53 protein-coding genes are annotated in these 54,998 nt (G+C 67.7%); 28 read left to right on the forward strand and 25 right to left on the reverse strand.

Annotation, left to right across the window (positions count from 1 at the left end; all coding sequences use genetic code 11):
- Window positions 1-298: 298 nt before the first annotated feature.
- Window positions 299-2,851: a trehalose-phosphatase gene (otsB, locus tag AB0F41_RS22080; protein WP_357426646.1), complete on the reverse strand. Its 2,553-nt coding sequence runs from the start codon at window positions 2,849-2,851 to the stop codon at window positions 299-301.
- 102 nt (window positions 2,852-2,953) lie between these two features.
- The gene (kstR, locus tag AB0F41_RS22085) at window positions 2,954-3,595 is read right to left on the reverse strand and encodes a cholesterol catabolism transcriptional regulator KstR (protein WP_357426648.1); all 642 of its coding nucleotides are present in this window, start codon (window positions 3,593-3,595) and stop codon (window positions 2,954-2,956) included.
- Between the two features lie 133 nt (window positions 3,596-3,728).
- On the opposite strand from kstR, the gene AB0F41_RS22090 reads away from it, so the two are divergent.
- The 12 genes from AB0F41_RS22090 (at window position 3,729) to AB0F41_RS22145 (ending at window position 18,107) form a co-directional block, all read left to right on the forward strand.
- Window positions 3,729-5,903, forward strand: a complete 2,175-nt coding sequence (locus tag AB0F41_RS22090; RefSeq protein ID WP_357426650.1) for an acyl-CoA dehydrogenase — start codon at window positions 3,729-3,731, stop codon at window positions 5,901-5,903.
- A 26-nt stretch (window positions 5,904-5,929) separates the two neighbouring features.
- The gene (locus AB0F41_RS22095) at window positions 5,930-6,994 is read left to right on the forward strand and encodes an acyl-CoA dehydrogenase family protein (RefSeq protein ID WP_357426652.1); all 1,065 of its coding nucleotides are present in this window, start codon (window positions 5,930-5,932) and stop codon (window positions 6,992-6,994) included.
- Window positions 6,979-8,148, forward strand: coding sequence for an acyl-CoA dehydrogenase family protein (locus AB0F41_RS22100; protein ID WP_357426654.1), 1,170 nt, complete (start codon window positions 6,979-6,981; stop codon window positions 8,146-8,148). The genes AB0F41_RS22095 and AB0F41_RS22100 overlap by 16 nt, the downstream gene beginning before the upstream one ends.
- A 101-nt stretch (window positions 8,149-8,249) precedes the next feature.
- Entirely contained in the window at window positions 8,250-9,137 is an 888-nt protein-coding gene (locus tag AB0F41_RS22105) for an OB-fold domain-containing protein (RefSeq protein WP_357426746.1), read from the forward strand.
- Window positions 9,134-9,559, forward strand: coding sequence for a MaoC family dehydratase (locus tag AB0F41_RS22110; RefSeq protein ID WP_357426656.1), 426 nt, complete (start codon window positions 9,134-9,136; stop codon window positions 9,557-9,559). Before AB0F41_RS22105 ends, AB0F41_RS22110 begins: the two co-directional genes overlap by 4 nt.
- A gap of 46 nt (window positions 9,560-9,605) precedes the next feature.
- The gene (locus AB0F41_RS22115; RefSeq protein WP_357426658.1) at window positions 9,606-10,796 is read left to right on the forward strand and encodes a lipid-transfer protein; all 1,191 of its coding nucleotides are present in this window, start codon (window positions 9,606-9,608) and stop codon (window positions 10,794-10,796) included.
- 324 nt (window positions 10,797-11,120) lie between these two features.
- Window positions 11,121-12,152 carry a DUF4129 domain-containing protein gene (locus AB0F41_RS22120; protein WP_357426660.1) on the forward strand — a complete coding sequence of 344 codons (1,032 nt, stop codon included), beginning with the start codon at window positions 11,121-11,123 and terminating at the stop codon, window positions 12,150-12,152.
- Complete coding sequence (locus tag AB0F41_RS22125) at window positions 12,149-12,643, forward strand: hypothetical protein (RefSeq protein WP_357426662.1); 495 nt, start codon at window positions 12,149-12,151, stop codon at window positions 12,641-12,643. Before AB0F41_RS22120 ends, AB0F41_RS22125 begins: the two co-directional genes overlap by 4 nt.
- 28 nt (window positions 12,644-12,671) lie before the next feature.
- Window positions 12,672-13,634: a MoxR family ATPase gene (locus AB0F41_RS22130; protein WP_357426664.1), complete on the forward strand. Its 963-nt coding sequence runs from the start codon at window positions 12,672-12,674 to the stop codon at window positions 13,632-13,634.
- A complete protein-coding gene (locus AB0F41_RS22135) occupies window positions 13,631-14,905 on the forward strand; it encodes a DUF58 domain-containing protein (RefSeq protein WP_357426666.1) in 1,275 nt (424 codons plus the stop codon). Before AB0F41_RS22130 ends, AB0F41_RS22135 begins: the two co-directional genes overlap by 4 nt.
- A complete protein-coding gene (locus tag AB0F41_RS22140) occupies window positions 14,902-15,390 on the forward strand; it encodes a hypothetical protein (protein WP_357426668.1) in 489 nt (162 codons plus the stop codon). The genes AB0F41_RS22135 and AB0F41_RS22140 overlap by 4 nt, the downstream gene beginning before the upstream one ends.
- A gap of 836 nt (window positions 15,391-16,226) precedes the next feature.
- Window positions 16,227-18,107 carry a cutinase family protein gene (locus tag AB0F41_RS22145; protein ID WP_357426670.1) on the forward strand — a complete coding sequence of 627 codons (1,881 nt, stop codon included), beginning with the start codon at window positions 16,227-16,229 and terminating at the stop codon, window positions 18,105-18,107.
- Between the two features lie 79 nt (window positions 18,108-18,186).
- Here the strand turns inward: AB0F41_RS22145 and AB0F41_RS22150 are convergent, their stop codons facing one another.
- Both AB0F41_RS22150 and kstD read right to left on the reverse strand, forming a co-directional pair.
- Complete coding sequence (locus AB0F41_RS22150; protein WP_357426672.1) at window positions 18,187-19,050, reverse strand: MaoC/PaaZ C-terminal domain-containing protein; 864 nt, start codon at window positions 19,048-19,050, stop codon at window positions 18,187-18,189.
- Between the two features lie 21 nt (window positions 19,051-19,071).
- Window positions 19,072-20,760: a 3-oxosteroid 1-dehydrogenase gene (gene kstD / locus AB0F41_RS22155; protein WP_357426674.1), complete on the reverse strand. Its 1,689-nt coding sequence runs from the start codon at window positions 20,758-20,760 to the stop codon at window positions 19,072-19,074.
- Window positions 20,761-20,863: 103 nt separating this feature from the next.
- Between kstD and AB0F41_RS22160 the strand changes: the two genes are divergently transcribed.
- On the forward strand, window positions 20,864-22,501 hold the full coding sequence (locus AB0F41_RS22160) for an FAD-binding protein (protein WP_357426676.1): 1,638 nt from the start codon (window positions 20,864-20,866) through the stop codon (window positions 22,499-22,501).
- Window positions 22,502-22,743: 242 nt separating this feature from the next.
- On the opposite strand, the gene AB0F41_RS22165 is transcribed toward AB0F41_RS22160, so the two are convergent.
- The 5 genes from AB0F41_RS22165 to AB0F41_RS22185 form a co-directional block, all read right to left on the reverse strand.
- Window positions 22,744-23,019 (reverse strand): hypothetical protein, encoded by a 276-nt coding sequence (locus AB0F41_RS22165; protein WP_357426678.1) that lies wholly within the window; start codon window positions 23,017-23,019, stop codon window positions 22,744-22,746.
- Between the two features lie 23 nt (window positions 23,020-23,042).
- Window positions 23,043-24,521 (reverse strand): ADP-ribosyltransferase domain-containing protein, encoded by a 1,479-nt coding sequence (locus tag AB0F41_RS22170; RefSeq protein WP_357426680.1) that lies wholly within the window; start codon window positions 24,519-24,521, stop codon window positions 23,043-23,045.
- Window positions 24,518-24,838, reverse strand: coding sequence for a WXG100 family type VII secretion target (locus AB0F41_RS22175; protein ID WP_357426682.1), 321 nt, complete (start codon window positions 24,836-24,838; stop codon window positions 24,518-24,520). Before AB0F41_RS22175 ends, AB0F41_RS22170 begins: the two co-directional genes overlap by 4 nt.
- A gap of 11 nt (window positions 24,839-24,849) precedes the next feature.
- Complete coding sequence (locus AB0F41_RS22180; RefSeq protein WP_357426684.1) at window positions 24,850-25,188, reverse strand: WXG100 family type VII secretion target; 339 nt, start codon at window positions 25,186-25,188, stop codon at window positions 24,850-24,852.
- A 246-nt stretch (window positions 25,189-25,434) separates the two neighbouring features.
- Window positions 25,435-26,046 carry a TIGR03086 family metal-binding protein gene (locus AB0F41_RS22185; protein ID WP_357426686.1) on the reverse strand — a complete coding sequence of 204 codons (612 nt, stop codon included), beginning with the start codon at window positions 26,044-26,046 and terminating at the stop codon, window positions 25,435-25,437.
- 98 nt (window positions 26,047-26,144) lie between these two features.
- Here AB0F41_RS22185 and AB0F41_RS22190 point away from each other — a divergent pair, with 98 nt between their 5' ends.
- Complete coding sequence (locus AB0F41_RS22190; protein ID WP_357426687.1) at window positions 26,145-27,098, forward strand: WYL domain-containing protein; 954 nt, start codon at window positions 26,145-26,147, stop codon at window positions 27,096-27,098.
- Between the two features lie 75 nt (window positions 27,099-27,173).
- Here the strand turns inward: AB0F41_RS22190 and AB0F41_RS22195 are convergent, their stop codons facing one another.
- Window positions 27,174-28,277, reverse strand: a complete 1,104-nt coding sequence (locus AB0F41_RS22195; RefSeq protein ID WP_357426689.1) for an alkene reductase — start codon at window positions 28,275-28,277, stop codon at window positions 27,174-27,176.
- A gap of 65 nt (window positions 28,278-28,342) precedes the next feature.
- On the opposite strand from AB0F41_RS22195, the gene AB0F41_RS22200 reads away from it, so the two are divergent.
- The gene (locus AB0F41_RS22200) at window positions 28,343-28,720 is read left to right on the forward strand and encodes a MerR family transcriptional regulator (protein ID WP_357426691.1); all 378 of its coding nucleotides are present in this window, start codon (window positions 28,343-28,345) and stop codon (window positions 28,718-28,720) included.
- Here AB0F41_RS22200 and AB0F41_RS22205 read toward each other — a convergent pair.
- Window positions 28,701-29,342: a hypothetical protein gene (locus AB0F41_RS22205; RefSeq protein WP_357426693.1), complete on the reverse strand. Its 642-nt coding sequence runs from the start codon at window positions 29,340-29,342 to the stop codon at window positions 28,701-28,703. The genes AB0F41_RS22200 and AB0F41_RS22205 overlap by 20 nt on opposite strands.
- A 201-nt stretch (window positions 29,343-29,543) precedes the next feature.
- Here AB0F41_RS22205 and AB0F41_RS22210 point away from each other — a divergent pair, with 201 nt between their 5' ends.
- Complete coding sequence (locus AB0F41_RS22210) at window positions 29,544-30,527, forward strand: helix-turn-helix domain-containing protein (protein ID WP_357426695.1); 984 nt, start codon at window positions 29,544-29,546, stop codon at window positions 30,525-30,527.
- A 7-nt stretch (window positions 30,528-30,534) separates the two neighbouring features.
- Here AB0F41_RS22210 and AB0F41_RS22215 read toward each other — a convergent pair whose 3' ends face one another.
- A complete protein-coding gene (locus AB0F41_RS22215; protein WP_357426697.1) occupies window positions 30,535-30,888 on the reverse strand; it encodes a helix-turn-helix domain-containing protein in 354 nt (117 codons plus the stop codon).
- Between the two features lie 192 nt (window positions 30,889-31,080).
- On the opposite strand from AB0F41_RS22215, the gene AB0F41_RS22220 reads away from it, so the two are divergent.
- Entirely contained in the window at window positions 31,081-31,965 is an 885-nt protein-coding gene (locus tag AB0F41_RS22220; protein WP_357426699.1) for an NAD(P)-binding domain-containing protein, read from the forward strand.
- Between the two features lie 213 nt (window positions 31,966-32,178).
- Here AB0F41_RS22220 and hsaB read toward each other — a convergent pair whose 3' ends face one another.
- The 4 genes from hsaB to hsaA all read right to left on the reverse strand — a co-directional run bounded on the left by hsaB (window position 32,179) and on the right by hsaA (window position 35,838).
- Window positions 32,179-32,796 carry a 3-hydroxy-9,10-secoandrosta-1,3,5(10)-triene-9,17-dione monooxygenase reductase subunit gene (gene hsaB, locus AB0F41_RS22225; protein WP_357426701.1) on the reverse strand — a complete coding sequence of 206 codons (618 nt, stop codon included), beginning with the start codon at window positions 32,794-32,796 and terminating at the stop codon, window positions 32,179-32,181.
- 98 nt (window positions 32,797-32,894) lie between these two features.
- On the reverse strand, window positions 32,895-33,794 hold the full coding sequence (gene hsaC / locus AB0F41_RS22230; protein ID WP_357426703.1) for an iron-dependent extradiol dioxygenase HsaC: 900 nt from the start codon (window positions 33,792-33,794) through the stop codon (window positions 32,895-32,897).
- 2 nt (window positions 33,795-33,796) lie between these two features.
- The gene (hsaD, locus tag AB0F41_RS22235) at window positions 33,797-34,675 is read right to left on the reverse strand and encodes a 4,5:9,10-diseco-3-hydroxy-5,9,17-trioxoandrosta-1(10),2-diene-4-oate hydrolase (RefSeq protein WP_357426705.1); all 879 of its coding nucleotides are present in this window, start codon (window positions 34,673-34,675) and stop codon (window positions 33,797-33,799) included.
- On the reverse strand, window positions 34,675-35,838 hold the full coding sequence (hsaA, locus tag AB0F41_RS22240; protein WP_357426707.1) for a 3-hydroxy-9,10-secoandrosta-1,3,5(10)-triene-9,17-dione monooxygenase oxygenase subunit: 1,164 nt from the start codon (window positions 35,836-35,838) through the stop codon (window positions 34,675-34,677). The genes hsaD and hsaA overlap by 1 nt, the downstream gene beginning before the upstream one ends.
- Window positions 35,839-36,051: 213 nt before the next feature.
- Here hsaA and AB0F41_RS22245 point away from each other — a divergent pair, with 213 nt between their 5' ends.
- The 4 genes from AB0F41_RS22245 (at window position 36,052) to AB0F41_RS22260 (ending at window position 38,297) form a co-directional block, all read left to right on the forward strand.
- Window positions 36,052-37,260: a Rieske 2Fe-2S domain-containing protein gene (locus tag AB0F41_RS22245; RefSeq protein WP_357426709.1), complete on the forward strand. Its 1,209-nt coding sequence runs from the start codon at window positions 36,052-36,054 to the stop codon at window positions 37,258-37,260.
- Window position 37,261: 1 nt separating this feature from the next.
- Window positions 37,262-37,591: a hypothetical protein gene (locus tag AB0F41_RS22250; protein ID WP_357426711.1), complete on the forward strand. Its 330-nt coding sequence runs from the start codon at window positions 37,262-37,264 to the stop codon at window positions 37,589-37,591.
- Window positions 37,592-37,668: 77 nt separating this feature from the next.
- A complete protein-coding gene (locus tag AB0F41_RS22255; protein WP_357426713.1) occupies window positions 37,669-37,926 on the forward strand; it encodes a type II toxin-antitoxin system prevent-host-death family antitoxin in 258 nt (85 codons plus the stop codon).
- The gene (locus tag AB0F41_RS22260) at window positions 37,923-38,297 is read left to right on the forward strand and encodes a type II toxin-antitoxin system VapC family toxin (protein WP_357426715.1); all 375 of its coding nucleotides are present in this window, start codon (window positions 37,923-37,925) and stop codon (window positions 38,295-38,297) included. Before AB0F41_RS22255 ends, AB0F41_RS22260 begins: the two co-directional genes overlap by 4 nt.
- 132 nt (window positions 38,298-38,429) lie before the next feature.
- Here AB0F41_RS22260 and rsgA read toward each other — a convergent pair whose 3' ends face one another.
- On the reverse strand, window positions 38,430-39,476 hold the full coding sequence (rsgA, locus tag AB0F41_RS22265; protein WP_357426717.1) for a ribosome small subunit-dependent GTPase A: 1,047 nt from the start codon (window positions 39,474-39,476) through the stop codon (window positions 38,430-38,432).
- A gap of 393 nt (window positions 39,477-39,869) precedes the next feature.
- Here rsgA and AB0F41_RS22270 point away from each other — a divergent pair, with 393 nt between their 5' ends.
- Entirely contained in the window at window positions 39,870-41,291 is a 1,422-nt protein-coding gene (locus AB0F41_RS22270) for a hypothetical protein (RefSeq protein ID WP_357426719.1), read from the forward strand.
- A gap of 125 nt (window positions 41,292-41,416) precedes the next feature.
- On the opposite strand, the gene AB0F41_RS22275 is transcribed toward AB0F41_RS22270, so the two are convergent.
- Window positions 41,417-41,587 (reverse strand): hypothetical protein, encoded by a 171-nt coding sequence (locus AB0F41_RS22275; RefSeq protein WP_357426721.1) that lies wholly within the window; start codon window positions 41,585-41,587, stop codon window positions 41,417-41,419.
- A gap of 348 nt (window positions 41,588-41,935) precedes the next feature.
- Between AB0F41_RS22275 and AB0F41_RS22280 the strand changes: the two genes are divergently transcribed.
- A complete protein-coding gene (locus AB0F41_RS22280) occupies window positions 41,936-42,808 on the forward strand; it encodes a DUF5919 domain-containing protein (RefSeq protein WP_357426723.1) in 873 nt (290 codons plus the stop codon).
- Window positions 42,723-43,616 carry an inositol monophosphatase family protein gene (locus AB0F41_RS22285; RefSeq protein WP_357426725.1) on the forward strand — a complete coding sequence of 298 codons (894 nt, stop codon included), beginning with the start codon at window positions 42,723-42,725 and terminating at the stop codon, window positions 43,614-43,616. The genes AB0F41_RS22280 and AB0F41_RS22285 overlap by 86 nt, the downstream gene beginning before the upstream one ends.
- 40 nt (window positions 43,617-43,656) lie before the next feature.
- Here AB0F41_RS22285 and AB0F41_RS22290 read toward each other — a convergent pair whose 3' ends face one another.
- The 6 genes from AB0F41_RS22290 to AB0F41_RS22315 all read right to left on the reverse strand — a co-directional run bounded on the left by AB0F41_RS22290 (window position 43,657) and on the right by AB0F41_RS22315 (window position 49,967).
- Window positions 43,657-44,124 (reverse strand): hypothetical protein, encoded by a 468-nt coding sequence (locus AB0F41_RS22290; protein WP_357426727.1) that lies wholly within the window; start codon window positions 44,122-44,124, stop codon window positions 43,657-43,659.
- 64 nt (window positions 44,125-44,188) lie between these two features.
- A complete protein-coding gene (locus AB0F41_RS22295; protein ID WP_357426729.1) occupies window positions 44,189-45,241 on the reverse strand; it encodes an acyl-CoA dehydrogenase family protein in 1,053 nt (350 codons plus the stop codon).
- Between the two features lie 78 nt (window positions 45,242-45,319).
- Window positions 45,320-46,354 carry an acyl-CoA dehydrogenase family protein gene (locus AB0F41_RS22300; protein WP_357426731.1) on the reverse strand — a complete coding sequence of 345 codons (1,035 nt, stop codon included), beginning with the start codon at window positions 46,352-46,354 and terminating at the stop codon, window positions 45,320-45,322.
- Entirely contained in the window at window positions 46,351-47,490 is a 1,140-nt protein-coding gene (locus tag AB0F41_RS22305) for an acyl-CoA dehydrogenase family protein (RefSeq protein WP_357426733.1), read from the reverse strand. Before AB0F41_RS22305 ends, AB0F41_RS22300 begins: the two co-directional genes overlap by 4 nt.
- Window positions 47,491-48,399 (reverse strand): enoyl-CoA hydratase, encoded by a 909-nt coding sequence (locus AB0F41_RS22310; RefSeq protein WP_357426735.1) that lies wholly within the window; start codon window positions 48,397-48,399, stop codon window positions 47,491-47,493.
- Window positions 48,396-49,967: a FadD3 family acyl-CoA ligase gene (locus AB0F41_RS22315; protein ID WP_357426737.1), complete on the reverse strand. Its 1,572-nt coding sequence runs from the start codon at window positions 49,965-49,967 to the stop codon at window positions 48,396-48,398. Before AB0F41_RS22315 ends, AB0F41_RS22310 begins: the two co-directional genes overlap by 4 nt.
- 201 nt (window positions 49,968-50,168) lie before the next feature.
- Between AB0F41_RS22315 and AB0F41_RS22320 the strand changes: the two genes are divergently transcribed.
- Entirely contained in the window at window positions 50,169-51,320 is a 1,152-nt protein-coding gene (locus AB0F41_RS22320) for an acyl-CoA dehydrogenase family protein (protein ID WP_357426748.1), read from the forward strand.
- Window positions 51,317-52,114, forward strand: coding sequence for an SDR family oxidoreductase (locus AB0F41_RS22325; protein WP_357426740.1), 798 nt, complete (start codon window positions 51,317-51,319; stop codon window positions 52,112-52,114). The genes AB0F41_RS22320 and AB0F41_RS22325 overlap by 4 nt, the downstream gene beginning before the upstream one ends.
- 93 nt (window positions 52,115-52,207) lie before the next feature.
- On the opposite strand, the gene AB0F41_RS22330 is transcribed toward AB0F41_RS22325, so the two are convergent.
- Complete coding sequence (locus AB0F41_RS22330) at window positions 52,208-52,714, reverse strand: nitroreductase family deazaflavin-dependent oxidoreductase (RefSeq protein ID WP_357426742.1); 507 nt, start codon at window positions 52,712-52,714, stop codon at window positions 52,208-52,210.
- A gap of 283 nt (window positions 52,715-52,997) precedes the next feature.
- Here AB0F41_RS22330 and AB0F41_RS22335 point away from each other — a divergent pair, with 283 nt between their 5' ends.
- On the forward strand, window positions 52,998-53,609 hold the full coding sequence (locus AB0F41_RS22335) for a TetR/AcrR family transcriptional regulator (RefSeq protein ID WP_357426744.1): 612 nt from the start codon (window positions 52,998-53,000) through the stop codon (window positions 53,607-53,609).
- A gap of 43 nt (window positions 53,610-53,652) precedes the next feature.
- Window positions 53,653-54,804, forward strand: coding sequence for an acetyl-CoA C-acetyltransferase (locus AB0F41_RS22340; RefSeq protein WP_357426750.1), 1,152 nt, complete (start codon window positions 53,653-53,655; stop codon window positions 54,802-54,804).
- Window positions 54,805-54,998 lie beyond the last annotated feature (194 nt).

Raw genomic sequence — 54,998 nt, forward strand, 5'->3', positions numbered from 1 at the left:
GCACGCGAGACAATGCGCCGCAGGCGCGAGTATCGCGTGCTGACAGGCGACGCTCGAGGGGGCCGAACCCCCGCGCGCGCCAGCGCGCCAAAAACACAGCACCTTTGCGGGCAAGGTCACCTTCCCACCTTCGCGGCAGGGTCCGCTCCCTCACCTATACAAGCAAGGTCAGGTCCTCGCCTCGGTGCGTGGGGTCAGGTTCTCGCCTTGGCGGGTGGGGTCAGGTTCTCGCCTCGGCGGGTGAGGACACCCCCCCACCTCGGGGATTCAGCTCACTCCACCCGCCCGGCCGGTCCCCTCAAACCCCCAGCAACTGCGCACACCGCAACAACCCCAAATGGCTGTAAGCCTGCGGATGGTTCCCCAGCGACCGCTCCGCCACCGGGTCGTATTCCTCACTCAGCAGACCAGTCGGCCCCGCCACATCCACCAGCTGCGCGAACAGCGCTTCGGCGTCGGAGCGTTTCCCGATCAGCAGATATGCCTCCACCAGCCACGCCGCGCAGAGGTGGAATCCGCCTTCGCCGCCGGGCAGGCCGTCGTCGTGGTGGTACCGGTAGACCGTGGATCCACTGCGGAGTTCGGCCTCGGTGGCCACCACCGTCGCGGCGAAGCGCGGGTCGGAGGGGTCGATGAGGCCGCTGAGCCCGATGTGCAGGGTGGCCGCGTCGAGGTCGATGCCGTCGTAGGCGGCGGTATAGGACTGGACCTCGTCGTTCCAGCCTTTCGTCTTCACCTCGTCGGAGATCGTTTCCCGGAGCGGGGCCCACGCCGGGTCGATCGGGCGGTCGAATTTCTCGGCCAGGATGAGTGCGCGGTCGACCGTGAGCCAGCCCATCACCTTCGAGTACACGTGGTGGCGGGGGTTGCCGCGGATCTCCCAGATGCCGTGGTCGGGTTCGGTCCAGCGGCGCTGTACCGCCGAGACCATGGCGTGCACGAGTTCCCAGTCCGCGTCGGGCAGGACCTTGCGCGGGTCGGTGGTGCCCTGCTTCTCCCGGGCGTGGGCCAGGGCGGTGATGAGGTCGACGATGGGGCCGAAAACGTCCAGCTGGACCTGCATGTTCGCGGCGTTGCCGACGCGGACGGGGCGCGATCCGGCGTAGCCGGGCAGCTGGTCGATCACCGCTTCCGGGGGCAGGGTTTCGCCGTAGATGGTGTACAGCGGGTGCAGGCGTTCGGGGCCCGGCAGCGTTTCCAGGACCCGGTGCACCCAGTCCAGGTACTGTTCGGCCTCCCCGAGCGATCCCAGTGAGACCAGCGCGCTGGCGGTGAGCGCGGCATCGCGCAGCCAGCAGTAGCGGTAGTCCCAGTTGCGGACGCCGCCGATGTCCTCGGGCAGCGAGGTGGTGGCGGCGGCCAGGATGGACCCGGAGGGGGCGTGCACCAGGCCGCGCAGAGTGAGCGCCGAGCGCTTCATCAGGTCGGGTTTGAGGGACGGCAGGTCGAGTCCGGCCGCCCATTCCGACCAGTACAGTTCGGCGATCCGCCGGCGTTCGGCCTCGCCGGTCGCGGCGGGGGTCAGATCGTGTGTGCCGCAGCGCAGTTCCAGCACAATGGGGCCGTCGGAGGGGTCGACCACGGCGGTGGCCGAATCGTGGACACCGTCGCTGTGGATCTGCCACTGGACGCCGGGAGCGCGCAGCACCACCGGGTCGTTGGTGCCCCAGACGCGCAGTCCGTCGCGTTCCACCTCGAGGGAGACCGGGACCTGCCCGAACTCCGGCCGGGGCGCGAAGGTGATCTCGGCGGGGGCGCTGCCGGTGATCACTCGGGTGAGTTCGGTGCGGTCGGCATCCACGTCATGCGGAAGATAGTCGGTGACCTGCAGTTTCGCCCAGCGGGTCTCGACTGTCATGGTGCCGTCGACATACCGCTGGGAGAGCGGGAGGCCGGGGCGCTGTGGGGCGATCGAGAAGTGTCCGGCGTCGATTCCGCCGAGCAGATGGGCGAAAACCGCGGCGGAATCGGGTTCGGGATGACAGAGCCAGGTCACCGTGGCGTCGGGTGTGACCAGCGCGACCGATCGCGGGCTGGCGAGCATGGTGAGCCGTTCGATGCGGGGTGCGCTGGCGCCGGCCAGCCAGGTGCGCCGCTCCTCGAGCAGGAACGCGAGGGCGTGCGACACCGCCTCGGTGGTGTGCACGCGGTATTTGGCGAGCGAGTCGCCTTCGCCGACCTTGATGCCGATATCGGGTCCGGTCAGCGCCCGGAACGCCTTCTCGTCGGTGACGTCGTCGCCGAAGAACACCGCCGCCGACGCACTCTCCTGGTGGCGCACGGTGCTGAGCGCCGAACCCTTGTCGGTGGGTACGACGGCCAGTTCGATAACAGATTTACCCTCGGTGACCTGGACGCCTACCCAGCAGGCGGGGCCCTGGCGGACCAGGTTCAGGGCGCGTCGGCCCACCTCGGCCGCGGCATTGCGGACATGCAGCGCGACGCTGGCCGGTTTCGCCTCGACGGAGGCTCCGGGGTGGTCGTCGGCGATCGTGTTCAGTGCCGAGACGACTTCGGTCAGCAGTTGCCGGGCGTCGTTGTCGATGGCGTGGACGAAGCCCACGTCGAATTCGGAACCGTGGCTGCCGATCAGTTGCACTTCCACCGGTAGCCGCGACAGGGCGGCGAGGTCGCGCAGCGCGCGGCCGGATATGACGGCCGCGGTGGTGCCGGAGAGGCCGGCCAGTGCGCGTAAGGCTCGCACCGACTCCCCGTGCGGGTAGGCCTTGGCCGGGTCGGACACGATGGGCGCGATCGTCCCGTCGTAGTCCGATGCGACCAGCAGCCGAGGCACGCGAGCGACCGTCGACAGCGCTCGGCGAAGTTCCAGTGGCAGATCCTGTGCGCTCACACCATCCAACCTATTGATCGGAGTTTTCGTTAAGAGGGGGCGCGCATGACAATACTGTGTCGAGTGCCCTACTCCGATTCGGCGGGAACTGTGAGCGACCGGCTAGACCTCGGAGCGTTTGCCGAGCAGTAGATCGACGGTCAGTTCCAGGCGCTCGGAGACATCGGTCGCGGAGGCGCGGCGGGTCAGCCAGGCCACCAGATTCGACAGCCAGACATCGCTGATGACGCGGGCGATGGCGAGCTGGCGTTCGGTGGGTTCGCCGTCGTTCATGGCGCGGGCGAACACCCGGTCCATCACCTTGCCCACCCGGTCCACCTCGGCGGCGGCGGAGGCGTCGGCGAACATGAACGCCCGGGTCATCGCCTCGGTGAGTAGCGGGTCGCGCTGCATCATCCGGGTGATCTGCGCGAGCAGCGTATGCATGCGCTCCTCCGACGAACCGGCCAGCGGTTTGCGTTTGCCCTCGAATTGCTCGAACTCCCGGGCCAGCGCCGAAACCAGCAGGTGAACCTTGGACGGGAAGTACCGGTACAGGGTTCCCACCGCGACATCGGCGCGTTCCGCGACGGCCCGCATCTGGACGGCGTCGTATCCGCCCTTGGATGCCAGCGCGAGGGTGGCGTCGAGGATCCGCTTGCGCCGTTCCCGTTGTGCGGCCGAACTCAGCTCGTCCTCCCGCAGCGTGGTGACGGGCGCGGCCGCACCCGAATCGCCGGGCTGGGAACGGGAGGGGCTTGCCATGGAGTGGAGTCCTTTCCGTGACGTGTCGTAGCGCGTGGAGCAGTGTCGCAGGCGCATGCCTTGACTTCCGCCCACCAGGGATATTAGAACATGTTCTAGGTGTGGGAGTCACGCCGGAAAGGCGGTATGGACTGTGACCATCGCCACCACTGACGAGCACAAAGCCGTTCAACAGTCGATGAGCGGATGGGCAGCAGCGGCGCGACCGATTGCAACAATGCGGGCCGACACCACCGGCTTCTGGCGGACCTACTGGGCAACGCTGAGCGAACTCGGAATCTTCCACGTCGCGGTCTCCGAGGAGGCCGGCGGCGCGGGCGGATCGGTGACCGACCTCGCTGTTTTCCTCGAACAGGCCGCCCACGACATGGTCGGCGGGCCGGTGCTGACGACCGCGGTCGCCGGGCTGGTGACCGCGGGCCGGCTGGCCGAGGACCAGCCGTGCGGTATCGCGCTGGACACCGTAGTGGCCGACGGCGGCGAACGCGCCGCGGCAGCGGTTCCGGCGCTCGACGGCGCGGGAAAACTCGACGGGACCTGGGAATCGGTTCTGGGTGCGGCGGACGGGACCGCCCTGCTACTGCCGGTCGAGACCGGCGACGGCCGGCGCTGGTGTCTCATCGGCCCGGATACGCCCGGTGTCCAGGTCGAGGCGCTGGAGCCTCTCGACCTCTCGACTCCGCTGGCCCGGGTGCGGTGCGCCGGGGTGCGGGTGGAGCCGGACGCGGTGTTCGCACCCGACTACGCGGTCGAGGATCTGGTGGCGGCGCTGGCGGTCGCCGAACTCGCGGGCGTGACGGGCTGGTGCCTGGAGACCGCGGTCGAGTACGCCAAGGTCCGCGAACAGTTCGGCCGCAAGATCGGCAGCTTCCAGGCCGTCAAGCACATCTGCGCGTGGATGCTGTGCCGGACCGAGCTCATCCGCTCGGTGGCCGCGGACGCGGCGGCCGCCGTGGATTCCGGGGCCGCCGAACTCCCGATCGCGACGGCCATCGCGGCGGCGATCAGCCTGGACGCGGCGGTGGAGACCGCCAAGGACTGTATCCAGGTACTCGGCGGTATCGGGTTCACCTGGGAACACGACGCGCATCTGTACCTGCGGCGCGCGGTGGCGCTGAACCAGCTGCTGGGCGGTGGTGCGTACTGGCGGGCCCGGGTCACCGAACTGACCCGGGCGGGTAATCGCCGGACCACCGGCGCGGACCGGGTCTTCGCCGACGCGGCGGCCGCGGGCGAGGCGACCACCGGCGCGGCGACCGATGAACTCGCCGCGGAAGTGGCCCGGATCGCCGCGCTACCGGCCGATCGACAGCGCGACGCGCTGGCCGAGGCGGGCATGATCATGCCGCACTGGCCCAAGCCCTACGGACGGGCCGCCGACCCGATGACCGGTCTGGTGATCTCGGAGGAGCTGCGCCGGGCCGGCGTGGCAGTACCGGATCTCACCATCGGCGGCTGGGCCGTGCCGACGCTGCTGCAGCACGGCACCTCCGAGCAGATCGAGCGATTCGCCTGGCCGACCCTGCGCGGCGAGGTCGTCTGGTGCCAGCTGTTCAGCGAACCGGAGGCCGGTTCGGATCTGGCTGCCCTGCGGACCACCGCCGAACGGGCCGAGGGCGGCTGGATCCTGCGCGGCCAGAAGGTGTGGACGTCGCTGGCCAAGGAGGCCAACTGGGCGATCTGCCTGGCCCGCACCGATGCCGCCGCGCCGAAACACAAGGGCATCAGCTACTTTCTCGTGGATATGCGCAGTGCCGGTATCGATATCCGGCCGCTCGTGCAGATCACCGGCGAGGCGCGGTTCAGCGAGGTGTTCCTGGACGGGGTTTTCGTCCCCGACGAATGCGTGGTCGGGGAGCTCGGCAACGGCTGGAAGATCGCCCGCTCGACGCTGTCGGCGGAACGGGTCGCGATGAGCGGTAACGGGATCGGACCGGCGCTCGAAGAGCTCATCGCGAAACTGCCCGCCGGCGGCCGGGGTTCTGAACTGGTGAACGACAGGCTCGGCGGTTTCGTCGCCGACGCCATCGCCGGGCTGCTGCTGGAACAGCGTGCCGCGGTACGCATTCTGGCCGGGGCCGACCCCAGCGCGCAGAGCAGTGTGCGCAAACTCGTGGGTGTGCGGCACCGGCAGGCGGTGGCCGAGTTCGCGGTGCAGGTGGCCGGGCCGGCCGGTGCCCGGAGCACCGAAGACACCTCGGAGTTCCTGCTCACCCGCTGCCTGTCGATCGCGGGCGGCACCGAGCAGATCCTGCTGACCGTGGCGGCCGAGCGGATTCTGGGGTTGCCCCGGGACGCGGCCGGATAGTTCGTGCGACGACTGGAGAGCTGAACGTGGACTTCACCCGAGACGAGGCCCAGGAGGCGGTGGCCGAGGTCGTCGTCGGACTACTGGAGCGGGAAGCGGCCCGCGACGCGGAGCTGTGGCCCGCGCTGACGGCGAGCGGACTGCTGTCGGTGGCGCTACCGGAACGGTTCGGTGGCGACGATATGGGCATCGACGCGGTATCGGTCCTGCTGACCGAACTGGCGACCGATGCCGTCGCCGCGCCCGCGCTGCCCACCCTGGGCTTCGGGGTCCTGCCGATGCTGGACTCGGTGCCGGAGGCGGTCGCCGCGGAAGTGTTCCCGGCGGTGGCCGAGGGCGCGGTGCTCACGGCGGCGATCAGCGAACCCGGTGCGCCGCTGACCACCGAACCGGCGACCAAGGCCGAGGTGTCCGGCGATACCGTGCGGATCACCGGGCACAAGGTCGCGGTGCCGTGCGCCGACCAGGCGCGGTGGCTGCTGGTGACCACCGATTCCGGGGTCGCGCTGGTGGAGACATCGGCGGCGGGCCTGACCCTGACCGGTTCGCCGGTCTCCGGGGGTGTGGCGGAGTTCTCGGTGGTCCTGGACGGCGTGGTCGTCCCGGCGGAGCGGTTGTTCCCCGAGATGGCACCGCGGTTGCATCGGCTGGTGCTGGGCACGATCGGCGCGGTCGCCGACGGATTGCTGGCGGGCGCCCTGAAACTCACCGCCACCCATGTGGGCACCCGGCATCAATTCAATCGGCCGCTGGCCGAGTTCCAGGCGGTGGCCCAGCAGATCGCGGATCTCTACGTGGTGTCGCGCACCCTGCACGCCGCCGCGCTTTCCGCGAACTGGGCTCTCGGGCAGGAGGATTCGAGCCCGCAGCGGCAGCAGCGGATCGACGACGATCTGAATGTGCTCGCCTATACGGTGGCCGCGGAACTTCCGCAGGCCATGCAGAAATGTCATCACCTGCACGGCGGTATCGGTGTGGATGTCACGCATTCCATGCACCGCTACTACTCACAGTCCAAGGACCTCGCCCGCTGGCTGGGCGGCGCCGCACTGCGGCTCGAACGATTGGGAGCAGGGTGTTCATCGATCTGACCAGCGAACAACGCAAACTCCGCGACGATCTGCGGGCCTACTTCGCCGACCTCGTCACGCCGGAGGAATCCGCCGAGATGCAGGTCAACCGGCACGGCGATGCCTACCGCGCGGTGGTGCGGCGGATGGGCCGGGACGGCTGGCTGGGCGTCGGCTGGCCGAAAGAGTACGGCGGCCAGGGCTTCGGCCCCGTCGAACAACAGATCTTCTTCAACGAGGCCTCCCGCGCCGACGTACCGCTGCCACTGGTGACCCTGCTGACCGTCGGCCCGACGCTGCAGCAGTTCGGCACGCAGGAACAGAAGGAGAAATTCCTGCCCGGAATCCTGTCCGGCGATATCCATTTCGCCATCGGGTATTCCGAGCCGGAGGCCGGTACCGATCTCGCCGCGCTGCGGACCAGCGCGGTCCGCGACGACGCCGGCGACTGGGTGGTCAACGGCCAGAAGATCTTCACCACCGGTGCGCACGAGGCCGATTACGTCTGGCTGGCCTGCCGGACCGGGTCGGTGGAATCGCGGCATCGCGGGATCACCATTCTGATCGTTGATACGAAGGATCCGGGGTATTCGTGGACCCCGATCATCACCGCCGACGGCGCCCATCACACCAACGCCACCTATTTCGACGATGTGCGCGTTCCGGCGAGCATGCTGGTCGGCGAAGTGGACAAGGGCTGGCGGCTCATCACCACTCAGCTCAACCACGAACGGGTGAGCCTGGGGCCGTCCGGCAAGATCGAGCAGCTCTACGACCGGGTCCGGGACTGGGCCCGTCCGCGCGGTGTCCTCGACGATCCCGCGGCGCAGCGGTCGCTGGGCCGGATCCACGCCATGACCCGCCTCAACGAATTGCTGAACTGGCAGGTCGCGGCCACCGCGGAGAATCCCGATATCGATCAGGCGCAGGTTATCGCCGATGCCTCGGCGACCAAGATCTTCTCCACCGAATCGCTGCAGGAGGCGGGCCGGCTGGCCGAGGAGATCGTGGGCCGTTTCGGCGACCCGGCCGATCCGGCGACCGCGGAACTACTGACCTGGCTGGACCGGCGCACCAAGCAGAACCTGGTGGTCACCTTCGGTGGCGGTGTCAACGAGGTGATGCGTGAACTGGTCGCGTCCGCGGGCCTGAAGCTGCCACGGGTGCCGCGCTGATGCGACGCGACCAGTCGCGGTGCCGAGTCATCCAAACGAGGAGATAATCCGTGCCGGAAACCAGTACTCCGGAAGCGATCACCGCGGCCGCCGAGAAGATCATGGCGGCCGGGGCCAGCGCCCCGCGGCGGGGTCGCGATCCGGTGAACCAGCCGATGATCAACAACTGGGTCGAGGCCCTGCGCGACACCAATCCGGTGTACGTCGACGAAGCGGCCGCGAAGGCCGCAGGTTTCGACGGGATCGTCGCCCCGCCGGCCATGGCCCAGGTGTGGACCATGCTCGGGCTGGGCGGGAAGCGTCCGGCCGACGATCCCATGGAGTCCACCAACGCGCTGCTCGACTCCGCCGGATACACCTCGGTGGTCGGCACCAACTGTGAGCAGATCTATCACCGCTATGTGCGCCCCGGCGAAGAGGTGAGTATCACCAGCGCGCTGGACACTGTCGTCGGTCCCAAACGGACGGGTCTGGGCGAGGGATTCTTCCTGACCTACCGCACCAGCTGGTACGTCGGTGACGAACTGGTCACCGAAATGCTGTTCCGCATCCTGAAATTCGCTCCGGGCACCGCGGCACCGCCGAAACCCGCGACGGGGGAGCGGGTGCGGCCGCTGGTTTCCCAGGACACCGAATTCTTCTGGTCCGGTACCAAAGCCGGCGAGCTGCGCATCCAGAAGCTCCCCGACGGGACCCTGCGTCATCCGCCGGTACCGGCCATCTGGCAGGACAAATCCGAACCGGTCGACTACGTCGTGTCCTCGGGTAAGGGCACGGTCTTCAGTTATGTCGTGCACCACGCGCCCAAGGTGCCCGGTCGTGAGCTGCCCTTCGTGGTCGCGCTCGTCGAACTGGAGGAGGGGGTGCGGATGCTCGGCGAACTGCGCGGGATCGAACCCGAGAAGGTCGAGATCGGACTCGAGGTCGTGGCCGGTTTCGAGACGCTGGACGACGATACGGCGCTGCCGTTCTGGAAGGTGACCGCATGACCGCCACATTCGATCCGGCCGCGGTCACCGTCGGGACCGAACTGCCCGAACTGTCCATCCACGCCGACCCGACCTTCGTCATCAGCACGGCGCTGGCCACCCGGGATTTCCAGGATGTGCACCACGACCGGGACAAGGCGATCGAGCGCGGATCCAAGGACATCTTCGTCAACATCCTGACCGATACCGGGCTGGTGCAGCGTTTCGTCACCGACTGGTCGGGTCCGGCCACCGTGGTGAAGTCGATCTCCCTGCGGCTCGGGGTGCCGCTGTACGCCTACGACACCCTGACCCTGACCGGAAAAGTCGTCGAACTCGACGGTGCGGATGTCCGTCTGGAGGTCGTCGGCAAAGACAGCCTGGGCGATCACATCGTCGCGACGGTGGTCGCGACCATCCCGGGTGCCGGAGGCGGGGCGTGAGCGGTGCCGACGCCGAGTCCTGTCCAGCCCGCGAAATGAGGTTCGTATGACCACTCCGCAACATCCCCTGTCCGGCCGGGCCGCCATCGCGGGTATCGGCGCCACCGACTTCTCCAAGGAATCCGGCCGCAGCGAACTGCGGCTGGCCGCCGAGGCGGTGAGCGCGGCACTCGCCGACGCCGGGCTCACCCCGGCCGATGTCGACGGCCTGACCACCTTCACGATGGATACGAATCTGCAGGTCGCGGTCGCGCGGGCGGTCGGGATCCCGCAGCTGAAGTTCTTCAGCCATATCGGCTACGGCGGTGGCGCCGCCTGCGCCACCGTGCAGCAGGCCGCCATGGCGGTGGCCACCGGAGTGGCCGATGTGGTGGTGGCCTACCGGGCGTTCAACGAGCGATCGGTATCGCGTTTCGGGCAGTTCTCCAGCTCGCTGGCGGCCGCGCCCACCTCCTCTGGAATCGACGCGGGCTGGTCGTATCCGCACGGCCTGGGCACACCCGCCGCGCAGGTCGCGATGGTGGCCCGGCGGTATATGCACGTGTACGGCGCGACGAGCTCGGACTTCGGGCGGGTCGCGGTCGCCGATCGCAAACACGCCGCGGTGAACCCGAACGCCTTCTTCTACAACAAACCGATCACCCTGGACGATCACCAGGCCTCGCGCTGGATCGCCGAACCGCTACATCTGCTCGACTGCTGCCAGGAATCCGACGGCGGTGTCGCCATTGTGGTGACGAGCGTGGAACGGGCCCGGGATCTGCCCAACCCCGCGGCCGTGATCACCGCCGCCGCGCAGGGCAGCGGGGCCGATCAATATGTGATGACCAGCTACTACCGGGACGGGCTGACCGGGCTGCCGGAAATGGGCCTTGTCGGCGACCAGTTGTGGGCGCAGAGCGGTTTGCGGCCCGAGGATATGCAAACTGCAGTTCTGTACGACCACTTCACCCCGTTCGTCCTCATGCAGCTCGAGGAATTGGGATTCTGCCCGCGCGGCGAGGCGAAGGATTTCATTGCCGACGGTGCCATCGAAATCGGCGGAAAACTACCGATCAACACGCACGGTGGCCAGCTCGGCGAGGCCTATATCCACGGTATGAACGGTATCGCCGAGGGCGTGCGCCAGTTGCGCGGTTCCTCGGTGAATCAGCTCGAGAATGTGGAGAACGTACTGGTCACGGCCGGTACCGGGGTGCCGACGTCGGGGCTGGTGCTCAGCGCCGACGCGGGCTGAGCCGAATTCCCGCCCGCGGGCGGAATGTTTCGGCGAACACCCGCGCCGCCGCGATCGCGGCGGCGCGGGTGTTGTCCCCGGGCGCGGCAGAGTTCTCGATGGCGCGAACGGATCTTCGGCCGAAGATCCCCGCCGGGGGTTGTGAGATTTCACAGGGGGGAACAAGATATGACTGTTGATTCCGTCATGGACAGCAGGTTTGCCGGCAAGGGGCTGGTAAAGGTGGAAAACTTGGCATTTCATATTGTCGATTCACTCCCGGACCGGCCGTCCGGCATGTAAATATGTGGCTGTTCTAGCAGTACGCAGGTTCGAGGTATCGGGTTGGCCGGGTCGCGGGCGCTGATCGCGCGCATAGTGGCGGTGTTCGCGCTGTTGTTCTGCGCTGTCGTCGCGCTGCGCGGAAACATTCCCGGAGTATCGGAGAATCCGGACGACGGCGGTGCCCCCGCGGCGCTCACCGTCGCTCTGATGCCCGTCCTGCTCACCGTCTCCATCGTGGTGCTGCTCGCCGGGGTGATCGCCAGTCAGCACCGGTTACCGCTGGCCATGCCCGATCTGGAAGAAGCCGCGCAGACATGGCGGCTGGGCCGGCTGGGACTCGTCGCGCTGTTCATCCTGGCCGTCTCCGGAGTCCTCGCGACGATCTTCTTCGCGATCTACTTCATCGGTTTCCAGCGCACAGTGGAAGAGGTCCCGCCGCCCCCGGCGAGCGGGCAGCCGGCCGATCCGCGCACCGCCGTCCCGCCCGGGACCGACGAGGATCAGCCGGTGCTCACCGGCACCGGGATGATCCTCGCGACCGCCGCCGCCGGCACGCTGGTCGCGGTCGCGGTGACCGGTCTGGCGGTGGTGACCGTCAATACCACCAGACGTGAACGGGCCGCCGAACCCGACGACGACGAGGCCGCCGCCGGGGAACGGCTCGCCCGCGAAACCGATTCGCTGGTGAAAGCCGCCGAAATGGGTCTGGCCGCGATGAACGCGCCCGGGCAGGACCCGCGGACCGCCATCATCGCCTGCTATGTCGCGATGGAGCGCGGGTTGATCAAGGCGAGCGGGGTGGCACCCAGGGCGTCCGATACCCCGATGGAGGTGCTGGCCCGCGCCTTCGAACACGGGGCCCTGCGCGACACCTCGGCGCGGGAACTGGTCGCGCTGTTCGAGGAGGCGCGGTTCAGTCCGCACTCGATGATGGCGTGGCAGCGGATGCGGGCCGAACAACTTCTCCGGGTGGTGCTCGCCGACCTGCAGGGGGTGGCGGCTCCGGCGGTACCCGCGGTCGTCGCCGATCAGGGCGGCTACCCACCCGACCTCCCGCTCGGCGGGGTCGCGAGCCGGACGGGGTCGCTGTGACCAGACCATGGATCGTCGTGACCGCGATCATCGGCGTCGCCCTGTTCGAGGTGGCGGCCTACCTGCGGGCCCGCGATTTCATGCTGGTGGCCGCGGGCGTGCCGGTGGCGTTCGCGCTGTGCTGCTTCGTCTGGGTGCTGTTGCGCCCCGAGAAGCGGGAAAAGGAACCGGCCGACGAGATGGAGAACGGGCCCGCCGAGATGCTGCGCCACTGGTATGCCCGTGCCGAGATGCTCGTCGACCGCGCCGACGGCAGCCGTGCCGACTGGGATCGGCATCTGCGCCCGCTGCTGGCCAAGGAATTCCAGCTGTCGGCCGGTCTGCGGGTCAGCAAGAACCGGCGGGCGATGGAAAACGCCGGGATCCACTTGTTCGGTGCCGAACTGTGGCGCTGGGTGGATCCCGCCGACTCGGCGTTGCGTGACCAGAACACGCCCGCGCCGGGTCGCGCGGCTCTGGACGAGATCCTGAGCCGCCTTCAGAGAATGTGAAACGGGTCGACGCATTGCGAGAGATGACATGACGATGCCCTTGGACGCGACCGTCCAACGCACCGAAGCCGTGCTCCGGGAGGTTTCCCGGGTCGTCGTCGGTAAACGCGAAGAGCTACAGCTCATCATGATCGCGATCCTGTCCGGCGGGCATGTGCTCATCGAGGATCTGCCGGGACTGGGTAAAACACTGATAGCACGGTCCTTCGCGGCCGCGCTCGGACTGGATTTCACCCGGGTGCAGTTCACTCCCGACCTGCTGCCGGCGGATCTGCTCGGCTCCACGATCTACGATATGTCCACCGGGCGTTTCACTTTCCGCCGCGGCCCGGTGTTCACCCATATGCTGCTGGCCGACGAGGTGAACCGGACCCCGCCCAAAACGCAGGCGGCGCTGCTCGAGGCGATGGCGGAAGGCCAGGTGAGCATCGACGGCGAGACCTTCCCGCTGCCGCAGCCGTTCGTCGTACTCGCCACCGACAACCCCATCGAATACGAAGGCACCTATCCGCTGCCGGAAGCGCAGCTGGACCGCTTCGCCATCCAGCTGCGGCTGGGCTACCTGTCCGAACTCGACGAGACCGAGATGATCCGGCGGCGGCTGGAACGGGGCTCGGTGCAGCCGCGGGTGAATCAGGTGATCGATGCCAAGGGCCTGCTGGAGATGCGGCACGCCGTGGAATTCGTCTCGGTGCACCCCGATGTGGTCGGTTATGTGGTCGCGCTGGCGAGCGCCACTCGCGCGCACGCCCAGGTGGAGGTGGGCGCGAGCCCGCGGTCGGAACTGGATCTGGTGCAGATGGCGCGGGCCCGGGCGTTGCTGAACGGCCGCGACTATGTAGTGCCCGAAGATGTGAAGGCCCTGGCGGTCCCCGCGATGGCGCACCGGATCACCCTCCGCCCCGAGATGTGGGTGCGCCGGATTCGCGGCGAGGATGTGATCGGCGAACTCCTGCGCCGCCTCCCGGTACCGCGCGCCGCCACCCAATGAGACACCGCGACGCCAGTGCCACGGTGGAGGCGCGATTGCGCTGGCGTCCCGCCCCACTGTCGTACCTGCTCGCCATCGCCTCGGCGGTCGCGCTGCTCGGCGCGGTGATCTCGGGCAGCTGGCAGCTGGTGGTGTTCGCGGCGCCCATGCTCGGTGTACTGGCCAGCGCGCCCTGGCAGGTGTCGCGCACCCGGATCCAGGTGGACGGCGCGGGCACTCAGCGCTGTTTCGAAAACGAGCAGGTGACCGTCGCGATCGCCGCGTTCGTGGATCAGGGCCACGCGCTGCTGCGCTGTAAACCGGTGGTGGCCGACGGAATGACGGTCACGGTCGAGGAAGCGGTGGATTCCGGTGCGTCGCCGGCGGGGCTGCGGTTGGCCGTTTCGGCGCCGCGGTGGGGGCGCTATCCGATTTCGGTGCGGGTCAAAGCACTGAGCCCGGCCGGTATGGCGCTGGCCACCGCGACCCTGCCGGCCGGGGAGATCTACGTCTACCCGATCACCGACCCGCAGCGGATGCGCCTGCCCCGCACCGAACTTCCGGAACGCCTCGGCGTGCATCTCACCCGCCGGCACGGTCCGGGTGTGGAGTACGCCGATATCCGCGCCTACGCCCCCGGCGACCAGCTGCGGATCGTGAACTGGCCGGTGAGCGCCCGCCGCGGCCGCCTGTACGTCACCGAACGCCTGACCAACCGGTCGGCGGATGTGGTGGTCCTGGTCGACACCTCGCAGCAGGCGCCCGGCCCGGCCAGCGACGCACTGGAACTCTCGGTGCGCGGTGCCGCGCAGGTGGTGCAGTCCACCCTGCAGGCCGGTGACCGGACGGCGGTGGTGTGCCTGGGACAGCAGCCGCGCTGGTTGCGCCCCGATATCGGCCGGCGCCAGTTCTACCGGATCGTCGACACCGTGCTCGACGTCGGCGACGAGTACATCCCCACCACCGGCACCCTCGCCCCGTATGCCGCCGTCCCGCTGGGCGCGATCATCGTCGCCTTCACCACCCTGCTCGACACCCAGTTCGCTCTCGCCCTGATCGATCTGCGCAAACGCGGGCATGTGGTGGTGGCCGTGGACGTGCTGCGCGGGAGCCCGTTCAGTCAGGATCTGGATCCCACCATGGAAAAGATGTGGCAGCTGGAACGGACGTCGATGTACCGGGATATGAGCACGGTCGGTGTCGATATCGTGCCCTGGGCCGCCGATACCCGGCTGGACCAGACGATGCGGCTGCTGCCGCAGCACCGCCGGATGATCCGGGTGCGGCGATGATCGCATTCCTCGCCCATCTCTCCGGGACACTGCTGGTGCTGCTGGTGGCGTTGATCCAGCCGTGGGCCGCCCCGGTCGCGATCGTGTTGGTGGTGGTCGGCTGGTGGTGGCGCTGGTCGGCGGTGGCCGCGGTACTGCTGGTGATCGGTGTGCTGGGCCTGTCGGATACCGAACTGGTCGCCTCGGCCGCGGCCGGGCTGGTCGCCACGACCTATCTGCTGAACATCGCGACCGTCACGGCTCCGCGCGGTGTGGTTCCGACGACCCTGCCCTCGGTGCTGGGCGCCATTCTGTGGACCCTCGCGGCCTGCGGCGCGGCCCTGCTGCCCTTCCAGTTGCCCTGGGCGCCGGTGGTGGCGCCGGTGCTGGTGATCCTGCTGTCCTCGATTCTCACCTACAGCATCACCGCGACCCGTCGCCGCCCGTCGCCCGCGAAGACACCGGGTGCGGGATCGACACTGCCGGAGGGCGGCTCCGCGGACTGAGCCGCCCGCCACCCGCCCGTGCGCGGTACGGGAGGCGATCGCGGGAAGGTCACGAAATGTGACGAGTTCCGGCGCGCCGGAGCGGATCCGACCGCAGCGGACCGGAAGATCGTCCCGAACCCGCAGGCCCACAGTCGGCCTCGGCCGGAGCGCATGAAATCCTCAGGGAGACTGAGTTTTCGCGGGCCTCATCGGACAACTCGTCCAAATATGCGGCTGCTAAACAAACTTCCGGAATTGGGCCATCCAACCCTGAACCGGCACCGAATAGTTGGTGATTGCTCCTCCCCGGCTTCATTGTTCAGCTGTTACGCGCGGCATGATCGGCGCTGTCACAGGCTGTTCCGCTTCGTGGAGGTACGCGATCACGTGGCCCGGGCATACGTCCGGGCGATTCATCGGAACCGATAGAAAGAGGCGAAAAATGTTCCTTACCGATCTGCTCGCGTCCGTCGGCGGTCTGCTCACCGGCCTGATCGGCATCCTGCTCTGAGCTCTTGTTCTCCACCCGAGGTAGCTCGTGACCCCCGCCGGGGGCAAGTGCTCTTTTCTCGGTAGTTCAACTATGGCCTTACCCGCCTCGCACGGCTTGCGCCTCGATGGCGAGGCGGGTAGGTGTCGTAGCTTCTTTTCCGAAATGGTCGGCGACCGATTCTCGCGTCGGCGAATTCCCTGTGGGTGAGGAGTAAACGCATGCTCATCAGCACCGTCGGGCAGATTGTCGGCGCGGCCCTGGATTTCGTGATCGGGCTCCTGATTCCGTAACGCCGACCGCAGGAGAACACGTCATCGGTCGCCGCCGGTATTTGCGTGCGGCGTTCTGTTCGGAGGTCCGGATGAAGTGTGCCCGCACGCTGGGAAATCGACTGTTGTGCGGGATCGTCGTGCTGTCGGCTCTGTCCGTATCGACGGTTGCCGCCACGCCGGCGATCGCGACCGCCCAGGAAGATCCTTCGTCCGGCCCGGCCTCCGGCGAATGCCACAGCCTGTTCGTGCTCGGCGTGGAGGGGACCGGCGAATCATCGGCCGCATCCGCTACCGGCACCGCGGTCACGGGGTTGCTGGCGACGGTTATGGACCCATTGACCAAGGCGATCGGCCAGCGGGTGGGGCGAGCCTATGTGCCCTACCCCGCGGCATTCGGCGGCGCCCTGCCGGGTGCGCTGGTGCCCTATTCCGCTTCGGCGGCAGAGGGATTGGGGCAGCTGCGAGATATGGCGACCGAGGTCCTCGACCGCTGCCCCCGCACCCAGCTCGGTCTGATCGGGTACTCACAGGGCGCGCACGTCGTCTCCATGTTCGCGCGTGAAGTGGGCACGGGCGGTTCGGCCGTTCCGGCGGATCGCGTCGCGGCGGTGGCCCTGCTCGCCGACCCCACCCGCGCGCCGGGCGCCCCGATCCTGCCGGGCCTACCGGGTCGCGACCGGCCCGACCCGGCGCCCGGGACCACGGGTGCGGAACTGGGAACCGTCCCCGGATTCTCCCAGCGCGCGATGCCCGGTGGCGGAATCGGTCCGCTGAGTGATATCGCCGCGGATTTCGGCGCCCTCACCGGCCGGGTGGCCTCACTGTGCCTGCCCGGTGACCTCGCCTGCGACGCCCCGCCGGACGTGCCGCTGCTGCATATGATCGTCAACATCCTGGGGCAGGCCGAACTCGTACCGTCGGATCCGCTCGCCGCGCTCACCTCGATTTCGGATGCCTTCTCGGCGACGCTCTCCCGCACCGCGACCAGCGTCGTCAATCACGACCTGAGCGGCTACTCCCTCGGAACGCTGTCGTTGACTCCGGAGAAACCGCTCAGCGTCCGGCTGGCCGAGGCCGCCGATCCCCGGTCCAGTGGTGAGCCGGAGGCCCGGCAGGCGCTGTTCAAATTGGGAACCAGTGCGCTCAATACGCTGCTCGCGATCGTCGGTGTCGCGCTGACTCCCGCCGAGGTCGCCGGAATCGCCACCGCCCCCGATCCGCTGACCGGCTTGCGGCGCACCGCCGACGCACTGGTCACCGCGGTCGGGCGCCCCGTGCCGCAGCGGACGGTGTTCAACCTCGTATCGAAGACCTTCGACTCCCTCGGGGCCCTGAGCGCGGACAATGCCGAACTCCTCGATCCCGCGCAGTGGCTGCGCTACGCCGATACCGTGCGTCGCCACGTCGACTACCCGAACGCCGTATTCACCTCCGACGGGCGCTCGGCGACCGGGCTGATCCTGGGCTGGTTCACGGCGGTGGCCACGGATCTGGCGATCCACCGGATACCCGCCCCCCGACCTGCCCCGCCGCTCGCCGCGCCGGCGCCCGGCGCCGGTCCGCCGGTCGCGCCGGCCCCGGTGCCGCCTCCGACGACCGGAACTCCCGGAGATCCGGCGCGGCAGGTTGCGGACGGTCCGCGTCCGGCGACAGGTGAAGTCCGCGAGACCACCTCGGCCCGGTCGTTGCCGAGGCCGGCCGGCTACCTGGTGCCGTTGCTCGTGCTGATCGTCGTCTCGGCCGGCGCGGCCTGCGCGATCCGCTGGGCCGATCGGATTCGCCGGGTCCGGGTCCCGGCGGTGGTGGCGAAGCCCGATCCTCGGGACGAGCCGTCCGCGAACGATCGGCGGCAGCGCCCCCGGACCACCGCGCCGGGCACCCATCGGAAACGGTGTGACAGCAACCCATTACGCCCGGATCGCGGGGCGGGCACCGGCCCATCGATGAGCAAGCCCGATTACCGGCGGTGATCAACCGCGCGGCATCGGGTGCGCAGCGATAGCCGGAACGCGATGAGCGCCACCGGCGTGACCGCTGCCCTCGCCCGTATCACCCGGTGTAGGTGAGTACCACGTCTCCGAGCACGGGTGCGTTCTCGCGTTCCACGGCTGTCGCGCTGATGGTCAGCCGGCCCGGTTCCCGCCAGATCTGCGACCGCAACGTCTCCCCGGGGTAGAGCACCCCGGCGAACCGCGCCTTGAACCCGGTCACCTTGCCGGCCAGGGAATCCAGCACCGTATCGGTGGCGGTTTTGCAGACGATCCCGTAGGTGCACAGTCCGTGCAGGATCGGCGCCGGGAAACCCGCGCCCTGCGCGAACTCCGGATCCGAATGCAGCGGGTTGCGATCGCCGCAGAGGCGGTAGAGCAGGGCCTGCTGCGGCAGGGTCGCGGTGGTGACATCGAAATCCGGATCTCGTTCGGGGAGATCGGCTTTGCTGCTCGGACCGCGCTCACCGCCGAACCCGCCCTCGCCGCGGGCGAAGATCGAGGACCTCTCGGTCCACAGCGGTTCGCCGTCGGAACCGGTGACGGTGAACTCCTGCACGATCACCGCATTGGAGCCCTTGTCCCACAGTTCGCTGATCCGGCCGGTGCGGGTCGCCTTACCGGCGGCGGGCAGGGGCCGGTGTACCTGCACCTCCTGGGAACCGTGCACCACCTTCGCCAGGTCGATATCGACACCGGGGAATTTCACCTTCGGCGGATCGGTATCGCGCAGGGTGTGCGCGACCGTGGCGAAGGTGGGCAGTACCTGCGGTTCCCGGTCGTCGAGGTAGCGCAGTTCGGCGGGGTCGGTCCAGCGGTGGCCCGCGCCGATACCCAGGTGGTAGAGCTGGACATCGGAGGCGGTCCAGGAGAATTCCTTGCTCGGGAGTTCCGCTCCCAGAGCGACGTTCGGATCGATCGGCATACGAGGTCTCCTCGGATCGGCTCAGGCCGCGGTCTTCTTGCGGTCGATGATGTCGTGGACCGCGAGGTAGCCGAAGGCGATCGCGGGTCCGATGGTGGCGCCGGGGCCCGCGTAGGTGTGGCCCATCACCGGGGTCGACACGTTTCCGGACGCGTACAGGCCCTCGATCGGGGTGCCGTCCTCGCGCAGTACCCGCGCGGCGGTATCGGCGACCAGGCCGCCCTTGGTACCGAGGTCGCCGGGCACCATCTTGGCCGCGTAGAACGGGCCTTGGACCAGCGACGCGAGGCACGGGTTCGGTTTGACGGTCGGGTCGCCGTAGTACCGGTCGTACTGGCTGTCGCCGCGGCCGTAGTCCGCGTCCTTGCCGGTTTCGGCGAACCCGTTGAAGCGCTCGACGGTGGCGGCGAGCTTATCGGCGGGGACACCGATCTTCTCGGCCAGTTCGTCCAGGGTCGCGGCCTTGACGATGAGGTCGTTCTCCATCCAGCGCGACGGGAACTTCAGGCCCGGCTGGAGGCTGGCGAACATGTACCGGTTGCGGTAGCGCTGATCGAAGACGAGCCAGGTGGGGATGTTCTCGCCCGGGCCCTCGCCCTGTCCGTACTCGCCGCCGTACATGGTGTGCACGGCCTCGACGTACGGGGCGGATTCGTTGCCGAACCGCTCGCCCCGGGTGTTGATCATGATCGAGCCGGGCAGGTTGCGCTCGGACAGCGCGAACCAGGGCTTACCGCCCTTGAAGATGGTCGGACCCCACCAGGCGTCTTCCATGAAGCCGATAGCGGCGCCCGCGTCCATACCCGCGACGATGCCATCACCGGTGTTGGTGGCGGCGCCGGTGGTCCACTCAGTGGTGATCGGCTCGCGCTGGTATTTGGCCCGCATCTCGGCGTTGTGCTCGAACCCGCCGCTGCCCAGGATCACGCCGTGGCGGGCGGTGAAGGTGACGGTTTCACCCTTGTGGGTGGCCTCGACGCCGGTGATCTTGCCGTCCTGGACGACGAGTTTCGTCATCGGGGTGTCGAGCAGCAGCGGGACGTTCGCGTCCATGAGGCCCTTGCGCATCCCGGCGATCACCGCCTGGCCCATCACCATCAGGTGCTTGTTGGTGAACTTGGCCCAGTAGGTGCGCACCCCGACCCGCAGCGCCCGCAGCACCCCCTTCGGGTGCCGGCGGATCAGGTTCAGCCGGACGAAATCGGCCTGGGTGACCGCTACGTTCAGCGGGGCCTTGGAGTAGGGCGGATGGATGTTGAACCGCTCCTCGCCGAGGATTTTGGCGTTGAACGGTTTCGGTTCGCAGGACCGTCCGCCCGCGCGCCCGCCGGGGGCCTCCGGGTAGTAGTCGGAGTAGCCCTTGACCCATTCCATCTTCAGCGGCGAGTGCGCGAGGACGAAGTCCATCGCTTCCGCGCCCCGGTCGATGTAGGTATCGATCCGTTCGGCGGGGACCACATCGCCGATGATGCTGTGCAGGTACCGGCGCGCTTCCTCGCGGTCGTCGGGACCGCCCGAATCGCGCAGGGCCTTGTTGCCGGGGATCCACACCCCGCCGCCCGAGCGTGCGGTCGATCCACCGTAGTACGGCGCCTTCTCCAGGAGCACCACACTCAGCCCGTTGTGCGCGGCGGTGAGGGCGGCGGTCATCCCGGCGGCGCCGCTGCCGACCACCACCACATCGTATTCCCGATCGTTCATGTAGAACACGTTATAGAATGACTGCGCTGTTGGTCTATGTTGTGTGGCAGAAGACTTGTTCCGCCGCGTAAACAGCGGGGAAACTCGTTTCAGTTTCTGGTGGAGTTGATAGATGACGAACGAATGGGACCTGACCGCGGACGTAGTGGTCGTGGGATACGGCGCGGCCGGTGCGGCCACCGCCCTGCAGGCCACCGAGGACGGAGCCCAGGTCCTGGTATTGGACCGTTTCACCGGCGGGGGCGCGACCGCCCTGTCCGGCGGCATCATCTACGCCGGTGGCGGCACCTGGGTGCAGCGGGCGGGTGGAGTCGAGGACACTCCGGAACTGATGCTCGCCTATCTCGAACGCGAGGTCGGTGACGCGGTCTCCCCGGCCACCCTGCGCCGTTTCGTCGACGACAGCCCCGCCATGATCGACTGGCTGACCGGGCACGGAGTGCCGTTCGAGGCGTCACTGTGCCCGTACAAGACCTCCTATCCGAACAACGACTACTACCTCTACTACTCCGGTAGCGAGATCTCCGGCGCGTTCGCCGATATCACCCCTGCGCAGCGCGGTCACCGGGTGAAGGGGTGGGGTACCTCCGGTAAGAAGATGTTCGCGCCGATGGCCCGTTCGGCGGAGCGCAAGGGGGTGCGGGTCGAAACGCTCACCACCGCCACCGCCCTGATCACCGACGACACCGGCGCGGTCGTGGGCGTCGAATGCCGGACCCTGCGTAACGCACCCGCGCGTGTCAAGACCCGTTACGTGCGGATGGCCGCGATCGCCGCCAAACCCGGTATCTACTACCCCCCGCTGCGCCGCGCGCTGGAGAAACAACTGGCCCGGCTGGACCGCCGGTACGCGACCACCATCCGGGTCCTCGCCCGGCGCGGGGTCGTGCTGACGGCGGGCGGATTCATCGCCAACCGCGAGATGCTGCACGCCCACGCGCCCGCCTACAAGAACGGGCTGGCCCTGGGCAGCTCCGGTGACGACGGCAGCGGGATCGAACTGGGCCGCAGCATCGGCGCGGCGACCGACCGGATGAGCAATGTCTCGGCCTGGCGGTTCCTGCTGCCGCCGAGTTCGTTCGCCGGGGCGATGCTGGTCGACGGGAAGGGGCAGCGCGTCATCGATGAGACCCGCTACGGCGCGGCGGTCGGCGACGCCCTGATCAACCGGCACGACGGTATCGGCTGGCTGCTCGCCGACGAGGCGCTCATGCGCACCGCGATCTCCCAGATCGGGCCGCAGGCGGCCTGGTTCCAGCGGATGCAGTTCGAGGTGATGCGGCGCAAGGCCAAGCGCGGGAAAACCCTCGATCAGGTGGCCGCAGCGGCGGGGGTCGATCCGGTGGGACTGCGGGAGACCGTGGCGGCGCACAACGCCGCCTACGCGACCGGCGCGCCCGATCCGGTGGGTAAACCCGCCGAGTACGTCCGCCCGGTCGGCGCGGGTCCGTACTGGATGCTCGACGTCTCCATCAAACCGAGCCTCACCAATCCGTGCCCGATGTTCACCGTCGGTGGTCTCGCGGTCGACGAGCAGACCGGCGCGGTCCGCGATACCGGCGGCGGGGTGATCCCGGGGCTGTACGCGGCGGGCCGGACGGCCGCGGGGATCTGCGTGAACTCCTACGTCAGCGGCCTGTCTCTGTCGGACTGCGTGTTCTCCGGCCGTCGGGCCGGCCGGAGCGCGGCGGGTGAGACGGTGGTCGCGGAGGGCGCTCCGGGAGCGCGGAGGTCGCAGAACGCCGAGTGATTCGCGGAAGGGCTGCCCGCCGAGATTCGGCCGAAGGCGTTGGCAGTCGACGGGCTCCTGCCGTTCGGCTCGGACTCACCAGAGCAGATCCGCCAAGCCCGTGCGCTGCTGACCAGGACCGATGAGTCGGTGTCCTCGATCGCGCGGCTGCGGGGCTCTCGCGGACGACTCTCTACAAGTACCAGCCCGAACTCACCGGGGAGCGGAATTCGATGCCGTGACTGTCCCGGATAGGGGCTGGTTCACTCGTCGCCGGCTTCCCTTGGGTTGAACGTGCGACGTTTGTGCTCGGGGTAGCCGGGGGCGTCGGGGTCGTATTCGGTGCCGACCAAGTCGTCGGAGAACCTGCCGCCGTAGGGGACGAACGCATCGGGGTCGGGGTTTGCGTCTCGTTCAGCTTGCCAGGTGTCGAACTTGCGGTTTATCTCGGCCAACTCTTCGTCGGTGTACAAGCGCATCCCTCGGGACTTTGCCTCCTCGGAGGTGTAGAACGTTTTTCCTGCGATGTGTTCGGGCATGGTGTGCTCTTTCTTTCGGTGGTTCACCGTGGGAGTTCGGCCAGCCTGATCACGGTGCGGCCGCCCACGTCCTGACGGGAAACCACCTGGAACGGTGTGCCTGACTGGAACAACACTTCCAGCTCCTCGGGGTTCTTCGAGTAGTTGGTGACGTCTTTGCCGGTCAGAGACTGTATTTGGAACTCCACGTTGCTGGTGTTGTGATGCGGAGAACCTGCGGCCGAACGTGAGGTCGAGGTGAATCCATCCTCCACGATCGGTTTACCTGGCACGTAGCGGGCCAGCACGTCGTCGGGGAGGTCGGCGTGCCGGATGACCGGGCCCTCGTGGTTCGGCAGTTTCCCCAGCGCTTGGTTGAGGTCGTCAATCCTGGTCCGCACGTAGTCGTCCATCGGGACATCCGGGTTACGCAGCGCACCGTTGAGGAACTGATTGTCGATGCCGGTGTAGGCGTTGATTGCTTGTTTGTCCTTGTCGGTCAGCGCCGCCGGCGGGCGCGGTGGGCGGGGCCCCTGTTTGGACGGCGCTTTCTGCGGTTTCAGCGAGGCCAGCTGTTTCAATGTCGGCTGGTGGTTGGTGGCCTGGTGGGTGGTTTTGACCCCTTTGACCAGCTTCATGGATTTGAACGCGGTGATCAGGTTGCGGATCGGGCCCGCGAACTTACGCACCGCGTTGGTCGCGCGAGCGGCAGCCACCGCCGCCCCGAATCCTGCGGTGACCACCGACAGGCCGACGCCGATCAGGACCTCGGTGCCGATATCCTTGGCCAGTTCGACGAGCTGGTCTTTCAGCTTGTTCCGCATATCTTCCAGGCCGGCGCGGTGGTCCTCGGCGGCGGCTGCGATCTCGCCCATCATGCCGGCGATATCGGTCGCTGCGGCCGCCATGGCGCGTAGGTCCTCGTCGATGAAGATCGCTTCGGAGGTGGTCACGGTGGTGAACATGTCGGCGAGCTGGTTCAGCTCGGCGGCGAGCCCCGCGACGGCGGTATCGGCGGCCATCTCCGACCAGATCCGGTGCGCATTGCCGAGTTTGCCGGTGTCACCGTCGGGGATGATGATGTCGATTTCGTCGAGCAGGTCGATCGCGGCCGATAGCCCTTCGGTGATCAGCCCTTGCCCGGGTCCGCCAGCCGAAGGCAGGGGAGGCCGTTTCGACAGCGCGATTTCCTCGGGGTCGGGCGGTCGAACCGGCTCCGGCCAGGGAATGGTCATCGAGGCGTGATCGGCCACGGCGTGGTTGTAGCCCATTTCGGTGACCAGGACCGCATACCCGCGGGCGGCTTCGGCCAGCAGCTCGGCGGTGTCGATCGCCTCGGCGGCGCGGGTGTCGTAGTCGATGGCCCAGGTCTTGGCGTCGTCGTAGCTGCCGGTCATCTCGGCGCAGTCGGCCAGCGCCTGCCAGCGGGTATCGACCGCTTTACCGAAGGCCACCGCGGCGCGGCCGAGTCTGGAGGCGACCTCGTAGTAGGTGTATGTGTCGACGTCGATAACGTCGCTCACTGCCCGCCCTCCGGCGCGGGCCCGCGACCCAGCATGTAGACGTTCGTCGCCACAGCGTTGGTGTAGTTGGTGTGCGCGGTTTTCGCGGCCTCCTGCATTCGCAGCAGGCCGTCTTTCATATCCTGCACACCGGCGACCCATTCGGTATGGGAGGTGTCGTAGGCGGTGGCGGCATCACCGGACCAGCCCGCGCGCAGCGTCGCCGCGCGACCGTCGATCTGCTGCAGGGAATCCTCCACGAACCCGATCAGATTGCCCAACCGGGTCGCGGCCGCCTCCAACTCGGTCAGGTCGACCGCGTATCCTTCGTTGCTCAACGTCGATTCCCTCAGAGCCGTAGTGAACTGGGCGCGGTGGCAGCCGCGGCGGCTGCGACCGTGCCGGACAGATCGGAGTCGGTGCCCTCGAACTCCAGCCCGTTCACCCCGAGCAGCTCGGCCATGTCGCCGAGGGCCTCCAGCACTTCCAGGGCACCGGCGCGTGCTTCGTCCCAGCCGCCGGCGTAGGCGGTCGCGGCGGCAGAACGCCACGTACCCCGCAGGTGTTCCATATTCGCGTCCACGTCTTTCACCGCGTTGATCAGCGTGGTCGCCATCGATGAGAAGAACCGGGCGGCATCGGCCATCGCGCCCGGGTCCACCGAGATCGGTTCCCCTGTCGTACTCACTGTTCGCCTCCACGCTCGTCACGGTCCATACGGTTACCGATCCTCACAAATAATCCGACGCACCGCCTATCTGGCCGGTTCCACCTCGAGCCGGACTCAACCGTCAGGTGACGTGGCCTGCTGTGTTGTCGCGACGAGAGCGAGAGCCGGCACGAACGGAGGAGTCGAGGCACGGCGCCGGGCCGTGCACGACCGGGTGGAGTCGGCGCCGCCGCGGCGGTTACCGCCCCTGGCGCGGCACCGCAATCAGTTGCCCGGTCGGCGACCCAGGTAGCGCAGGAGATGGTCCGTGCTGGAACCGTCGCCCTCGACGACCGGGCCGTAGGCGCCCCAATCGCGCAGCGGTTCGATCCGGCCCTGGGCGGCGGCGAGAATCGGTGCGGACAGTTCCTCGGTCAGCGGCGAGTCCTGGCCGGTGGCGATCGCGATATCCCAGGCGTGCACGGCCGCGTCCAGGGCGCACAGGACCGCGGCGACCGGGGTGGGCAGTGGGCCGAAGGGCAGTGGGGTGGGGACGTTCTCGGTGTCGTCGGTGACGGTTGCCCAGGCAGTCGCGGTTTCCTCCAGGGCCGACGTGACCAGAGCGACGGGATCGTCGGCGATCGTTCCGGAGGGGGAGAAGGGATCGTAGTCCGGTCCGGTGCCCACCCCGAGTGCCGCGGCGAAGGCCCGCTGGTCGCCGGCGGCGTGCTCGGCCACCTGCGCGACATTCCATTCCGCGCACGGGGTCGCGAGCTGCCACTGATCCGGCTCGATCCGTGCGACGACCGAGCGCAGCGCCTCGTGCGAAGCGGTGAGGACATCACGCCAGACCGGCGCGAGCAGGGTGCTGCTCTCGGGAGTGGTGGTGGTTTCCATCGTCTTACCTCTCGGTCGTTTGCGGCGTTGAACTCAGACTATGGCCCTATTAGGCTCATTTCTTTCCTGATAAGAAACCCGCTGCGAACGAGGATTATGTGACCTCCACCACAACCCGGGTGCTCCGGCTGCTGTCACTGCTCCAGGACCGCGGATACACCGGCCCCGAACTGGCGCAACGGCTCGGTGTCACCGATCGCACCCTGCGCCAGGACATCGCCCGATTGCGAGAACTCGGCTATCCGGTGCACGGCACCCGCGGCCCGGTCGGCGGCTACCGGCTCGGGCAGGGCGCCACCATGCCGCCACTACTGCTCGACGACGACGAGGCGATCGCGGTCGCGGTGGCGATGGGACTGGCCGAGGACGGGTCCACCGGAATCTCCGATATCGACCGCAGCGTCAAGCGGGCACTGACCAAACTGGAGCGGATCCTGCCGAAACGATTGCAGCGCACCGTGAACGCGCTGCGGGAGGCCACCGCGGTGGGCCCGGCCACGACCGGGTCCCGGGAACCCGACGCGCCGGTGCCCGCGGAAACGCTGGCCACGATCGCGGCGGCGATCCGGGCCGCGCGGGTTCTCGAACTGGATGGGAACCAGGTGGAGCCCTATCGGCTGGTGAGCTGGCAGCGGCGCTGGTACCTGGTCGGTTACGACCTCGACGGGCACAGTTGGCGCGCGGTGCCGGTGGCGCGGGTGGGCCGGGTGGTGGCGGGTACCCGCCGTTTCGCGGCCCGGACTCCGCCGGATAGTGATCTGGTCGCGTTCGTACTCCGCGAAGTTGCTTCCGCGGGTTGGCAGGTGCACGCCCGTGTCACGGTGCTCGCGCCCGCGGAAACCGTTATCGCCCGGATCAATCCCGCGGTCGGGGTGGTGGAACCGGTCGACGAGTACTCGTGTCTGCTGCTCACCGGCGCGGACGCGATGGAGACGATCGCCATCTATCTGAGCATGCTGATGATGGATTTCCGGATCGACGGTCCACCCGAACTGGTCGGCCACATTCGCACCTTGGGGCGGCGCTACCGCGACGCGGTCGCCCACCTCTGACCGGCGTCGGACCAGGCCCGGCATATCCGCCGCGGGAGGGCCGGTAGCGCTGGTACGGCGATGGTGTTCTACCGCTCACCCGCCCATTTCGGCGAGAGTCGGGTAGTCGGTGTAGCCCTCTGCGCCACCCACGTACATCAGGTGCGCGTCCCGGATCGCGTTCAGCGGTGCGCCGATACGCAGACGTTCGACCAGATCGGGGTTGGCCAGGAAGGAGCGACCCAGTGCGATGTGGTCGGCGCCGGCGGCGAGCAGGCGCTCGGCCTCGGCTGTGAGCGCGCGCGGGTCGCGGGTATCGCCCGCTTTCGCCGGGTTGGCGACGAGACTGCCGGGCCAGATCTCCCGGAGCTGCCGCAGCAGCGGATCTTCCGAATCGGCCCGGACGATATGCAGATAGGCGAGGTCGAGACCGGCGAGCGCCGTGACGAGTGCCGGATAGAGGGCGCCGGTATCACCTTCGACTATGCCGTTGACGGGGTTGGCCGGAGAGATCCGCAGACCCACCCGCTCCGGGCCGACGGCCGCCGCCACCGCCCGCACCACCTCGACCGTGAAACGGATCCTGTTCTCGACCGGTCCGCCGTAGGCGTCGGTCCGCCGGTTGGTGTTCTCGGCCAGGAACTGGTGCAGCAGGTAGCCGTTGGCGCTGTGTACTTCCACCCCCTCGAACCCGGCCTCGACGGCGTTGCGGGCGGCGGCGGCGAAATCGGCTACGGTCGAGCCGATCTCGCCGGCCGAGAGTTCGCGCGGTGTCACGGCCGGTTGATGGCCCGACAGGGTGTGCACGGTCTCGGGCAGCGGAATCGGTGAGGGAGCCACCGGTACCAGACCGCTGTTGTCGGGATGACCGACCCGGCCGCCGTGCTGGAGTTGCAGGAACATCCGGCCGCCGGCGGCATGGACCGCGTCGGTGACACGGCGCCAGCCCGCGATGTGCTCGGCCCGGTGGATACCGGGGATACCGGCGTAGGTCTGCCCCACCTGATTGGGGGTGGCGGCCTCGGCAACGATCAGACCGGCGCCGGCCCGCTGGGCGTAATAGGTCGCCATCAATTCGGAGGGAGTCCCGTCGGCCTCGGCGCGGTTACGGGTCAGCGGCGCCATGACCAGGCGATGCGGGAGTTCGAGCCCGGCCAGGCGGGTGGGGGCGAATAGATCGTGGACTGTTGCGGTTGTCATGCCTGAAAGGTAAGACCTGACATTGATGTGAAGTTCAAGTCCTGGAGCGGAATCGCGAGGTGAGAATGCGAATCGGGGAGCTGGCGCAGCGGACCGGGGTCAGTGAACGATCACTGCGCTACTACGAGGAACAACGACTGCTCGCGGCCGGCCGCACGCCCGGCGGCCATCGCGACTATCCGGAGCAGGCGGTGGATCGGGTCATCCATATCCAGGAGCTGTTCGCGGCCGGGCTGTGCAGCAAGAAGATCGTGCAGATCCTGCCGTGCCTGCGCGATACCGACGGCGGCGCGAACGAATCGGCGACACCCGGACTGGTGAGCGAGCTGGAAGTCGAGCGGGATCGGATCGACCGGATGATCGCCGATCTGCGACGCTCCCGCGAGGTCCTCGACGAGGTGATCGAACGGGCGGGCGCGAGTTTCATCGCCGCGCCGGTATGAGACCCCCTGCCTCGCAGACGCCGTCGGCCGGGAGGCCATCGATATCCGCGCCGGGAGAGGTCCGGCGCGGATCGTGCGGCACCCGGCGGGGACCGGTCAGCAGGCCGCCCAGGGTGAGTTGCCCGGCGGCGGCTTCCGGATCCAGTCCGGGCGCCCCGAAGACCTCCGCGACCAGTGCCGGGGTAACCGATCCGGCCTCCGCGGCGTACACCAGCATCGCCGCTGTCGCGCGCCGCCGCTCATCGTCCAGCAGACCCGTTACCGTATCCACGGTTTCGCCGGTGCTCCACACGCGCGGGATCGCCGGCGCGCGGTGCGCGAGCGCCAGGGGTTCCGACAGATGCCAGCGTCCGGACTGCCACCAGTAACCGAAGGGGATCGCCGGTGCGCCGGGGGTATCGCCGGCCGTGACCTCACCCCACCACGCCGCCGTTCCGCCCGGGAGAACGCGCAGCACGGACCCGCCGCCGCTGCCGTTGTCGAACCAGGCGAGCCGGGGCAGCACCCGGGGTCCCCACTGGTCTCCGGCCGCGGCCGAGGCGGCCGCCGTGGCCGTCCAGCGCGCCCACAATCGCGGATACGGCGGTAAGGCGTCGGGGTCGAGATGAGTGCGGCTGTTCATGGGGTGAGCCTTCGGTTGTGACGGTTCGCGACTCGCCGCATCGGTGTGGTGGTCGGCGAATCGGATAGCTGCGGCTCCGCGGCATCGGGGTCGCCCTGCGGACCGGCCGGTCGGCTCGGGTCGAGCGGATGACATGACCGTAAGTCCCGGGAGGGGCACTATTGAAGTGTCGGATACGACATATTCAGTACCATTCCCGACATGGATGTTGCTGTTCTCGTGACGGACGGTGTCGCGGACCTGGGGCTGGCCGCGGTATTGGAAACCTTCACGCTGGCAAACGCCCTCCGCGATACGCTCGAGACGCCGCCGCCCGCCTGGGAGGTGCGGACCGTCTCACCGGGTACGAGCGTCCGGTCGGGAAACGGCTACACCATCCCCACCGTCCCTCTCGCCGATCTCCCCGATACCGGCGCGTTTCCCGCAGAACTGATCGTGCCGGCGCTGCATGTGCTCGACGCGTCCGAACTCGTCGCGCGGATCTCGGCGGACGAGAACAAACCGATACTGGACCGGATCAGCAGCGATCACTCCCGCAGCGTGCATGTCGCGGGCGCCTGCGCGGGCACCTTCTTCCTCGCCGAAGCCGGTGTGCTCGACGGCCTCTCGGCGACCACGAGCTGGTGGCTGGGGCCGGCTTTCCGGAAACGCTATCCGGCGGTCGCCCTGGACGAAGGGCTCACCCTGTGCCGAACCCCGACGGTCACCACGGCCGGCGCGTATCTGTCGCATGTGGATCTCGCCGTCTCGCTGGTCTACAAGGTGAGTCCCGCGCTGGCCGAGAAGGCCGCACGCTATCTGGTGCTGGGCCGGGGTCGCGCCCAGGCCGGGCATATCGTCCCCGAGGTGATGGCACTGGGGAATCCGCTCATCGCCGATTTCGAACGCTGGGTCCGGGGCCATCTCGGCGAACAATTCCGTATCGCGGGCGCGGCGCACGAACTCGGCGTCACCGAGCGCAGTCTGCAGCGGGCCACCCAATCCGAACTGGGTATGTCACCACGCGACCTGGTCCACGACATCCGGCTCGAGCATGCCGCGCTACTGCTGCGCACCACCACGCTTCCGCTGGAGGCCGTCGCGGCGCGGGTCGGTTATCTCAACGCCGGCACGCTCCGCAATCTGGTGCGCCGGCGCCGGAGTATGAGTATCGCGGAATTCCGCGCGACCCCCTTCGTCTGGTGAGCTGACCTCAGGCGGTGCGGACGCGGTCGGCGCCGATCCGGTCGATACGCGCCCGCCCCCATGCGCCGAGCGGCCCCAGGGCGGTGTTGAGAGAGCAGCCCAGATCGGTCAAACGATACTCGACCCGCGGCGGTACCTCCGGGTGCGCCTCTCGTTCGACGAGACCATCCTCCTCGAGCTCCCGCAGCTGCTGGATCAGCATCTTCTCCGAAACCCCGGGCAGGCCGCGGCGGAGCTCGCCGAAGCGGCGCACGCCGTGGTTCTGCAGCTCCCAGAGGATCAGACCCTTCCATTTGCCGCTGACGACGTCCATGGCGGCATCGATTCCGCAGAAATACGGCCCGAATCTTTTTTCGCCCATCCCGCACGCTCCAGCTGCTCACATACCTCTTGGTCAGTACCCCACCGAATAGTAGGTACTTGTCCCGACAGCCCCTGTTGACGAATGTGGATTGCGGCGCGCCACCGTCCACCGGAATCGCCGCTTCGCCCTGGAAGGGGTCGCTTTCAGCGATCGGAGCGGCGGTTTCCTCTCGGCAAGGAGTAATCGGAAATGACCGCGAACGAACAACAGACGAATGTGGCGGTGCTGGGTCTCGGCCCGATGGGGCGAGCCATCGCAGCCACGCTGGTGAAGGCAGGGCTACCCACCACGGTGTGGAACCGGACCCCCGGAAAAGACACCGAACTCATCGGCCTCGGCGCTGTCGGCGCCATCGATTCCGCCGCGGCGATCGAGGCCGCCGACTTGGTGGTCGCCGTGCTCAGCGACCACGCCTCTGTGCACACTGTCCTCGATCCCGTGGCCGACCGGCTGCGCGGTAAAGCCTTGATCAACCTGACAAGCACCGCCCCGGAGGACTCCCGCGAGCTCGCCGCATGGGCCGCCGCCCACGAAATCGATTTCCTCGACGGCGGGATCATGGCGGTGCCGCCCATGATCGGCACACCCGGCGCCTCGATCCTGTACAGCGGGTCTGCGGCCATCTTCGACCGATACCACGGCGACCTGGAGAAGCTCGGCTCGGCAGAGTATTTCGGTGCCGACGCCGGAACCGCCGCACTCTACGACTTCGCCCTGCTGGCCGGTATGTACGCCATGTTCACCGGTTTCTTCCACGGTGCCGCCATGGTGCGCTCGGCCGGTATCAGCGCGTCTGATTTCGCGACCCGGGCCTCGGCGTACGTCGCCGCCATGGCGGAACTGCTCCCGGCCTACGCCGAGGTGATCGACAGCGGCGACTACACCGACGACGTCCAGCCCGCGAGCTTCCACAAACCGGCCTTCGACGCGATCGTCCGCGCCAGCCGCGACGCCGGAGTCGCCCTCGATATCGTCGGCCCGGTCAAGAACCTCATCGACCGGCAGATCGCCGACGGCCGGGCGGGGGAGGGATTGGAGCGGATCACCGAGGAACTGGCCGGGCACCGCGAGTAACGCGCACCACCGCCGCCTGGGGGGCGACCGGCCCCGTGAGATCCGGTAATCCCCCCTGGGCGATCCAGTCGATAACGAATTACCGGCGTGCGTCGATGATGGGGGTCGAAAACTGATTGCTCATCGTTTCCCCTGTTGCTGGCACGGAGGCGAAACTACCTGCTGGGTAGCTGGTTTGGTAACCCGATCGATGATCGGTGCAGCGCGTTGGTGCTACAGCCAGGTGTCCAGGGTTGTGGTGGTGAGGAAGTGGTCGAGGTCGGCGCGCCAGGGGGCCGGGGTGGTCTTCTCCGGTTCGATGGCGGTGTACTGACCCCGGTAGAAGAGCAGCGGGCGGCCGTTGGTGGCGGCGGGGGTTTCCGTCATCGCCAGGACCCGGCCGATGACGATGAAATGGTCGCCGCCGTCCACCACGCTGTCCACCCGGCATTCGATGGTGGCCAGCGAGTTGTCCAGCCGGGGCAGGCCGATCTCGGAGGTGTGCCAGTCGGTACCGGCGAATTTGTCCGGTTCGCGGGAACCGAACTTCGCGCACACCGGCTGCTGTTCCTCGGCGAGGACGTTCACACAGAACCGGCCGTTGGCCTCGATGGCGGCCCAGGAGCGCGACCCCTTGGTGGGGCAGAACAGCACCAGCGGCGGGTCGAGGGAGAGGGCGGCGAAGGACTGGCAGGCGAAACCGACCGGGGTTTCGTCGTCGGCGAAGGTGGTGATGACCGTGATACCGGTGCAGAACTGCCCGAGGATATTGCGGAACTGCCGGGGATCGATGGTGGTCTGGTCCGCGGCCGCTTCGCCCGCGCTGTCGGCCGGATCCGCTGGTGCCGTCACGTTCATACCGTCCTCGCCTCGTTCCTGGAGCTGCCGGCGGACGGACCGCCGGATTCAGCCGGGCCCGGTGCGAGTATCGCACCGGGCCCGGCCGGAGATCACTTGAAACCCACCGAGAAGTCGTGACCCCACAGGCTCACCGCGGTGGATTCCCGGGCGATCCAGCTGTGGTCGTCGACTTCCAGTCCCTCGCAGCCGAATTCGATATCGAATCCACCGGGGGTCTTCATATAGAACGACAGCATCTTGTCGTTGATATGCCGGCCCAGGGTGGCCGACATCTTCACCTTCTTGCGCATGGCCCGATCCAGGCACAGACCGACATCGTCGGAGTTCTCCACCTCGACCATGAGGTGGACGATGCCGGTCGGGTTGGGCAGCGGCAGGAAAGCCAGCGCGTGGTGGCGGGGGTTGCAGCCGTAGAACCGCAGCCAGGCCGGATCTCCGTCCTCCGGTCGGCCCACCAGCTGCGGCGGCAACCGCATCGAGTCCCGCAGCCGGAATCCCAGTACGTCCTGGTAGAACGCCTGCGCGGCGGCGTCGTCGGAACAGGTCAGCACCACATGACCCAGACCCTGCTCGGCGGTGACGAACTTGTGGCCGTACGGGCTGACGAACCGGCGTCCGAGGTACTGCGCTCCGTAGAACGCCTCGAGCGTGTTGTCGGAGGGGTCCTGGAACCGGATCATCCCCTCGACACGACGTTCGGCGAGCTCCGCCTTCGTGCCCTCTTCGAAGGCGACGCCGTTCTTCTCCAGCGTCTCGCGGAGGCGTTGCAGTGCCGGACCGTCGGTGACCTCCCAGCCCGAGACCAGCAGCCGGTCCTGCTCGCCGGGCACGATCACCAAGCGCGCGGCGAAATCGTCCATCCGCAGGTAGAGCGCGTCGGGATTGTTCCCGTCGCCCTCCATCATGCCGAGCACCTTCAAGCCGTACTCGCGCCAGGCCGCCATATCGGTGGCCTCGATGCGCATGTACCCGAGTGCCTTGATACTCATCGTCATTTCTCCTTGACGCCGAGCAGGAAATCAGTGGCGAGCCGGTTGAACTCGGCGAACTTCTCCAGCTGCGCCCAGTGTCCACAGCCGCCGAAGACATGCAACTGGGCGCGGGGGATGTTCTTGAGCGCCACCAGCGCGCCGTCGAGCGGATTGACCCGATCCTCGCGGCCCCAGATCAGCAGGACCGGCTGGCGCAGCCTGTAGGCGTCGCGCCAGAGCATGCCCTTCTCGAAATCGGCGCTCGCGAAGGATTTCCCCATCGCGCGGGTGGCCGCGAGCGCCTCGGGGGTGCTCGCGGAAGCGAACCGCTCCTCGATCAGTTCTTCGGTGATCAGGGACTGGTCGAACACCATGATCCGCAGGAACGCCTCGAGGTTCTCGCGGGTGGGTTCGTAGTTGAACTTGCCCAGGAGTTTGACGCCCTCGGTGGGATCGGGGGCGAAGAGATTGGTGCTCAGCCCGCCCGGGCCCATCAGGATCAGCTTCCCGGCGCGGTCGGGATAGTCGAGCGCGAACCGCACCGCAGCGCCGCCGCCCAGGGAGTTGCCCAGCAGGTGGACCCGGCCGGCGAGCTCCAGGGTGTCCAGCAGGTCCTTCAGTGCCGAGGAACTGTGCACGAAATACTGCGGGTGCTCGGTCGGCTTGTCGGACTGCCCGTACCCGGGCTGGTCGACCGCGATCACATGGAAGTCGCGCGCCAGTACCGGGATATTGCGGGAGAAGTTCGACCACGACGACGCGCCCGGGCCGCCGCCGTGCAGCAGCACGATGGTGGGGCCGTTGCCGACTCCGGCCTCGTGGTAGTGCAGTTTCAGATCCGGCCGCACCTGCGCGAACTTCGAGGTGGACTCGTAGGTGAGTTCGGCGGTGGAGGTCATCACACCATCCCGTCCGAGACCGGCAGGCCGAACTCGTGGGTGCCGTACATGACGTAGGCCCGCTCGGGATCGTTGGAGGCGTGTACCCGCCCGGCGTGCGCGTCACGCCAGAACCGCTGCAGCGGGGTGCCGTTGACCAGGGCCGTGGCGCCCGAGCTCTCGAAGAGCTTATCGATCGAGGCGATGGCCCGGCCGGTCGCGCGGACCTGGTCGCGGCGGGCGCGGACGCGCAGATCGAAGGGGATCTCCTTACCCTCGAGCAGGAGCGCGTACTCGTCGGCCACATTGCCCGACAGCTGCCGCCAGGCGGCGTCGATATCGCTGGAGGCCTCTGCGATCCGGACCTTGGTGAACGGATCCTCCTTGGCCTTCTCCCCGGCGTAGGCCGCGCGTAGGCGCTTGCCCTGGTGCTCTACATGCGCCTCGTAGGCGCCGTAGGCCATACCGACGATCGGGGCGGAGATGGTGGTGGGGTGGATGGTTCCCCACGGCATCTTGTAGACCGGGTCGGTATTGCGTTCGAGCCCGGGGGAGGCCAGATCGTTCATGGTCTTGTAGCTGAGGAAGCGGTGCGTGGGCACGAACACGTCCTCGACCACGAGGGTGTTGGAGCCGGTACCCCGCAGGCCGACGACGTTCCACACATCGTCGATCTTGTATTCGGAGCGCGGGATCAGGAAGCTGCCGAAGTCCACCGGCTTGCCGTTCTTGATCACCGGACCACCGACGAAGGTCCAGTCGGCGTGCCCGGAGCCCGAGGACCACGCCCACGATCCGCTGACCCGGTAGCCGCCGTCGACGACGGTTCCCGCGCCCATCGGCGCGTAGGACGAGGAGATCCGCACATCGGTGTCCTCGCCCCACACCTCTTCCTGGGCCTGCTGGCCGAACAGCGCCAGATGCCAGTTGTGCACGCCGATGATGCCGGCGACCCAGCCCGTGGAACCGCAGGCGCTGGCGATTTTGCGAACGGTGTCGTAGAAGATCACCGGGTCGGCGGCATGGCCGCCCCACTGGGTGGGTTGCAGCAACCGGAAGAACCCGGCTTCCTGCAGGTCCTTGATGCTCTCCTCGGGAATCTGCCGAAGATCTTCGGCTTCCTGTGCGCGGGCGCGCAGCGTGGGCAACAGCGCTTCGACCCGTTCGGTCACTTCTCGCGTCATCTCCGGCCCTGCTCCTGCCTGGTCGTTTACTAACCGGTGGTTATCTGCTCGGGGCAGAATTTACTTCTGAGACTAGAACAGGTTCTTGTTCATGTCGAGAACGGGTGTCTGTGCACGGCGGTTATGGGACATCTGCTGGATGTGGCGCGAATAGCTGGCGCTCGGGACGTCAGTTTTGTAACGTGTTCTAGTACAGCAGGAGGAGGAATCGCGATGGCAGTAACCCCGCCCGGGAGCGGTGCCAAGGTTCGGGAGCTCGACGTCGGTTCGACTCCCACCCGGTACGCGCGCGGATGGCATTGCCTGGGGCTGGCGCAGAATTTCCGCGACGGCAAACCGCACTCGGTGAAAGCGTTCGGAACCAAGCTCGTGGTGTGGGAGGACAGCGCAGGCGAACTGCATGTGCTCGACGCCTACTGCCGCCATATGGGCGGCGACCTCAGCATGGGTGAGGTGAAGGGCGACGATATCGCCTGCCCGTTCCACGATTGGCGCTGGGGCGCGAACGGCAAATGCACGTCCATTCCCTACGCCCGGCGGGTGCCCCCGCTGGCGCGGACGCGGCGCTGGACCACCCTCGAACGCAACGGGCAGTTCTTCGTCTGGCACGACCACGAGGGCAACCAGCCGCCGCCCGAGGTCACCATTCCGCATATCGAGGGCCCCTACACCGATGCCGACGGCAACCCGGTGGAGGAGCTGGACAGCGGCTGGACCGAGTGGACCTGGAACAATCTGCTGATCGAGGGCGCGAACTGCCGCGAGATCATCGACAACGTCGTGGATATGGCGCATTTCTTCTATATCCACTTCGCGTTCCCCACCTACTTCAAGAACGTTTTCGAGGGTCATGTGGCCACTCAGTTCCTGGAGACCAAGGGCCGCCCGGATGTCGGTGCGGGGGCGAAATACGCCGGTGAGCAGCTGCTGAAGTCGGAGGCCTCGTACTTCGGCCCGTCCTACATGATCAACCCGCTGATCAACAGCTACGGCGGCTACGAGATCAAGGTCCAGCTGATCAACTGCCACTACCCGGTGACGCAGGATTCGTTCATGCTGCAGTGGGGCCTGACCGTCGAGAAGCCCAAGGGCCTCGACGACGAAACCGCGCAGAACCTGGCCCGGACCATGGCCGATTTCTTCGGCGACGGGTTCCTGCAGGACGTCGAGATCTGGAAGCACAAGTCCAAGGTCGAGAACCCGCTCCTGTGCGAGGAGGACGGCCCCGTCTACCAGCTGCGTCGCTGGTACGACCAGTTCTACGTCGATATCGCCGACGTGACCGAGAAGATGACCCAGCGGTTCGAGTTCGAGGTCGATACCGCGAAGGCGAACGAGGCGTGGGAAGCCGAGGTCGAAGACAACCTGCGGCGCAAGCGCGAAGAAGAGGCACAGGCCGACCAGGCGGAGGCGGGAGTCTGACATGACCAGCTGGGCGAAAGCACCCGACTTCGCCGACCAGCCCGCACGGCGGGACGCGGTGCGGGCCCAGACGGTCGTGGACCAGGAACGGTATCTGGAGGACGGCCTGACACCGCTGCGGTGTCAGGCCTGCCATACCGAGGTCCGGGTTCGTAAGAGCAGCTCCCGGCAGACCTCGGTGCAATGGTCGGAGAACCCGGCCACCCACTGCCCGGTTTTCGCCGAACTCAGCGAGAAGGGGTACGGGCCGGGCCGGCCGGATACCTGCGATCGGCTCCAGAAAACCATCAAATGGGCCGTCGACGAAGGTGTTCTCGAGGTTCCCGAGTAGCCGATCGAACTCGCGGGCCGTCCGTCTATCGCGGCAGGACGCCTCGGTGGGCTAACCTCTTAGCTAAGGAGGTAGTCATGGTCGGCAACGCGGCGGAGCAGTTCAATATTCACGAGGCGAAGACGAATTTGTCACGCATCGTGGAACGGGTAGAGCGCGGCGAGGAGATCGTGATCAGCCGTGCCGGGCATCCCGTGGCCAAGGTCGTGCCGCTGGTTCGGCGAGCCGACCGAACGGGTCGTGGATCGTTACGTGGAGCGCTCACGCTCGGAGCGGGCTGGGACTCCGATGAGACGAATGAGGCGATAGCCGACGAATTCGGTATCCCGCGATGAGTTTGCTTCTGGATACCCATGTGGTGCTGTGGTGGCTCACGGACGATCCGACGCTCGCCGACGACGTCAAGGACCGGCTCGATCGCGACCCGGATGTGTTCGTGAGCGCTGTTTCGGTCTGGGAAGTGGCGATCAAGCAGGCGGGTGGCAAATTGGATGGGCCTGCCGACCTTCCGGAGCGGGTGCGCGACAGTGGTTTCACCGTGTTGCCGATCAACGCGGAGCATTCCATCGTGGCCGGTCGCCTGCCGCTGATTCACCGTGACCCCTTCGATCGAATGCTGTTGGCGCAGACGAGTTCGGAAGGTCTGGTGCTGGCCACCCGCGACCCCTGGTGCCAGAAATACGAGGTTCGCACACTGGCGGTCTGAGGGACTGGGCGGCGCGGCGCAGAAGACGACGCTCATTACCAGTTGCGCAGACCGCGGCCGCTTCCAGATCTCCTGGAAGCGGCCGCGGTCTTACCGCTGGTCGGGTATCGCGCGGCCCGGTCTTGCGGGAGTTCAGCGCCGGGAGCCGCGCTCGCGGTACATCCGCCGCTGCTCCTTGGCGATTCCCCGCCACACCTGATTGCGCTCGGCCTGGAGCCGTTTGTCCGTCCGCGCCTCCATCCAGGCGTTCTCCTTGTCCAGCTTGCGATAGCTGCGCAGCCGCCGTTCGGGTACTTCCCCGGATTCGACGGCGGCGCGAACCGCGCAACCCGGTTCGGCGTCATGGGCGCAGTCGGCGAATCGGCATTCCGCGGCCAGTTCTTCGATATCGCTGAAGGTCCGGCTGATGCCCTCGGCCGCGTCCCACAGTCCGACACCCCGCAGGCCAGGGGTATCGATGAGGGTGCCGCCGGTGGGCAGCGGCCGCAGTTCGCGGTGCACCGTGGTGTGCCGGCCCTTCTTATCGGTCGCGCGCACAGTGTCGGTGGCGAAGACGTCCGCGCCGAGCAGGGCGTTGGCCAGAGTGGATTTACCCGCGCCGGACGGCCCGAGCAGCGCGACCGTGCCGTCGAGCACCGCTGCCAGCACCTCGAGGCCGAGTTCGGCGGTCGCGCTGACCGCCAGCACCGCGGCGCCCGGGGCCACGGCCCGGACCTCGTCGAGCGGCAGGTGCTCGGTGGTATCCGCCTTGGTGAGCACGACCACGGGCTGGGCGCCGCTCTCCCAGACCAGGGCGAGCAGGCGTTCGATCCGCCCGAGATCCACATCGCCGTCGGCGGGCGCGCAGATCAGAGCGGTATCGACATTGGCGGCCAGCACCTGGCCTTCCGACCGCCCGGACGCGGTGGACCGGGTGATGGCGGTGCGGCGTGGCAGCAGGGCACGGACGTGTGAGCGAGCGTCCAGGCTCACCCAGTCGCCGGTGCACAAACCGCTCACCGCCGAATCCGCGCGCGGGCAGGTGGCCCGGGTATGACCGGTGGGTGTCACCACATCGCATTCGCCGCGATCCATCCGGAGGATGCGCGCGGGTACACAATCGGGGTCGAGCAAGGGGAGATACTGCGCGGCTACGGCTGCTGTCCAGCCGAAAGGGACGAGTCGGTCGAAGTCGACCATGAGGGAGGAAATCCTTCGTCGGGCGCCGAGCCCGACGGGCTCAGCGAGTGGAGTTCGAGAGGGAGAACGATGCGGCGGTACGAACCGGTGCGGTTCGCCGCGCCACGGCAATCCGGGCGGTCGTCACGTTCTCCACCTCCTTCACGACTCGCTGTTGCCGACACTTTGGCACGCCGCCGGGTAACACGCAATCCATTTTCCGGTGGCAGGCGGGCCGGCCGGGCAGACCCGAGTGGGCCGGGCAGGCGGGCGCTGGTGGCGTAGTCGTCGGCGGCGCGGTCGGGCGTGACGACCTTCGTTTCGCTTTTGTGGATCGGGCGGTTCTCGGCGAGCGCTCGTTCGGAGTCCGCTGAACGAGACCCTCACTGGAACGTGTTCCAGTAGCATCCCGCCATGGGTTTCCTCTCGTCGGCCGGCCGGGCGCTGCCGGTGCTCGCGGCCGTACTCGTGCTCAACGCGGTTCCCTCCGGGGCCGAATCCGGCTGGGGCCCGGTGGGTCCGGCGAATCCCCATCTCGGCCCCCTCGGTTCCGCGACCATGCACGGTGATGCCGGCTCCTCGGATGTGACGCCGCTGGCCGGGCCGGGCACCGGCTGGGTGACCCCGTCGGGAGACCCGCTGGCCGCGGCCTGCCCCACCATCCTGCAGGGGTCGGACGGGATGGTCGTCGCGTTGTGTACGGCGATTGTCGATCGCGCGCCCACGGTGTATCTGTTCGATCCCGCGAAAGGTCCGCTCGGACCTCCCGCGGCGAAAATGGCACTCACCAAAGGCAGTCTGCTGGGCGGTGTGTACGCGTATCTCGACAACGAGAACCGGCTGGTGGTGGTCGACGGGGAGCGGCGGTTGCTGCGGATCGGGCATACCGCGGACCACGACGGGGCCTGGAATCTGATCGTCGACGAGTCCACCGACCTGACCGGTGCGATACCCGCCGGGGACGCCGTGACGGGCCTGGTCCCCGATTGGGCCGGCAACGTCTGGTTCGCCACCGGCGCGGGACTGGTCGGCACGGTCGCACCCACCGGAACCGTGGCCACCCACCGACTCCCGGCCGGTGAGCGGGTGTCGAACAGTATTTCGTCCGCACCAAACGGTGTCGCGGTGGCGACGACCCACGCGCTGTACGAACTGCGAGCCGATGCCTCCGGTGCACCGCAGGTCAGCTGGCGCGCACCCTATGATCGCGGCCCGGCACGCAAACCGGGACAACTGAGCTGGGGTACCGGCTCCACCCCGACCTATTTCGGCCCCGGCGACGGCACCGAATACCTGACCATCGTCGACAACGCCGCCGACCAGGTGCACCTGCTGGTCTACCGCTCCGGCACCGGTGAATTGGTCTGCAACCAGCCGGTACTCACCCAAGGCGGGCCCGGCAGTGAGAACTCACCCATCGGCATCGGCCGCTCGGTCTTCGTGGCGGGCACCTACGGCTACCCGTACCCCACCGTCCCCGACGACGCGGGCCCCGCCCAACCCGCCGCCGCCCCCTTCACCGGCGGTATGACCCGCGTGGATATCGACGACCAGGGGTGCCATACGGTCTGGGACAACAAGGTACGCAGCGCCGCGGTCCCCAAACTGTCGGTCGCCGACGGCACCATCTACACCATCATCCGGCTCGGCCTCGGCCTGACCACGCCGCTCGACGGCTACGCCTACGGGGTGATCGACGCCGCCACCGGCGAGGTCGAGGCGAAGCGCCCGATGTCGGCGACAATCGTCGCCGACACCCTCCAGATGGCCGGCCTCACCACCGCGAACGGCGAACTCTGGCAGGGCACGATCACCGGCATCATGCGCATCCGCTGAGCGAGACGGCTGCGGTTCCATCGAGTGGTACAGCAGGGGCTCTCGTCATTTCCGGGGCCATGCCAACCCGACCGTGAGGCATATCAGCCCGATGGCCAGCGCAACGAGTGCAGGATTCCAGACCATCACATCCCGCCCCTCGCGTCCGGTACCGGCCACCGATAGCCGAGTGGATACATACGCATCGGCGTGATGAGAACAGCCAGGTCGGTGATGAGGCTGCGAATCGGCTCGGCATGCTCGAACCCCGGTACAACGACCGCCTCGGCGTCGTGCTCATAGAGGTGTTGTGCCACGACGAGTCCTGAGATCAACGGACCGGTGTCCGTGACGATGGTGTAGGTAAGTCGGTACCCGCGTCTTTCGGCCAAGGCCGATAGATCGAATCCGCCGACGCGCAATTCTCTGCGTACGTAGCCGATCGACCTCGGTCGTAAGCCCATGTCGTCTCCCGTTTACGCTCCGTCGTTGGCTTTGGCAAGCTCCCGCCGTCGAGGAAACGAGTTCTGCCCGACGGCGGGGCCGTAACCGAGCATTTCTGGGAGCCGGGTATCGGCTCGTCGCCGCCGGTGTTTCTTCCTGAGCGCGCTGGTATCTTCTAGGTCTCTTCTGTGGTGGTGGCCGCGCGATCCTGGAGACATGACATGGGGACTGTTCTGAAAGCGTTGCTGCAACAGCGCCATATCCAAACCCTGTCCGCGTTCAATCGGGAGTACGACCGGCACGCGGTGAAGGTCGACGCCGGCCTGGTCGGATGTGGTCCGAAGAAGGCTCAGTTCTACCGTTGGCTATCCGGGGAGATTTCGGGATTGCCGTATCCGCATCACTGCCGCGTCCTGCAATCGATGTTCCCGGGTAGGTCGGTCGACGAGCTGTTCAGATCGCATGATTCTGCGACCGAGAGCAGTTCGACCACACGACAACGAATCACCGATGCTCCGTTTTCGCACACGCTTCTGCCTCGCACTGCCGATGTCGAAGCCGTCTTCCCGAGTCGGAACGCCTTCGCCTGCGCGATGCCGCCGCAGCAGTTATTCAGGGGTGCCGCGACCATCGATATCGTCGGCATATCCCTGAACATGCTGTGTCAGCAGTACTCCGATCGTGAGATACACCAACTGCTCGAGACAGGAACGAAGATGAGATGTCTGTTTCTGGATCCTGATGGTGAGGAGATAACACGGCGTGAATCGGAAGAGGAGCAGACACCCGGGGCGCTGTCCGGATTGACCGCGTTGAACATTGCAGTGCTGCATCGGATCCACGCTAGGTCGAGCGAGGCGAATGCCGGTTCTCTCCGAGTCCGGACATACGATCGAACTGCCAGATTCAACATCGTCATTGTCGACTCTTCGCTCTGTGTGGTGCAGCCCTACCTGCCGATGGCGCGTGGACTCGAATCGCCGACCTTCGCCGTGCGAAAGTCCGAAGGTGCGGGCATCTTCGATACCTTCGCCGGAGTCTTCGACGATCTATGGGAGCACGGAAAGGATGTGTGGCATGACCGATCTCGCTGACCTGCTGGCCATTGCCCGCGCGGCCGTCGCAGAAGGAGCGGATCTGCTGTCGAATGCCGCTCCTGGTTCGATCGACGCCAAGGCGGATCGTGATTTCGTCACCGAGTTGGATGTGGAGATTCAGCGGAAAGTGCAGCGGTACCTGCACGCAGCTACCCCGGACATCGGTTTTCTCGGTGAGGAGTCGGATATCGGCCGGCCCGTAGATCCGGGAGACGGACAGGTATGGATCCTCGATCCCATCGACGGGACCTCGAATTTCATCCACGGCCTACCGCTTTGCGCTGTTTCACTGGCGCTGGCCTGCGATGGGCGGCCGAGGGTCGGGGTGATCTGTGCGCCCTTTCTCGGGGTCGAGTTCTACGCCGCTGAAGGGCTGGGCGCCTACGCCGGAGGCAAGCGCCTCACCACAGGGAACGCGCAACAGCTCCGCGAAGCCATTGTCTCGATCGGTGATTACGCTGTCGGATCCGAGGCGGAGGCCGCGAACCACGACCGGCTCGCCTTGACCCAGAGTCTCGCGGCGGTGGCCGAACGTGTTCGGATGTTCGGTTCCGCCGCTCTGGATCTGGCGTGGGTGGCCGAAGGGCGCATCGACGGCTGCGTAATCTTGTCGAACAAGCCGTGGGATATGGCAGCCGGTGTGGTGATCGCACGTGAGAGCGGCGCGATGGTTACCGACTCCGACGGCACGGACCACAGTATTCGCGCGCGCCACACCGTTGCCGCCAATCCGGCGATCTCCGGGGAGCTGATTCGGCTGGTAGCCGAATCGTCTGCTCGGAATGCTCGAGTCCGGCGGGCGTGATGATTTTGGCCAAGCGGGCCTCGGAACGTGTCGGTTTTGCTCATTTGCCGGACCAGGGGTCGGACACTGCTTCGGGCTCCTCGAAGTAGTGCAGATCCGTGGCGTCGACCGTCACTGACGGGTCCGCGTACGCCTCGGCGGTGCTTTTCCACGCCTCGAGCGTGAGCGTCAAACGGTCGAAGCGGCCCACCGAGAAGCATGCCCTTGCAATACGGAGGAATTCGGAAACGAAATCCGGTCTGACATGCGCGGGAAGAAGGTCTGCCCAGGGGAATGTGATGGACAGCAGCGAGCCGATCCGCTCCAGCATCTCATCGTCGATCGAGAGGGCGAGCAGTTGAGTCAGCGCCTCGAGAGTCCGGGTTTCGGCTTCGGATTCGGCGGCGTTCGACAGGCGCAACGCGGGAGCGGACCGGCGAGTGAGTACTACGTCGCCGGTTTCCTCCATGGCGTCGATGATGCTGTTCGGGTCGCGTAGGAAGGCCGACAGAGTTGCGGTCGTACTCATGGCCGGACGATATCAGCACTAGTTCTGATATCGCCGGGTCGGTGATCCGTTCGCCGACCGGCGATCAGTGTGCGGCGAGGGGGCGCTTCGGGGTGCCGAAGAGTTGTGCGTCGCCGTGGGCGCGTTTGAAGTAGAGGTGGGCGTCGTGCTCCCAGGTGATGGCGATACCGCCGTGCATCTGGATGGTTTCGGAGGCGATCGTGGTGAACGCTTCCGAGCACTGGTTGCGGGCCACCCAGACGTCCTCGGCGGCGGCCGGGCTGTTCTCGGCGAGGGCGATGGCGGCGGTCAGGGCCGTCGATTTCGCGGATTCGGCGAGGACGTACATATCGGCCATGCGGTGTTTGAGAGCCTGGAAGCTGCCGATCGCCCGGCCGAACTGGACCCGCGATTTGGTGTATTCGACGGTGGCCTCGAGGCAGTATTCGGCCGCCCCGACCTGTTCCGCGGCGACCGCCGCCCAGGCGATCCGGCGCAGCTGTTCGACAACCGGGCCCGGGTCGGCGGCGCCGAGCCGGCGGGCGGGGGTGACGGCGAAGGTGACCTCGGACAGGGCGCGCGAGGGATCCATGGCCGCCACCTTCCGGCGTTCGACCCCGGTCGCGGCCGGATCCACTTCGAACAGCCCGGATTCGGTGACCACGATCAAGGTGTCGGCGATCGTGCCGTCCAGGACGTAGTGCGCGACCCCGTCGAGGGTGTCGCCGTCGGCGCGAACACCGAACTCGTCCCAGCCGCGGGCCGACGCCCAGCAGACGGCGAGGGTGGCGCTGCCTTCGGCGATCCCGGGCAGCAGCCGTTCACAGGCGTCGGTATCACCCGACAGCAGCACCGCCTGCGCGCCCAGCACCGCCGAACCCAGCATCGGCACATCGGCCAGCGTCCGGCCGAGTTCCCCGACAACCAGCAGAGCCTCGGCCAGACCCGCCCCGAACCCGCCGAACTCCTCGGGTATCGCCAGCGCGGCCACTCCCACCTGCTCACACAGCTGCGCCCACAGCCGCGGGTCGTAGCCGAGGTCGGTGTCGATGGCCTTGCGGATACCCGCCCGCGCATCCCGTTTGGCGAGCAGTCCCCGGACCGCCGACACCAGCTCCTGCTGTTCCTCGCTGATCATCTCTTCTCCCGTAGGTCTGGCGGACGGATCCGGGGGCAGCGCATCCGTCCGGTACTCGCCGCTGCCTGCTGGTGGTTGCTAGGTGAGCGCGCCGGACGGATCCGTGGCGGTCCCGGCGCGCAGCGCCTCGGCTACCCGGCCACGATGCAGGTCGGGGGTGCCCCAGGCGCTGCGCAGGGCGGTGACCCTGGTGAGCCACAGCGACAGGTCGTATTCGGACGTGTAACCGATCGCGCCGTGCACCTGCAGGGCGGTGCGGGCGGCCCGATAGGCGGCGTCGGCGCAGGCCACGGCCGCGGCGGATACATCGCGGGTGCGGTTGGCGGAGCCGGTGGTCAGCGCGGCCCGGTGCAGCAGCGGTTCGGCCAGGTCCAGGCCGATGAACACATCCGCCAGTTTCTGTTTGATCGCCTGGAACTCACCGATCGGGCGCCCGAACTGTTTGCGCTGCTTCACATAGTCGGTCGACGCGTCGAGTAGCGCTTTACCCGCGCCCAGCAGCTGTGCCGAATTCGCCAGGACGGCGGCGTCGAATCCGGCCGCGATCGCCGCGGCGACGTGCGGCCCCGCGGCGACGGTCTCGTCCGCCTCGATCACGAACAGCCGGCGGGCCGGGTCCACCGAGCGGACCGGTTCGCCGACCCGGCCGGTGCTCACGCGGTCGCCGTCGGCCAGCAGGACGAGATCGACGCGGTCGGCGTCCACGGCGAGCGCCCGCCCGCCGCGACCGGCGACGGCGAGGGTCGCCGTGAGCGTGCCCTCCGAGATCCCCGGCAGCCAGCGCCGGGCGGGTTCCGGATCGGTACCGGCCAGCGCCTGGAGCAGGGCGGGAATGGCGGCCGCCGATTCGACCAGCGGGCCCGGCGCCGCGGCGCGGCCGATCTCGACGAAAGCCACCACCTGGTCGAGCGGTTCGGCCCCGAGGCCGCCGTACTCCTCGTCGACGGTCAGGCCGAACGCGCCGGCGGCGGCGAGCTGCTCGATCAGCGCGCGGCCGGGCGCCGGATCGTCACCGCTCCACGCGCGGACCGCGGCGGGCGTCTGCCCGGACTCGAACAGTTTGCGGATGCTGGCGCCGAAGTCCTGGTGCTCCGGGCTGAGCGCGAATTTCATCGGCCGCCTCCCCTGGGTAGGCCGAGGAGCCGCTCGGCGATGATGTTGCGTTGGATTTCGTTGGTACCGGCGTAGATCGGGCCGGACAGTGAGAACAGGTAGCCGTCGGTCCAGCGGCTTTCCTGTTCGGCCTCGGCGCCGAGCAGATCGAGCGCGGTCTCGTGCATGGCGATATCGAGTTCGGACCAGTACACCTTGGTGATCGACGATTCGGCGCCGAGTTTGCCGCCCTCGTTCAACCGGGTGACCGTCCCGAATGTGTGCAGCCGGTAGGCCTCGCTGCCGATCCAGGCGTCCACCACCGCATCGCGGGCCGCGGTTCCGGTGTCCTCGCCCGCGGTCCACAGGTCGATCAGCCGTTGCGCGGTCGCGCTGAACCGGCCCGGGCTGCGCAGTGACAGGCCGCGCTCGTTACTGGAGGTGCTCATGGCCACCCGCCAGCCCTCGTTCGGCGCACCGATCACATCGCTGTCGGGTACGAACACGTCGTCGAGGAAGATCTCCGCGAAGCCCGGTTCGCCGTCCAGTTGCGGGATCGGGCGTACGGTCACACCGTCGGCGTTCAGCGGGAACATCAGGTAGGTGAGCCCGCGATGCCGTTCGGCCTCCGGGTCGCTGCGGAACAGGCCGAAGGCCCAGTCCGCGAACGCCGCCCGCGAACTCCAGGTCTTCTGCCCGCTCAGCACCCAGCCGCCGTCGGCGCGGCGCGCGGTCGAGCGGATACCGGCGAGGTCGCTGCCGGCTTCCGGTTCCGACCAGGCCTGCGCCCAGATATCGTCGGCGCGGGCCATCCGCGGCATGATCCGTGCCAGTTGTTCGGGCGTACCGTGCTCGAACAGGGTCGGAGCGAGCAGGAAGATGCCGTTCTGACTGACCCGCCCGGGCGCGCCCGCCGCGTAGTACTCCTGTTCGAACAGCACCCATTCCAGCAGTGAGGCTTCGCGGCCGCCGTACTCCCGGTCCCAGGAAACGACCGAGAGCCGCGCGTCGGCGAGGGTGCGTTCCCAGGCCCGATGGGCCTCGAACCCCTCCGCCGTATCCATCGAGGGCAGCGGTTCGGCGGGTACGTTCGAGGCCAGGAATTCGCGGACTTCCCGCTGGAATTCCCGGGTGCTGTCGTCGAGATCGAGATCCATTCAGGCTTTCCCGTCGTTCTTGTCGGCCGAACTCGCGCTCGCCTTCATCGATTTGGCGTTCATCCCGCCCAGGGAATCCGCGCCCACCTCGGCATTGTGGGCGTGCGCGAAATGGTGCAGGCCGAACACCGAATCCATACCGGTGCGCATCCCCATGAGGTCCTCGGCCTGGTTGACCGCCTTCTTCGTCAGCGCCAGCCCGAATTGCGGCATGGCGGCGATCTTCTCCGCCACCGCCATGGTCTCGGTTTCCAGTTCGGCGCGCGGGACGACCCGGTTGACCATGCCCCATTCCTTGGCCTGTGCCGCGCCGAAACGGTCACCGGTGAAAAGGAATTCCTTCGCGGCGCGCGGGCCCATCACCCACGGGTGCGCGAAATATTCGACACCCGGAATGCCCATGCGGACCACCGGGTCGGAGAAGAACGCGTCATCGGAGGCGATGATCATGTCGCAGACCCAGGCCAGCATGAGCCCGCCCGCGATACAGGCGCCCTGCACCATGGCGATGGTCGGTTTGGGAATCTCCCGCCAGCGGCGGCACATCCCGAGGTAGACCTCGGTCTCGCGGGCGAAGCGCTGGTCACCGCCGGGACGGTCCACGTGGTCCCACCACAGCGCGGCCTTGTTCTGGTACTTCACGTGATGGTCGCGGCCCGGGGTGCCCAGATCGTGCCCGGCGCTGAAATGCTTACCGTTGCCCGCCAGCACGATGACCTTGACCTCGGGATCCTCGACCGCCCGCTCGAACGCGGCGTCGATGGCGTAGGTCATCACGGAGTTCTGCGCGTTGCGGTAGTCGGGCCGGTTCAGGGTGACCACGGCGACGGCGCCCCGGCGCTCGTAGGTCACCACATCCGGTTCGTAGGGGATGCTCCCGCCGGCGCTGTCGGCCCCGTTCTCGGTCATTGCGAATTCTCCTCACGTAGCTGACGTTTGAGCACCTTGCCGCCGGCGTTGTAGGGCAGCTGGTCGCGGAACTCGACGAAACGCGGCACCTTGAAATTCGCCAGCACCTTGGTGGCGTACGAGAACACCTGGTCCTCGGTGAGCGCCGCGCCCGGTTTGCGCACGATGTAGGCCTTGCCGACCTCGCCCATCCGGTCGTCGGGTACCCCGATCACCGCGGAGGAGGCGACGCCGTCCAACCGGGCCAGTGCCTGTTCGATCTCGGCGGGGTAGACGTTGAAACCACCGCTGACGTACATATCCTTCAGCCGGTCGGTGATCTTCAGGTATCCGTTGTCGTCGATCTCGCCGATATCGCCGGTGTGCAGCCATCCGTCCGGGTCGATGGTTTTCGCGGTGCTCTCCGGATCGTCCAGATATCCGAGCATCACGTTCGGTCCGCGCAGTAGCACTTCACCGGCATCGCTGAGCTTCAGTTCGAATCCGGCCATCGGGCGGCCGCTGGAGGCCGAGATCGTCTCGGCGGGGTCGTCGGCCCGGCACATGGTGCCGAAACCGGTGGATTCGGAGAGACCGTAGGCGGTGAGGACCACATCGAAATCCAGTTCCGAACGCATCCGTTCCACCAGCACGACCGGTACGGGCGCGGCCCCGGTGATCGCCACCCGCAGGCCGTCGAGCCGGTATTCGCCGCGGTCGGGGAAATCCAGGATCGACTGGTAGATGGTGGGCGGGCCGGGCAGGACGGTGATCTTCTCCTGGTCGATGAGCCGCATGGTGGTGGGCACGTCGAACACGATCTGCGGCACCATGGTCGCCCCGGTGAGCAGGCAGGCGATGATCCCGGCCTTGTAGCCGAAGCTGTGGAAGAACGGGTTGACGATCAGATAGTTGTCGTCGCTGTTCAGCGTCGCGCATTCGGTCCAGCCGCGGACCGCGGACAGGGTCTGCCGATGCGCGATCAGCACACCTTTGCTGCGCCCGGTGGTGCCGGAGGTGAACAGGATGTCCGACAGCGCCTCGGGATCGATCGACTCGGCCCGTTCGCGGGCCTGCTCCCGGCGGATCTCCGCACCGATCTGCAGGAAATCCGACCAGTTCGACGCATCGTCCACCGGTTCCTCGATGCCCTCCACGGGGAGGACGACGACGGTATCGATCCGCAGGCCGGGATCGGCCGCGCGCAGTTCGGCGAGGCGGTCGCGTTTGAGAAAGGTTCCCGCGATGAACAGGGCCTTCGCGTCCACCCGCCGCAGCACGTCGACCACCTCATCGGCGACGTAGCGGGTGTTGAGCGGGACCAGCGTCGCGCCCGCGTAGTGCGCGCCGAGCGCGGCGAGCACCCAGTGGTGGGTGTTGGGCGACCAGATGGCGATCCGGTCGCCGGTCCGCACACCGCGGGCGAGCAGCGCCCGTGCCACGTCCTGAACCTGTTCGAGCAGCTGGTTCCAGTCGAGCCGCACCGGGCCGTCGGCGAGCGCGGGGGCGGTGCCGTAGGTCTGTGCGGCGGCATGCAACGCCAGGGCGGTGGTGCGGTCCGTCGGCGGTGTGTGCGCAGGGGATGTCACGGGTGTCCTCGATGTCGTGCGGCCGTGGGCGGTGCGCGGTCTGCGAGTTGCGGTCTACAAAGCAAGTGCTTGGTAGGTTATCCTACCGGCGTGGGTGCTATCCAGACCTCAGAATCCGGTACCGGTCGCGACGGCGGACGGCTTTCGGCCGATCCGGCCGCCGGGGCGCGCGCTACCGCCGAACGGACCAGCGTCGCCGCCCTGAGCGACGGCGAATTCGCCGCCCAGGTCCGGGGCTGGCTCGACGAACAGCTCAGCGGCGAGTTCCGGGAGCTGCGCGGACTGGGCGGTCCCGGTCGCGAGCACGAGGCGTTCGACGAGCGCCTCGAATGGGATCGCGCCCTGGCCGCCGCGGGCTGGACCTGCCTGGGCTGGCCGGTCGAGTACGGCGGCCGCGCGGCCAGTGTCGCGCAGCAGATCATCTTCCACGAGGAGTACGCCAAGGCGAACGCGCCCGCGCGGGTCTCACACGTGGGCGAGGAACTGCTCGGCCCGACCCTGCTCGCCTTCGGCACCGATGCCCAGCGCGACCGCTTCCTGCCGGGCATCCGCACCGTCACCGAACTGTGGTGCCAGGGGTACTCCGAGCCGGGTGCGGGTTCCGACCTCGCCGCGGTCTCCACCTCGGCCCGCCTCGACGGCGATCAGTGGTCGATCAACGGGCAGAAGATCTGGACCTCGCTGGCCCATGTCGCCGACTGGTGTTTCGCGGTCTGCCGCACCGAACCCGGCTCCAAACGCCACAAAGGTCTCTCCTACCTGCTGGTGCCGATGGATCAGCCCGGTATCGAGGTGCGCCCGATCATCCAGCTCACCGGCACCTCCGAATTCAACGAGGTGTTCTTCGACAACGCCCGCACCGATGCCGATCTGGTGGTCGGCGACCCCGGCGACGGCTGGCGGGTCGCCATGGGCACCCTCAATGTCGAGCGCGGTATCTCCACCCTCGGCCAGCAGATCCGTTTCGCCCGGGAACTGGCCGCCATCGAGGAGCTGGCACGGAAATCGGGTGCCCTCGACGACCCGCTGCTGGTGGACAAGATCGACCGGGCCTGGGTGGGTCTGCGAGTGTTGCGAGCGCACGCCATGCGCACCATGGCCGAAACCGCCGACGACGGCGGTCAGGCGTCGGTGGGCAAACTGCTCTGGGCCAACTGGCATCGCGGTCTCGGTGAACTGGCCATGGCGGTGCGCGGCGCCGCCGGGCTGGTCGCCGCGGACGGAGATCTCGACGAATGGCAGCGGCTGTACCTGTTCACCCGCGCCGATACGATCTACGGAGGTTCGAACGAAGTGCAGCGCAACATCATCTCCGAGCGGGTGCTCGGACTTCCCCGCGAGGCCCGGCAGTGAGCGGCCCGCTGTCCGTCGCGCCCCAGCAGACTCCGGCACACGGGCTGCTCACCGGCCGCCGGGCCGTGGTCACCGCGGCCGCCGGGACCGGGATCGGCTCCGCCACGGCCCGCCGGCTGCTGGCCGAAGGCGCCGATGTCGTGGTGTCGGACTGGCACGAACGGCGGCTGGAGGCGACCCGGGCCGAACTGGCCGCGGAGTTCGCCGACCGCTTGGTGCACGCCATCGTCTGTGATGTCACCAGCACCGCGCAGGTCGACGAACTCGTGCGCGGTTCCGCCGCGGCGCTGGGCGGGGTCGAGATCTTCGTCAACAACGCCGGACTCGGCGGTGAGACCCCGGTGGTCGATATGACCGACGAGCAGTGGGACAAGGTTCTCGACATCACCCTCAACGGCACTTTCCGCTGCACCCGGGCCGCACTCAACTATTTCCGGGACGCCGAGCACGGCGGCGTGATCGTCAACAACGCGAGTGTGCTGGGCTGGCGGGCCCAATACGGGCAGGCCCACTATGCCGCCGCAAAGGCGGGCGTGATGGCGCTGACCAGGTGCAGCGCGGTCGAGGCGGCCGAACTCGGGGTCCGGATCAACGCGGTTTCGCCGAGCATCGCCCGGCATGCGTTCCTCGACAAGACCAGCTCGTCGGAATTGCTCGACGCGCTCTCCGAGCGGGAGGCGTTCGGCCGCGCGGCCGAACCGTGGGAGGTCGCGGCCACCATCGCGATGCTCGCCAGCGACTACACCACCTACCTCACCGGCGAGGTGGTCTCCATCAGCAGCCAGCGCGCCTGACCGGGCGGGCCGCCCGGTTACGGCCGGGCGGCGCCGCGCCGGTTCCTTGCACATGCCGGTGCCTGCCCCCGGATCCGCATACGGAGGATCCGTTCAGGCGCGGGTCAGCGCGAATATGCGCAGATCCCGGTGTGTTCTGGTGCGATAGGCGGCATAGGCGCCGGTGATCTCGACGAACCGCTGGAAGATCTGTTCTCCGGATTCATCCGTCACGAGCGCGGCGGTCACCGGAATGCGTTCACCCGCAACGGCGACGGTGGCGTCCGGGTTCGCGAGGAGGTTGGCCGTCCAGGCCGGATGGTGCTCCTGCCCGAAGTTGCTGCCGATGACGTAGAGGGTGGCGCCGTCGTGCACGCACAGCAGCGGCTGGGTACGCGGCTGTCCGGACCGGCGGCCAGTCGTGGTCAGCAGGATCACCGGGGCACCGATGGGTCCGAGCAGGGTGTACCTGGCATCGGTGCGTTCCAGCACCCGCCGGTCCAGCGGGGTGAGGGCGCGGATGATCCGGGATCCCACCTTCGTCGCGGCGAGTTTGTTCGCCACCCGCGCCGGCGGACTGTCCGGAGAACCCCACTGCCGCTGCGGAAAAGGCGTAGTCATGGGCGGCAATATACCGCCGGGACCGGAGCTTCCCGGTGCGTCGATCGAGAATTCGTTGTCGATATGCGGAGCGGCTTGTCAGGCGTTCCCGAGAGATTGCCCGAGTCCGGCGGAACCTGATCCGGAGGTCGAGCGTCCAACTGATCGGAAGTAGTGCGATCGCGCCGCATTCCACGTTCGGACCCGGGGGTCCGGCTCCGATAGGAGGGGGGAGCCGGAAACCCGGGCCGTTCCGCACGCGATCTCCATAGACCAAGCAAATGCTTGGTTGTATCATGGCGGGGTGACCGCACCCGACTCCACGAAATCGGCCCGGCGAACCGAACTCCTCGACCTGGCGGCCGAACTGTTCGCCGAGCGCGGCGTGCGCGCTACCACGGTGCGTGATATCGCCGACGCGGCCGGCATCCTCTCCGGCAGTCTCTACCACCACTTCTCCTCCAAAGAGGGCATGGTGGACGAAATTCTGCGCGGTTTCCTGGACGAGCTCTTCGGACGCTACCGCGAAATCGTCGAAGCCGGGCTGAACTCACGCGCCACCCTCGAAGCCCTGGTGCTGGCCTCCTACGAATCGTTCGACCGCTCCCACGCCGCCGTCGCGATCTACCAATCCGAGGCCAAACGGCTGCGGGCCGCGCAGCGCTTCGCCTATATCGACGACTACAACCGCGAATTCCGCGAACTCTGGCGCCGCGTGCTCACCAACGGCGTGGCCGACGGCAGCTTCCGCGCCGAACTCGATATCGACCTCGCCTACCGCTTTCTGCGGGACACGGTCTGGGTGGCCGTGCGCTGGTACCAGCCGGGCGGCGGATCGGTCACCGTCGACACCCTCGCCAAGCAGTACCTCACCATTGTGCTCGACGGGCTCACCGTGCCGGGCCACACCGATTAGGAGAGATTCCATGGCAACTGCTGCCCGCCGCCCCTACTCCCCGCTGCGTGAGGCCTATGTGATCGACGCGGTGCGCACTCCGGTCGGCAAGCGCAACGGCGCCCTGGCGGAAGTCCATCCGGCGGATCTCGGCGCGGCCGCGCTCCAGGGCCTGCTCGGACGCAATACCGTCGACCCGGCCCACGTCGACGACGTGATCGTCGGCTGCGTAGACAACGTCGGCCCGCAGGCCGGCAATATCGGCCGCACCATGTGGCTGGCCGCGGGCTACCCCGAAGAGGTTCCCGGGGTCACCGTCGACCGGCAGTGCGGTTCCAGTCAGCAGGCCATCAACTTCGGCGCGCAGGCGATCATGAGCGGTACCGCCGAGGTGATCGTGGCCGGCGGTGTGCAGAACATGAGCGCCATCCCGATCTCCGCGGCCATGATCGCCGGCAAGGAATACGGATTCGACTCGCCGTTCGTCGGCGCCAAGGGCTGGGATCACCGCTACGGCACCGCCGAGGTATCGCAGTTCCGCGGTGCGCAGATGATCGCCGAGAAATGGGGAATCAGCCGCGAGGAGATGGAACGCTGGGCGCTGCGCAGTCACGAACGCGCCCGCGCGGCCATCAAAGCCGGCCGGTTCGACAAGGAAATCGTGCCGGTCGGTGATTTCTGGATCGACCAGGGCCCCCGCGAAACCAGCCTGGAGAAGATGGCCTCGCTGCCCGCGCTGGAGGAGGGCAGCCCGCTGACCGCCGCGGTCGCTTCGCAGATCTCCGACGGCGCCAGCGCCACTCTGCTCGCCTCGGACTGGGCGGTGCAGGAGTACGGCCTGCGGCCGCGGGCCCGCATCATCCACGTCAGCGCGCGCGGCGCAGATCCGCTCTACATGCTCACCGCGCCGATCCCCGCGACCAAGTGGGCGCTGGAGAAGGCCGGGCTGACCATGGACGATATCGACGTGGTCGAGATCAACGAGGCCTTCGCGCCGGTGGTGCTGGCCTGGCTCAAAGAGACCGGCGCCGATCCGGAGAAGGTAAACGTGAACGGCGGCGCGATCGCGCTGGGGCATCCGCTGGGCGCGACCGGAGCGAAACTGTTCGCGACTCTGCTCAACGAGCTGGAGCGGATCAACGGGCGTTACGGGCTGCTCACCATTTGTGAGGGTGGCGGGACGGCCAACGCGACCATTATCGAACGGTTCAGCTGAAACCTTGGAGCGGTTGAGCTGAAAACATTGGAGCAGCCCCTCCGGTGGAGGTTCGGGCTGTAATTTTGGAGCGACCCCACCGCCAAGGGTTCGGCTGTGATTTTGGAGCGGCTCCGCCGCTCGAGGTTCGGCCCTCCTGAGCGTCTGCTGTCAGCCCTCGAGACTCGTGGCTTCGCCACATGCGCTTCGAGGGC

It is taken from the genome of Nocardia sp. NPDC024068 (assembly GCF_040638875.1).
Classification (GTDB): domain Bacteria; phylum Actinomycetota; class Actinomycetes; order Mycobacteriales; family Mycobacteriaceae; genus Nocardia.

Bases quoted from the DNA above. Each gene is read 5' to 3' on its own strand.
- kstR (WP_357426648.1), bottom strand. From the start codon at position 3,595: ATGGCAAGCCCCTCCCGTTCCCAGCCCGGCGATTCGGGTGCGGCCGCG.
- AB0F41_RS22105 (WP_357426746.1), top strand. From the start codon at position 8,250: ATGGCGGCCGGGGCCAGCGCCCCGCGGCGGGGTCGCGATCCGGTGAAC.
- AB0F41_RS22110 (WP_357426656.1), top strand. From the start codon at position 9,134: ATGACCGCCACATTCGATCCGGCCGCGGTCACCGTCGGGACCGAACTG.
- AB0F41_RS22115 (WP_357426658.1), top strand. From the start codon at position 9,606: ATGACCACTCCGCAACATCCCCTGTCCGGCCGGGCCGCCATCGCGGGT.
- AB0F41_RS22130 (WP_357426664.1), top strand. From the start codon at position 12,672: ATGACGATGCCCTTGGACGCGACCGTCCAACGCACCGAAGCCGTGCTC.
- AB0F41_RS22135 (WP_357426666.1), top strand. From the start codon at position 13,631: ATGAGACACCGCGACGCCAGTGCCACGGTGGAGGCGCGATTGCGCTGG.
- AB0F41_RS22140 (WP_357426668.1), top strand. From the start codon at position 14,902: ATGATCGCATTCCTCGCCCATCTCTCCGGGACACTGCTGGTGCTGCTG.
- AB0F41_RS22145 (WP_357426670.1), top strand. From the start codon at position 16,227: ATGAAGTGTGCCCGCACGCTGGGAAATCGACTGTTGTGCGGGATCGTC.
- AB0F41_RS22150 (WP_357426672.1), bottom strand. From the start codon at position 19,050: ATGCCGATCGATCCGAACGTCGCTCTGGGAGCGGAACTCCCGAGCAAG.
- AB0F41_RS22160 (WP_357426676.1), top strand. From the start codon at position 20,864: ATGACGAACGAATGGGACCTGACCGCGGACGTAGTGGTCGTGGGATAC.
- AB0F41_RS22165 (WP_357426678.1), bottom strand. From the start codon at position 23,019: ATGCCCGAACACATCGCAGGAAAAACGTTCTACACCTCCGAGGAGGCA.
- AB0F41_RS22185 (WP_357426686.1), bottom strand. From the start codon at position 26,046: ATGGAAACCACCACCACTCCCGAGAGCAGCACCCTGCTCGCGCCGGTC.
- AB0F41_RS22195 (WP_357426689.1), bottom strand. From the start codon at position 28,277: ATGACAACCGCAACAGTCCACGATCTATTCGCCCCCACCCGCCTGGCC.
- AB0F41_RS22200 (WP_357426691.1), top strand. From the start codon at position 28,343: ATGCGAATCGGGGAGCTGGCGCAGCGGACCGGGGTCAGTGAACGATCA.
- AB0F41_RS22205 (WP_357426693.1), bottom strand. From the start codon at position 29,342: ATGAACAGCCGCACTCATCTCGACCCCGACGCCTTACCGCCGTATCCG.
- AB0F41_RS22210 (WP_357426695.1), top strand. From the start codon at position 29,544: ATGGATGTTGCTGTTCTCGTGACGGACGGTGTCGCGGACCTGGGGCTG.
- AB0F41_RS22215 (WP_357426697.1), bottom strand. From the start codon at position 30,888: ATGGGCGAAAAAAGATTCGGGCCGTATTTCTGCGGAATCGATGCCGCC.
- AB0F41_RS22220 (WP_357426699.1), top strand. From the start codon at position 31,081: ATGACCGCGAACGAACAACAGACGAATGTGGCGGTGCTGGGTCTCGGC.
- hsaC (WP_357426703.1), bottom strand. From the start codon at position 33,794: ATGAGTATCAAGGCACTCGGGTACATGCGCATCGAGGCCACCGATATG.
- hsaD (WP_357426705.1), bottom strand. From the start codon at position 34,675: ATGACCTCCACCGCCGAACTCACCTACGAGTCCACCTCGAAGTTCGCG.
- hsaA (WP_357426707.1), bottom strand. From the start codon at position 35,838: ATGACGCGAGAAGTGACCGAACGGGTCGAAGCGCTGTTGCCCACGCTG.
- AB0F41_RS22245 (WP_357426709.1), top strand. From the start codon at position 36,052: ATGGCAGTAACCCCGCCCGGGAGCGGTGCCAAGGTTCGGGAGCTCGAC.
- AB0F41_RS22250 (WP_357426711.1), top strand. From the start codon at position 37,262: ATGACCAGCTGGGCGAAAGCACCCGACTTCGCCGACCAGCCCGCACGG.
- AB0F41_RS22255 (WP_357426713.1), top strand. From the start codon at position 37,669: ATGGTCGGCAACGCGGCGGAGCAGTTCAATATTCACGAGGCGAAGACG.
- AB0F41_RS22260 (WP_357426715.1), top strand. From the start codon at position 37,923: ATGAGTTTGCTTCTGGATACCCATGTGGTGCTGTGGTGGCTCACGGAC.
- rsgA (WP_357426717.1), bottom strand. From the start codon at position 39,476: ATGGTCGACTTCGACCGACTCGTCCCTTTCGGCTGGACAGCAGCCGTA.
- AB0F41_RS22270 (WP_357426719.1), top strand. From the start codon at position 39,870: ATGGGTTTCCTCTCGTCGGCCGGCCGGGCGCTGCCGGTGCTCGCGGCC.
- AB0F41_RS22280 (WP_357426723.1), top strand. From the start codon at position 41,936: ATGGGGACTGTTCTGAAAGCGTTGCTGCAACAGCGCCATATCCAAACC.
- AB0F41_RS22290 (WP_357426727.1), bottom strand. From the start codon at position 44,124: ATGAGTACGACCGCAACTCTGTCGGCCTTCCTACGCGACCCGAACAGC.
- AB0F41_RS22295 (WP_357426729.1), bottom strand. From the start codon at position 45,241: ATGATCAGCGAGGAACAGCAGGAGCTGGTGTCGGCGGTCCGGGGACTG.
- AB0F41_RS22300 (WP_357426731.1), bottom strand. From the start codon at position 46,354: ATGAAATTCGCGCTCAGCCCGGAGCACCAGGACTTCGGCGCCAGCATC.
- AB0F41_RS22305 (WP_357426733.1), bottom strand. From the start codon at position 47,490: ATGGATCTCGATCTCGACGACAGCACCCGGGAATTCCAGCGGGAAGTC.
- AB0F41_RS22310 (WP_357426735.1), bottom strand. From the start codon at position 48,399: ATGACCGAGAACGGGGCCGACAGCGCCGGCGGGAGCATCCCCTACGAA.
- AB0F41_RS22330 (WP_357426742.1), bottom strand. From the start codon at position 52,714: ATGACTACGCCTTTTCCGCAGCGGCAGTGGGGTTCTCCGGACAGTCCG.